The organism is Actinomadura craniellae (assembly GCF_003289645.1).
In the GTDB taxonomy this organism is placed as follows: domain Bacteria; phylum Actinomycetota; class Actinomycetes; order Streptosporangiales; family Streptosporangiaceae; genus Actinomadura_D; species Actinomadura_D craniellae.
This window is the reverse complement of the sequence record NZ_QLYX01000027.1, coordinates 1-41,580: the sequence shown is the minus strand read 5'-3', so window position 1 is coordinate 41,580 and position 41,580 is coordinate 1. Positions and strand designations below refer to the sequence as shown.

The window sequence follows — 41,580 nt, the reverse complement described above, 5'->3', positions numbered from 1 at the left end:
ACCTCAGAAACCCAACGCCGCCAAGCACTCCCCACCTGGCTCCACACCTACAACCACCACCGCGGCCACACCGCCCTGGACGGCCAACCACCCGCCAGCCGCGTCACCAACCTGTCAGGACAGAACAGCTAGTTCGCCCAGGAAGAGGTGGCAGGAGCCGGTTATCCGATCGTGGTCGGCGGGTGTGAAGAACCCGCTCGCCGGGTCCGTTCCCTCGCTCCTGCCGAACTGGACCTGAGCGGTTCCCAGCGCCTTCTCGCAGCTTCGGGTCTCGCGGAGCATCGCGTGGGCCTCACCGACGTGCATGAGGGCGATCCCGACCAGGGCCGGGCTGGTGCCCTTGGCCGTACGAGCTGCGGCCTTGGCCAGCAAGAGCCCGTCCTTCGGATTCCGCAGCCCGTAGAGGGCGACGTAGCTCTTGCGCAGTTGGGCGTGCGCCTCGGCGAAGTCGTCGCGCACCTGGCGGGCCGCGGTGATGGCGGCGTCGAAGTAGGCCAGCGTGGTCGTGTTGTCCCGGCGCTGCGAGGCGTCCCAGACGAGCTGGCCCATCAGCGTCGCGGACTCGGCCTCGACAGCGAACAATTCCCGGCGGACCCGTCCGCTAGGGGCGTTCTGCCGCAGGTAGGCGACCTGTCCATGGCACTGCCCGGCGGCGGCCAGGAGCAGAGCCGATGGAACGCGGTCGTACTCCTCGATCAGGGCTTGCACCCGCTGGCGCAGGTAGGCGGTGGTGACCAGGTCGACGCTGGTCGGGTTGCTCAGGACGCGGTCCAGCCGCTCGTTGCGCTGCGGCTCGGCGGACTGGACCTCGTCGAGCATTTCGGCCAACTCGTCCGGTGAGACCTTGAGCGCGCGGGCTAGCCGTGGCCGCAGGTACGGCAGCGGGTCGGTCTCGGCGCGCTCCCAGCGCCCGACGGTGGACCGCTCGATGCCGAGGATCTCGGCGAGCCGTTCCTGGCTGTGGCCGACCGCGCGCCGTCGTTCCGCGAGGCGTTGCCGCTTGAGCGCCATGCTTCGGCCTTTCTCGGTCGTGGCCGTCCGATGACGACGTTTCCCTGCTCGTCCTGCCTGGTCAAGGCACCGGATGCGCCAGATGTGCCGCACCGCTGCCGTATTCGTGCTCTGGTCCCGCGGACGCCGGGGCGGTTCCGTGGTTACTACAACGTTGGCGTTCGGATACGAAACGTGAGCTTCACCGGCATATCACGTCCGTTCGCCCCCCGTAGCGAGGATGGAGACGATCGGGATGCCAGAGGCACAGGAGTGGCCGCTGCGGGACGCGACGGAGTTCGCCTGCCTGCCCAGCGCGGCCCGACGGGCGCGCAGGCACGCGGCCGACCTACTGGAGCGGTGGCGGCTGCGAGGCGCGATCGAGACGGTCGAGCTGCTGGTCTCCGAACTGGTCACCAACGCCTACCGGGCCTCCGGAGTCGACGTCGAGCGGGACGGTTACGCGGCGCTCGCCGGAACAGCCGAGATCGGCCTGCGGCTCGCCTCAGACCGCCGGCTGCTGCTGATCGAGGTGTGGGACGCCAACCCGGAGCCGCCGGTCATCAAGGAGTCCGGCCCGGACGTCGAGGGCGGCCGGGGTCTCTTCCTGGTCGGCTGCCTGTCCCGGCAGTGGAACTACTACTTCCCTACTGGCAACGGAAAGGTCGTCTGGTGCGAACTCCCAGTTGAGGGAGGTGACTGATGGGATGATGCGGGGTTCGCGGAAGTCACGACGAGAGCGGGAGACATGGCGCGACCGGCCTTCACGATGACCGAGCAGGCTGCCTGGCACGCCACACCGGACGGCACCGTCGGGGCCCTCGAGATGCCCGACGGCGGCCGGTGGCTGGTGACCGTCCGCCCGGACGGGCCAGAGGTACGGCCGCTGCGCCCGGCTGGGTCCGAGCTGGTGCTCGATGTCATCCTGCCGTTCGACGTCCCCGCCCTCGGCGGTGCCCTGGCCGAGCTCGGGCCGGTCTCCCGCTTCCGCAACCCGAACCTCTGGGACGCCCTCGGCACCGCGATCATCCGTCAGGTGATCCGGGCCGCATAGGCCAAGAAGCTGTACCGGACGTTTTGCGCCGCGCACGGCGAGCAGGTTCCCGGCGGCTCCTGCGCGCTCTTTCCCGCACCTGAGATGGTGCTTAGGTTGACAGCCGACTGATCTGGACTTCACCAGCGATGCCCAGCTCGGTTCATGGCCTGACCGCCGCCCGCGCTCGTGGCATCGTCAACGCACTCACCAGCCGGGCCATCGCCTGCTACGCAACAAGAGCTACTGCGCCATCGGCCCCTCGTTCAAACGCCGTAGCTGCGGCAAACGCAAGAAGCTGCTCGACCGGCACCACGTCCGCATCCGCGTCGCTGGCGAACAAGACGCCACCTCGTTCAGCACCAGCACGTCCTTCGACAGCCCACTACTCACCCGGCCGAACCACCGCCACCGTCCAGGCGATCCTTGTCCTGCACCATCATACAAAACTGAGAATGAAACACCTCAGTGGAGCCGGGTTTGTTGGCTATAGCCAGGTGGATCAAATGGCTGTCTCCCTTCCCTCGGTTCCTGCGGTGGAGCCAGCAAGTTTCTGCACGGCCTTGGGTCCAGGGTGGGGGATGGTCGGAATAGTCGGGTCCTCATAAGTAAAGTGGACCTCTTGGTAGTGGCTTCTGTAAGCGGCAGGGAGTTCGTTGTCTGCGATGATCAGCTGAATACGTCCAGGGTTGGCGTCGGCCTGACCTACGATCCGTCGATAAAGCGCTGCAGCCAAGCTCTCTGCTTGGAGGGCTAGCCGCGGCGTGTCAATTAGCAGGAATGCCGGGTAACGGGTCTGTCGGTCTCGGAGAGCGACGTTAAGCAGGGATGTCCAGTAGGCGACTTGCGTTGCCGTGATGATTCCGCCGCCGGGGCCACTGAAGGTGGAATACTTCTGGCCGTTGAGCATAGGGAGGTAGCTGTCGCGGTTAATGGTGGCTTGCTGAACGCCAGGGATGCCCAACTCTGAGGCGGCTCGCTGGAACTCGTCGTTGAGAGCGTCGAGGATATCGCGTTTTCTAGCGTCAAGAGCCTCTTGGGCCTCTTGAATCTCTGCCAGGATGCGATCCTTTTCGCCTTGGAGTCGTTGGACGACCAAGCCAAGGTCGTCGGCTCGATCCCATTGCCGTAGAACTTGCTCCAGGTGCTCTTGTTGCGTTCGCGCGGCTGCTAGACGGTCAGCTGCGTCACTGAAGGCCTGGAGCCTGGGCGTGAGACGTTCAGCCACCCGGGCGTCGATTTTTGCGGTCAAGGCATCGACCAGTTGCGTTCGGTCCACTTCGGCCTGCCGGGCTGCTTCCAGCTGGGTTGCGATCGCCTCGAGGTGGTCATGCATCTCAGTGAGTTGATCGGTCAGTTGGAGGATCTCATAGCGTCCACCCTGCTCAGGGGTGCTGGGTTGAACTGGGTCTGGCTGCAAACAGACCCGACAGCTAGTGTCGGGAACGCTTCGGTTGGAAAGCGACTGCATGCAGCGCGGGCAAACAACGAACTCGATATCGGCTAGGCGCTCACCCGCATCGTGCATTCGTTGGAGTCTGGTCAGATCAGTTTGCACTCGGCGCCGTTCCGCAGTGTATTCGCCGACTTGTCGGGTGAGGTGAGTGACAAGAGCGCGCGCCTCGGCCAGTCCGTACTCTGCGTCGTTGAGCATGTCCCGTAGGACCTGCGTCTCGCGGTCGGTGATGGGGTCGATTGCGTTCCTGAGGGCCATCTGCTCCGCTTCGGCAGCTGCCTGCGCCGCCGCAGCGGCGTCGAGAGCGTTCTGCGCGTCCAAGCGAGCGGTAGTGTTACTGTCCTCCAAGAAGGTCAGGACGGTCTGATGCTCTTTCTCAGCCTCAGCGATCTCGCCATTGAGGGTATTGACCTCCGACCGGAGTTTCATGATGTCAGGATTCGTCAGCCCAAACAATAGCTCAAATACCGCCTTGCGCTTGGGCTGGTAGTAACCCTCTCCACTGCGGGCAATTTCCCGATTGATAGCCGATTGAGGTACGTAGAGGTAAGAGAAGATATCGGCGAAGGTGATGCGGTTTCCAGCGTTAGTACTGCCCTTGGTCGTGACCGCCGCCTTGAGATCGTCAGGGAGGCCGAGCGCGGTCATCAAGAGCGTGCTGAGGCTAGGTTGGGTGGCATCGATATGGTGATCTGGAAGCCGCTCCCGGGCAGTGAGGTCAGTAACGCGAACCTTCTTGCTCTTAGCAGTTCCTAGGCTGCGGGATATCTGCAGGCGAGAGTCGCCAATGGCGACCTCGAGCGTGACCTCGTGGACGTGGTTGCGTGCTACGTCGGCTAAGGCGGCGTTTCCGCCAAAGCCGAACTTGATCAACTCAAGCAACGTGGTCTTGCCGACGCCTGTCTTCCCTGCAAGCACGGTGAGATCTGACGGGAAAGCGTAATGCACTTCGCCCTCGGTGGTAGCGAGGGCAACAGTGTCGATTCTGAATCGGACAGTCACTGGATCACCTGTCGATGGGGACGGTCCATAAGATCGGCCAACCGCTCATAGATCAGGTCTTTGAGGGCGCTGCCCGTCATGCCTGAGGCGGCCTCGGCGATTGCGACGCAACGATCCGTAGTTTCCGCCCATTCCGGGGTGGCTGTCATGGCCTGGGCAAGCTTACGTCCAGCGGGCGTTGGCGCCAGTGCAACGCTGCCGCGGCGCCCTCGCACGTAGCGCAATAGTCCGCGCCCAGTCAGCGCGCCGATCACGGGATAGTACCGATCGTCCCATGGACCATATCTGTAACGGGTCATAGGGGCTTCGACGTCGGTGGGCACGGCAATGTCCTCCTCCGACAGGTGCAGGCGACAATCGTTGGGATCGAGACGATCTAATACGGCCGGCGCCAGCGCCGGATAGCGAACGAGAAAGTCGAGCTTGGCTAGCTTGGTCAATCCATCGAGCTTGCCAGCGTGCCCCGCCGTACGGGCTACGGCTTCCACCAACAGGAGCACCCTTGCCTGGTGATAAGCAAGGTCCTCCCGTAGAAGGGCGAGTTCCTCAGGATCAGGTGTGATGCTCATGACGCTGCCCTTTGTCGGGCCCGTGCTTGCGCGATCGCCGCTTCAACGTCGAAACCCCTGCTGAACCACACCTTGCAACGGCTAGCGAGTTCACAGATCCCCCCGAGCAGGAGATCAAGATCAAGATCGTCTCGGTTCTCGCTAGCAAGCATGACCTCGATCCGGGTCTGAACCTCGGTCCAGAAGTCAGCTCCCCAGGGATGATCATGAGTCTCCGTGACAGCAGCGGCCTGATCACTGAGCCGGTGGAGGGCACGCATGAGTCGCTCCTTCTCCAAGCCAGCAGCTGGATCGCCACTGGCTCGTGCGCGCCAGTAGTTCTGAAAGTCCAGTTTCAGCTGCTCAGCACGTTCGATGCTGTTATCCCCACAATGACCGGCAGCCATCTTGACGGCAAGACGGCTGGTTCGGATGAGCATCGGGAGCGGCATGAAGCCACCTGGAAGGGCGATGGCGGTTTTCACTGCAACATCGATGTCGCCAAGCGTAACGATCCTGGCAGCGAGATGATCTTCGGGCTCGACAGTCTCTAGCGCCGTCGTCGAGGTGTGAGCTAGCACCGGCTGAAGCCCGCCCTCAGGCCGTGGTCCGGCAGCGCGCATGCGGCTTCTGACGATTCCAAGAACCGCCTCCCAGACCGCCTCCGGGGGTGTGTTGGGGTAGCCAAGCTGGGTGAGGACCGGCTTGGCGTACATGCCAGGTGCCGCATATTCGATATGCGCTCTGCCAGGGCGTCCGCACTGTAATGTGAGCGCCGAGAGGAATCGCGCAACTTGTTCGCGCTGCTCAACAGTCGGGCTGGACTTTCGGCCGCTACCGGTCGATTTCCACTGAGCAGGCAGACTGTCTGGATTACTCAGGAGAGTCCTGGCAAACTCAGAGACCGCCTTGCCGGGGGAACCAGCGACAACGAGTGGCTTGCTGTCAAGTCGCTGGCTTCTCAGGATGACGATCGCCTTATCTAGCTCCTGAGGTGCGCCAGCAGCCAAGCCGGCTGTTGTCACGAGCCGACATTTTGGCTTCTCCCCTAACGCCAGCCAGCGTGAAAACAGATGGCCCAGCCCGCCGTCACCACGCAGCTGGTTGATCGTGGTGTAGGCGCCGAACGACGGCTCCTTGTGCTTGGCCGACACCAGTTCAGCATCATTGCCACGGATCGCCACCCAGTCCTCGTGATACTCACACAGGATCCGGCATGCCTCTCTATCGGTCAGATTCTCATCCCCTTTAAGTGCAGTCCGATAGAGCTCAAGTCCGTCCGCGGCGGCCATGGAGGCCTGCCAGTCGTAAAGGTCCGCTGTTCTCGCACCCGCGTCGTCGGGCGGGAGAGTGGTCATGATCAGCTGTACAGCTGTCCCCGCGATTTTGCTTGAGTCCGACGACACCTTGGCAAGATAGATGACGACCTGAAGGTTCCTCCAGAAAGTCACCCAAATCTTGCCTCAGTGGTGACACCTGCCAGGGTGCTCCATCCGCATATCGCGCAGCGGTCAGCCCCGGCTCCAATGTGATCAGCACGAAGCTTGACCTGCCTGAATTCACGCGATGAAGCCACCAGTTGCCCGCCACCGTTTCCGCGACGAGACGCGCTGGACGCTCGTCGTCGAACTGGTCGGTTACAACCCCAGAGGATGGAACCTCTACGACGTCCTGCGCTTCTTCGGCGACCGCCTCACGAGCCGAAACCCCGGCTTCGACCACGGCGACTTCCTAGAGCGCCTCGACAAGCACGATCAACTCGTCGACGAACAAGGCGAGAGGTACGTCGGCGGCGTCCCCCTGCTGATCCGCGGCCGCCCCATACACCTCGACGCAGCACCGGCACCCCTCTTCAGGACGTCTACCGCATGCTCGTCCCCGCCCACCGCAACCTGCTCCTCGCCGACGAGACCGAACTGCGTGCCCGTATCCCCGCCGACCTGCCCCAAATGCTGTGCCTCAACGAATGGCGGCACCCGCTGCTGCCCGACGAGTCCCCGAGCGACAGCGAGGCCTACCGCCAGATCGCCGGAGTCCTCGCCACCGGCGACACCACCAGGTATCGCCCCACCCTGCCGCCCAAATACTCACTGGTCCCACTGGCCCACAACCGGAACCCTGTGACGAGGCCCCAGCGCACTCGACGTCCGGGAGGCGATCACCTCGTGAGTTTCGGCACCTATGCGAGGCGGGTGCGTGATCGCGGCCTTCCCTACGGCCAGCGATACACCGCTCTGAGATGTGCCGTCGGCCACTACTGTCCGATCGGGTTCAACGCGACCTGGTCGTATCTGAGCACCACCGGCGCCCTGCGGAAGGACGAGAATGCGCTGCTACGAGCCCTGGACATGCTGGAGCTGAGCCGGACCGCCTGGCTCACCGAGATGCGGGCCTTCGCCGACCGGCGCCGGGAAGAGAAGCGGTGTCCCCGGCGCACCTCGTCCGCCGCAGAGACCCGATACCTGCACGGCTACAGGTGGCCTGGGCCTGAGAGCCATCAGGCGACGTTCCACGCGGTCGGCCTCCTGTGGGCCGAACACGCCGAGCTCCCCTTCCCGGAGACACCGCCCGCGGACAAGGGCGACCTGGTCTACCTGGACGTGACGCTCGCAGGCTGCATCTCGACTTACATTCGCAACGGCGGCACCGCAGGTCCGGGTCACGCCGACATTCTCCTGAGCTGCCTGCCCGAACTCCGCAGGCACCTGGTGCGGCTCGGATATCCCTCGCCCTTCTCCGACGCCTTCACCTGCTTCCGCCGTCTGCTCAAGATGACCGAGTTGATCGTCAACGACATCTCGCCGCCAACCGAGTTCCGCAGCTGACCGTCCTGGCGGCCGTCTTGGTCCTCGGGTTCCGTCTCTTCCTCGTCAGGACTGCGTCTCTTGACCTAGACGGCCACTACCGCCTCGGTGAGTCTTAGCGAGGACGCTGATGAGGAGGGGCGATGCCGTTCCCGTGGGAGGTCGTGGTGTCCAGCGCCGGAGGTGCGACCGCCACCCTCTTGGGTGTGGCAACGGGAGCGGTGCTCTCCACCCGGGCACAGCGTCGACACTGGTCCAGGGACAGACAGATCGATGCATGCAAAGCGATCATCGTAGAGTCAACGAGATGCCAGCTCGCCTTGCGCAGACGGTGGAAGCACGGCGAGGAGGTCGACTGGACCGCGTGGAATGAAGCACTGGCCCTGATATGGCTTGTCGGCACTTCGGAGGTCATCGCAGCCGCCTACAGGATGGACGAGATCTTCTGGACCCGTCGCGCACAGATCGACCATGGCGAAAGAGCGGATGAGACAGCCTGGGGACAGGCGAGGAACGAGATGGAGAGCGCCCGGCTCGAGTTCATCAACGCCACCAGGAGCAGCGTCCTCCGGACGCGAGACCAACTCACCGAAAAGCCCGTTGCCCGTCCCCCTCTTCCCTCACCGTCACAAGAACTTCACAGGCAAGCTCGGCCATAGCACCGATGTCCGGTGTGCTGTCGGCCGCCAAGTTATAGACGCCACCCATCCTCTGAAGGCCCGTGAGGTCCCTCATGGACGTGTAAACGATGGATGCGTGGGTCAGCGTTGAGGGCCGCGAGGGTGTCGTCGTACCGGGCTTGTGGCGTCCCTTTCCGAAGAACCGGCCGTCGGTTTCTGGGTAGCTTCGAAGATCGGAGTCGGAAACTCGGAGCTGATGAACCGGGCGATCTCATTCAGCTCACCGTCACGATCGGCTGGCTGCTCTTGGCGGGTCTCCAGCGCAGTGTTCCGGCCGGACACACGTCCTCTTGCCGTCGCAGCCGCGCCCACCTGGACCGGTCGACGCTGGATGTCGCGGAGTTCCGCGACGGCCTCGATCAGCGTTACGAGGTTCGCGATGAACAGCAGCAGGGTGCGACCGTCCCTGGCCGCTTCGCCCGGGACGAGGGCGAAGACCCTCGCAATGGTACGGAGGGCGTCGCCCGCCGGGGTCGGGGTGGGGATTCTGGCGAAGGGTTCGCGGGCGGCGCGGTCATAGGCATCGGCAGCTCGGCTCAGTTCTCGATTGCCGAGGGATCTCGCGGCGGAGTGGAGGACGTCGGAAGTCGCCCAAGCTGCGTCGGCGGCGCGGGCGGGGTCGAATCTTCCGTACCGCCGGATGTGTTCGGTGGCATGGGCGGCGGCCCGTGCCGCGTCGTCGTAGAGAGCTTGGCGTTCTTCGAAGGTGAGGGTCAGCCGGTCGTCTGCGGGAGCCTCCGGGGTCTGCCAGCGTTGCCGTAGGCGTGGAAGGGTGAGCCGGTCCGAAAGGCTGCCTCCGCTGTGCCAGAGAGGGGCTCCGTCCGAGCCGGTGTACTCGGGGAGGGTGACGGCGTAGCCGGTGATCTCGCCCGGGTGGAGTTCGCTGAACCGCTTGCGAACGCGGAGGCCCGCTTCCTCCAGGCGGGTGAAGAACTCGGTCTCGTTCCGCGAGCGATCCGCCGCGTCCGCGACCGACTGCCGGAGCGCGGCTCGGGCGGTTCGGGCGGAGAGCCAGCGGCCGGACACCGGCCCGCCGGCCTCGGACGGCTTGGACCAGCGTGCGCGGAGCCTGGGGAGTGAGAGGTCGGCGGCGAGCTTTCCACCGCCGTACCAGACCGGTTCTCCGGAGGCGGTCGCGTCGTCCAGGAGGGCGACCGCGTAGCCGGTGGCCTCGTCCGGTCGGCGGTCGCTGAACCGCTTGCGGACCCGCACTCCTCCGGCCGCCAGGCGGTCGAAGAACTCGGCCTCGCTGCGGGCGCCGGCCGCAGCGGTGGAGACGTGGCGCCTGAGTGTGGTGCGCGGGGCCTCGTCCCGTCGATGGCGACGGGCCTTCTCGGTCTCGGCGCGGCCCGGTGGGCGGGCGGCCGTCCGGTCGCAGGGCGGGGCGGCCCGCAGGCCGTAGTGGCGTTCGATCGTCCGGCAGGCGTCCGCGACCTTGTAGAAGTCGTTCCAAATCTCCGGGCGGGTGCCGTCCTGGCGGGCGAGGGTGGCCACGAGGTGGATGTGGTCGGCCGCGTGGCGGACCGCGATCCAGCGGACCGCCTCGTCGTCCCCGGCCGGGGCGAGGCCGACACGGTCCATCACCCGGTGGGCGATGTCTGCCCACTGGGCGTCCGTCAGGATCGGGTCGTCCGGCGCCGCGCGGATCGAGCACTGCCAGACTGGCTTGACGTGGTTGTGCGGGCCGAGCGCGGTGACCGTCCGGTCGAGCAGGCCGCCGAGGTAGCGGAAGTCGCGGGTGCCGTTCGGACGCAGCGGCGGTTCCAGTTCGGCCGGGTCGCGCCAGCCGGCGATCAGGTGCGGGTCGCGGTGCTCGTTGGCCTTTCCCGGGCCGTACAGGTAGTAGAGGAGCCCTGCGACCTTGGTGCCGCGCGTCACCTTCCCGATCATCTGCGGGCGCCGTGGATGTGGGCGCTGACGGATTCCGCGAGTTCCTCCAGGCGGCGGAACGTCCGGGCCATTTCCCGTCCGTACGGGAGGAGGTCGTCGGTTCGCTGGCCGGTGACGTGCAGTTTGGTGACGGCCTGGTTGTAGTTGTTGCCGATACGGCGCACCTGTTCGACCGCGCGGTTCAGCGCGACCAGGACGTCATGCGGGACGAGGGAGCCCGGTGGCGGAGCTTCCCGTAACGCGGCCAGGAGACATTCGGCGGCGAAGGCACCGACCGCCATGCGAGCCTCCCTCGCCCGGCCTGCGACCTCGGCGAGCTCCTCGTCGCTCAGCCAGAGCTGCACCGCGTTCCTTCGCCGCCCCTTGCTCCGTCGGCGCCTTCGCAACGGCACCCGCCGCTCTTGGCCCGGCTCTTCCGCCGTACCGCACATCGAGTCCCCCGATCTCCGACCGCGCCCGGTCCGCTTCGCCTCGGTAGAGGAGAAGCCTCTCTGGACCCCGCCGGGTCCAGAGTTTTCTAATGGACGACTATTGCTCGCTGCCGAAGGCCATGGCAAGCACCTTTAAACGCCGCGATCCGGGAGCAAACTGCACCTAATTAAACCGCTTCACTTGAGACGACATCACACGGCACTAAGAAGCATCATCCGGAACGAAAAATTGGATGGGAAACCTGAGCAGCTACCCACAGAGCCGCCCAGCCGCTGGCCACAGGTGTGCGCTGGGGATTCCGACCGGCGGGCCACCGGTTCAACCAGATATCCAAGTGACTCCGACCAGCTAGCCGTGCCAATCTGCAGTATGCGAGAACACGCAGGCCGCCACTACGTCATCCAGTACCACTACGCCTTACCTGACAACGCCTGGTACGTAGAGTTGAGCAAGGCCGTGCCCGCCCCGGCGGAGTGGGCCAGCCTCCCAAACGCCAGGACCCACCTACCCGGAGTACCTTTCATCGTGGCGGTGATACCTGACGAAGATCCGGCTCTGGAGCCGACCGTCCACATCCACAGCGATGACGAGCAGCATGTCGTCCCGTACGAGATCATGCGCTGGTTCATGGAGAAGGTGACCGAGGAAATAGATCGCTGCCGAACAACGCTGTCATAAGAGAACCCAAGAGTCGACACCTAGGTGATACGCCAGCCTGAGTATTCAGAAACGTGAGCAACAGGACAGCGCGTGAAAGTAGCGCTTTTACTCAGTTACCATATCGGCCGGTGCCTCTATCCGGCCTCCTCGATTCACCCCCATGCCCTCTCGGGTCGAAACACGTACAGCAAGGTCCCCTCGGTCACCGGCCAGTGGGCAGGAGTTGGACCAGACCAACCCGAACGTCGTCGATCTCGGTGTGCACGCTGCGGACCGTCCAGCGTCCGGGAGGAAGCGGAACCGGTGCCTGGTCGGGCATTCCGCCACCGGGATACTCCACGTTCAAGTCGGCACCCGCTTCAGCGGAGTCCATGAGCACCGCCGGACCATCGGTCTCCCACGTGCCGCACTCCTCCCACTCGGTGGCGGGATCAGCCAGAACGGCCTCGGCCGCCGCGATCAGACCGGTCTCGGAGCGTGCGGCGAGCCAGCGCAGGAAGACCCGGTGCGCGGGCAGATAGCAGCTCTTGGCGGGCTCATCGGCCAGGACCAGCGCCTGCGCACCGTTCTGGTCCACGGCAATCACCCCGGCCAGACTCTCCACGTCACAAGCCCGGTCGTAGTCGTCCACGACCTCCCCATCACCGATCATCATCCCCGCCATCGTGCAGCCACCCCATGCGGCCAGTGCGGAGACCGGAACGACGACCAACGGGCCGCCCATCGACCTCACCCAGGCAGGGGCGGTTCCGTACTCGGTGAACGAGGAGGCTTTCACACGCACAGTCTGCCGTCGGCTTCTGACGAAACCTCCCCGGCGCACGCCAAGGTCAACAGCCGAGGCCCTGATCGGCTGCAGCAAGCAGCGATAGGGAAACGGCCTTTGGGTGCCCTGCCGGCCCAGGTGCTCAGAGTCACCGGCTACGGGACGTCCATGGAAGGTGCACATCATGCTCGGTCACCACGTCGGCTGATGAGGATTCACGGCCTCCTCAAGTCGCTGGATGAAGGCCAGCCGTTCGGGACGCGCGGCGTACCGGGCCCACAGCCGCGGCCAGCAGCGCGCGCACTCCTCGTCGGTCTCTGGCAGCGGCACGCCGCGCAGCGGAGCCAACGCCAGACGCCGATGCTCCTCGCGGTCGTCCTCGGTCATGTCCTCGTAGAACGCGTCCTCCCCCCGGCCGGTGGCCTCCCCGTAGGCGCGGACGTCCATGTACAGGGCGTCTTCCAACTGTGGCCAGCCGTTGACGAACCGCAGGGGCGCGTCGGCGAGGTTCTCTACATCGGCGACCGCTGCCTCCCACACGTCCCGGCCGTGCATCATCAGCCAGGGCCGGAAGTAGTCGAAGTGGTCGTCGGAGACGTACCCGTCAAGAACATATGCGGCCCCGACCAGATCCCAGATGTGCCCCTCGTGAGTCACCAGGTCCCACTGCCGGCTGAAAAAGCGGATCTCCGCCGGCGACAGTCGCCGCAACCGATCCACAAGCAACTCGACCTGCTCATGGGCATCACCGTCCGCGGTTATCCGTGCCTCTTCGATCAACGCCCAGAACTCGTCCCGTTCCACGACCGTGGATGCTCTCAGCCGGCGCTGACAGCCCCCTCAAGACAGGAGTAGCGGACACGCCGTCTCGGGAGATGGCGGTGTCGCGGGTCAGGCGAGAGGGTATAGAGCGCAAACAACGCCAAGGCGCTTCATGCGTCTTCATGTCCAAGGGCAGCGCGAAGCGCACTGGATCGAGGAGGGGCGGAGATGGCCGAGCCGAGCGGGCGGGATCCGGATGTGCTCACCACGAAGGAGCTCGCCGTCAAGTTGGGGCTGTCGCCGCAGACCGTCCGCAGGATGGCCAACGCGGGGCAGATACCGGCGCTGAAGACCGGCAAGGACTTCCGCTACTCCTGGGCCGCAGTTCGCGATGTGCTGCGCCGACCTCACCGGCCCCAAGGAGACAGCACTCTTGAAGACGGTTCTGTTGGACAGCAGGGCGCCGGGCAGCGCGCCCGGCAACGCGCCGAGCGCAGCGTTACCGGTACGACCGGCTGACGCCGGCGAGGACGCTTCTCCTCGATCGGGGAGGAGGTCATGAGCGGCGCCTGGTGGGAGCGCCCCGACATGACCGGCGTCGCCGAGGTGATCGCAGCGGCTCGGCACATGTGCGTGTATCTCGGCCACGTCGACGGCAAGGCGTTCGTCGACGAGCAAGGCCGCACCACCGAAGTCCCCATGGTCCTCGTCCAAGCACACGAAGGACCGTGGGCCATCTACCCCGACCCCGCCTCGATCCTGGGATGGATCGCCGAGCAGATCGACCTCGACCCGGACGGCGGCTTCACCACGATTGCCGGAACCGCAGGCTGGCTCGGCGCGGGAGATCTGGAAGCCGACCAGATCATCAGCAACCTGATCGAATCCAGCGAGCTACCGGTCGACGTCCATCTCAGCCGACCGTTCGTCTCCACGAATCGGGCCAGCGCTCAACCCCTGTCCGGAGAGGACGGCTTCCGCAACGCGGTACTGCTGGCCGCGCAGGACTTTCCCTTCGACGTGGCCACCGCCCTCCGGATCACAGCCCGCCAATCTGGCCAGCAGCCTTCCTCCTCCGCACCCGACACTTCCAGGAGGCACCAGTCATGACGCCCCTCAGCCCCCGTGAACTCGATGACCTGCCCTGCGTCGTCGGCATCGAGACGGCCGCCCGCGCGCTCGGCATCAGCCGGACGCTCGCGTACAAGCTCGCCAAGGAGGACAGATTCCCCTGCCGTGTGATCAGGATCGCCAGCACGTACCGAGTGCCAAGAGCCGACCTGGAGAGATGCCTCGGCGTGGTTCATCACGATCCGCCAGGAGACCCTTGAGCTTCGGTCATCCCGGCCTTTGAACGATGACCGCGTTCAGGGGCGAGGTGCAGGGTGTTCAGGGCCCCGGTCGCTTGTAACGACCGGGGCTCTGGTCTACCAGCCGCACCTTTCCCAAGCCGGCTATTCCTCAGTCGAGCCCGTGGAGCAACGACTGCTCGCCCGGAAGCCCTCGCCATGCCTCTGCGAGATGCCGGTGAATACGTGCCAGGTCGCCTGAACTCAGTTCAAGCTTGCTCGCGGTGTCGCGGAGGAGCGGGATCTGCCGGGCGAACGTGTCCGGTGTCAGCGCGGCACGGGCGACGTGGTCCGCGTAGACGGTCTCCTGCCTGGAGCCCAGCACGGGGATCGGCAGCCTTCGGCGCAGCGGCTCGGCCGGGACGTGCGTGCGTCCACGATGCCGCCGGCTCGGCGCCCAGGGAGCCCAGCGCTTGGTAGGCAGCCCCCCGACGGCGCCGATTTCGTCCAGCCAGCGGTGGCCAGCCTGCCTGGCCCGGTCGAGATAGCGGAGCAAGAGCTGCACGGTGACCTGGGCGTCGTCACTCGCGGTGTGCGCCCGTCCTGGAGGGATGCCTTCTTCCGCCGCGCAGTCGGCGAGCGCGAGAGATCTCTGTCCGGGCCCGAACCGCCTGGCGAGGTCGAGCGTGCAGAGGGTGAGGAGGTCGTCCGGGGCGGCTCCGGTGCGGGCGAACTCGTTGGTCAGCATGGCGGAGTCGAACTGCGCATTGTGCGCGACGAGAACGGTGCCGTCGATCAGTTCGGCGAGGTCTCCGGCGACGTCGGAGAAGGCCGGAGCGCCGGCCAGATCGCCGGCGGTGAGCCCGTGAATGTGCGTCGGTCCCGGGCCTGAGTCGTTGTGCAGGACGGTCTTGTACGACCGCTCCACCGCGCCGTCGGCGCCGAGGCGAAGGACCGCGATCTCGACGATCCGGTCTCGCAGCGGGTCGAGTCCGGTGGTCTCGACGTCGATGACCGCGTAGGGAATCGAACCGATCTCGTGGCGGATCCGCGCGGCAGGCGCCGGAACCGAGCGATGGGCGGGTGCGGCTCTTTGGGCGACGGCGACGAGGTCCGGCAGTGCGGCCCATGTCGTGGCCACATCGAGCTTGCGCGCCGCATAGGCGGTGGTGCGCAGCTCCTCGCTGAGAACGTCGTCGTACTTCTCGATGGTTTTGTCCGGGACGAGGACGGCCAGTTCCTCTGCCTCAGGGGCCGGGCCGTCCGCCAAGTCCGCCAAAACGTCGATCGCGTGCTGAGGCGAGGTGTCGGACAAGGTCAGGACGGCTCCCTGGTGGCCCACCGAGATACCGCGCTGATGCAGGGCCAGCGCCAGCGTGCTCATGATCGTGTCGCCGCGCAGTGGGATGAGCAGCGTGTCGTTGCCCCAGCCGACGATGGGGGTCTCGGCCAGGCTCAGGCGCCGGTAGGCGTTGCGGCCTTCGGTGAGCAGTCGCTGCGCTCCGGCGTCAAGGTAGACCGGCGTCTTCTCGGTCTCGTAGACCAGGCGCATCTCCGCCCTGACCCGGTCATGGACGTCCGCGGGAGCGCCCCAGAACGGTGGGGCGTTTCCCCCACCGGCTGCGGCCAGCTCGATGACTTTGCTGCGCTGGTCCACAGCGATGATCTTCCAGCGCCGTCCAGCAAAGATCATCAGGTCGCCCTCGACCAGCGGGTAGGTGATGGGCAGAGAGCCGAGGGTCCGCCCACCGGTGACCAGCCGGTACTCCTCGGGCGAGGCGAACGCCGCGAAGAAGGTGTAGTGGTTGACGATGCGCTCGCCTTCCTGACCGTGCAGCAGGAGGCCGTCCCTTTCCTGGCGGAGCAGGTCGGCCTCGCCGAGATCGCGCAGCAGGGTCTTGAAGAGCCGTGGATCGACGTGCCGGAACGGGCCGTGCGCGCAGAGGGTCTGGTAGGCGTCATGGGGCGTGACGCCGCCGTGCTGGGAGATCATCGACAGGATCTGCTGCACCAGCGTGGACAGATGAAGACCGCCGGTCTCGGGCGGTTCGTACCAGCGGTCGAGCAGCAGGTTCACGATCGCGATGATCTGGACCAGCTGGGTTCGTAGTTCCTCCTGCGGTGCCGATTGGGAAGTGATCTCGGGCTCGGCCACGTACATCCGCAGAGTCGCGGGACCGCCGCGGCGTCCCGCCCGGCCGAGGCGCTGGCGGAGCGCCGCGACTCCGGGCGGCGCGCCGATCTGGGCCACCGACACGATCGATCCGATGTCGATGCCCATCTCCAGGGTGGAGGTACAGATGGCGGTGACCGGAAGCGAGCTCTCCTTGAGCCGGGCCTCGGTGTCCTCCCGGATCTCCTTGGAAAGGCTGCCGTGGTGCGGCACGAACTCGTTCGGCACTCCGGCACGCTCGCTACGCCGGACCAACAGGTCGGTGAAGAGCTCGACGTTCTGCCGGGCGTTCGCGAAGACCAGGTTGTTGGATCCCCGCAGGGCCGTGAACAGATGGTCGGCGATGGCGAGCCTTCCGCCCCCGATGACGTCCTCGGCCCGCTCGCCCTCCGGTGCCTGCTCTCGGCTGCGGCGGGGCTCGTCGTCCAGGTAGCCCTTGATCTGGAGGCGGAGTTCCTGCGCGTCGGACGATGAGCTGATGAGGCGGACGTTCCCCCCGCCGCCCGGCCGCAGGAACTCGGCCGCCGTTCCCATGTCGCCGAGCGTCGCCGACAGGCCGATGCGCGGGATCGGGTGCCGGACGGCGAGTTCGAGCCTGTGCAGCAGCGACTGGAGTTGGGCACCGCGTTCCGACCCGATGAACGAGTGCAGTTCGTCGATCACGATGTGGCGGACACCCCGGAACAGGGAGGCGATACGGGTACCGCGGTTGACGAACAGCGCCTCCAGCGACTCCGGCGTGATCAGCAGGATTCCCGAAGGCTGCCGGACGAGACGCGCCTTCCGGGAGGCGTCGACGTCGCCGTGCCACCGGTGCACCGGTATCTGGAGTTGGCCGCACAGCTCTTCGAGCCGGCCGAACTGGTCGTTGATCAGCGCCTTGAGCGGGCCGATGTAGACCGCGCCGAAGCCGGTCGCGGCCTGGCCGTCGGCGAGCGCGGAGCAGATCGGCAGGAAGGCCGCCTCGGTCTTCCCCGATGCGGTGGCCGCGGAGATGAGGACGTCCTCCTCCCTGGCCAGGATCACCGGGATCGCGGACTCCTGCGCGTCGTGGAGCGCCCTCCACTGCCTCTGCCAGATCCAGCGCTGGACCCCGGGGTGGAGCAGGTCGAAGGAGCCCGAGGCCGGCTCAGAGCCGGAAGGTCGTGAAGTCGTCATCGTCGCCCTGTGACGTGGCCGGTCCCCGGTCCTCGGCGGTGTGTTCCCCGTCCAGCGGTACGAGGTCGGGGTTGTGCTCCGGAGCGAGCGTCACGGTCCCGATCAGGTTCCGCCAGTCCGCGCCCGGGTTCTGGTCCAGGACGGACAGCAGGTCGCAGAAGGCCTTGATGGTGGTGCGGGGCGTGCGGAAGTAGGCGTCTCCGACCTTCTCGGAGCAGTGCTGCATGAAGGCCATGACCGCCTCGTCCGGGACGAGGTAGGCGCTCTCGTCACCCGAGGCGTAGACGTGACGGAGCTTGGTCAGCAGGACGTAGAAGTCCTCCTGGGTGAGCGCCTGGAGGCGCAGAACGGGGCCCGACAGGTCCACCAGGCCCTCGCCCGCGAAGGAGTTCTCGGCCAGGCGGGACTGGAGGGCCGGGTAGCTGAACAGCCCGCGCCGCGAGTCGCTGAGGAACTCCGGCGTGCCGCCGAAAAGGAAGCCCAGGTGCGCGGTGCTGCCCTGCAGGGTGTCGTTGAGGATGCGCAGGATCTGCTCGTAGTTGGCGTTGCGCGCCCTGGTCGAGCCGAGCTTGTAGAGGTTGACCATCTCGTCGGCGCAGATGAGCAGGCCGTCGAAGCCGGCCAGGCGGACGAACCGGCTCATGAGCTTGAGGTGGTCGTACATCGTGCCGTCATCGATGATCGTACGGACGCCGAGGGCGGCGCGGGCGTCCGTACGCGTCGCGAACTCCCCGCGCAGCCAACGCACCGCGGCCGCCTTGAGGTGCTCGTCTCCGCCGTCGTGGCCGCGCCAGTAGGCGCCGACGACCTCGGCGAAGTCGTACCCTCCGGTGAGCTCCGACAGGTGGGCCAGGCGTGCCCGGATGACCTGGTCGGGGGCGCGGCCGGTCTCCTCGGCCTCGGTCAGGGCCGTGGACACGAACCGCTCGACGATGCTGGGGAGCGCGCCGCCGTCCGGCTTGGCACGGGTCGACATGTTGCGCATCAGTTCGGCGTAGAGGCTGCGGGCCTGCCCTCCGGTCGCGTGCAACCGCCGGTCGGGGTTGAGGTCTGCGTGCGCCGTCACCAGGCGCTTCTCCATCGCGATGGAGCGGACCAGATGCAGGAAGAAGGTCTTGCCTGCGCCGTAGTCGCCGATGACGAACCGGATGGCCGAGCCGCCGTCGGCGACGCGCTCGATGTCGGCCAGCATCGCGCGGACCTCGGCCACCCGGCCGACCTGCACATGGTGCTGGCCGACCCTGGGGACGACTCCGGCCCGCAGGCTCTGCAGCAGGGCGTCCCGCTCGCGCGGGCGGATCCGGGTTGTCGTGGTCACTGCATCGCTCCCAGCGCGTCGTGGTTGATCTCCAATGGGTCCTCTCCTTCGATCACCGGTTCGCCCGCCACGTCGTAGGCGGCCTCGTTGAGCCGGTCGAGCGCACCGTCGGGCAGCACACGATGAGTCGCGGCCAGGTCCTCCCAGGCCGACCTCGGCAGCGTCGGGTGCTCCGACAATGCCCTGAGCAGCCGGGAGTGCGCCGCGTCCAGGCCCGCGACCGGCTTGACCTCGGGCGGGGGCGGAAGTTGCGGGGCCGCGGGCTCGTCGTCGCCGAACACGGAACCGAGGAGCGCCGCGACCTCGGCGGCTTCGGCGATTCGAGCGGCCAGCACCGACTCGTCGAGCTTGATCCCCTGCGGCTGCTCGGCCGCCGGCTCGTCCGGAGGCGGTGGGATGGGATGGCCGGGCTCCGGTTCGGCTGGCCGGACGACGACCGGTTCGGTCGCCGGTGGCGTCGCAGCGGTTGCCGCGCGGAGACGCTCGTCCACGGCTTCGGGCGTGAGGCCGAGGAGTTTGGCGATGCGCCGCAGCGCCTTCACTTCGGCCGGGTCGATACGACCGTCCGCGGCGGCCACGGCGGCCAGGAAGTCCGCGAGTTGCTCGCGCTGAGCCTGGTCGACGACCGCTATGCGCCGGGTCAGGCCGGTGAGCTTGATCTCGGTCGTCAGCAGCCAGCGCAGGTGCGCGCGGAGTCGTGATCGTTCGTTGGCCGTCAGGTAGAGCGCCTGTTCCAGGTGTCCGACCAGGAGTTGCTTCTCCTCCGAGGCCACGTGGCCGTCGGCCGCGCTGACCGCCGCGCCGAGATGGAGCAGCAGCATCGCGGCCTGGTAGGCGTGTGACGGCGCGGCGTCGGAGTCGTCCTCCACGTGGAAGAGGACCACCGAGCCGTCCTTGGGCACCGGCCCGCCGAACCGGGGGTCGGGTTCCAGCCCGATCCCCGCCTGGCCCAGGATCCGGGCGAGCGCGATGACGTCCTTCTTCGCCGAGTGTTCCGGCTGGAGCCAGCCGAGGAAGTCCGCCGCCGGTACGGCGGACATGGCGAAGCCGCCCAGACGCGAGCGGGCCCACTCGACGAACCGGCCGACCTGGCCGGACTCGAGGTCCAGCAACTCTTTCGGGAGCAGCGCCGCGCCCGCCAAGCCGTCTCGCTGGCCGGAATCCCGGCCGACCAGACGGCTGAAGGCGTCCAGATCCTCGGAGCATTCGTCGGCGAGCGAGGCCAGGCGGCGCAGGGGCAGGTTCTGGTCGAACACGTCGACCATGCCCGGGATGGCAAGCGTGGCGGAGCCGTGGAAACCACCGCTGGCCGGGCGGTAGGAGAACCTCAGCTCGGGACCCGATGCCCGGATCCGGAATCCGTCAGGGTGGCGGTCGGCGTAGCGGAGCCCGAACAGGGTGGCGAACTCGTCCGAGCACCTCTTCGCCGAGGTGCGAGGGTGGTAGCCCTGGTGGGACATCACCCAGGCCAGGGCCCATTCCGCGGGCACGGACCGGCCTGCTCGGGCGAGTTCGCCGAGCCCGAGGCGCAATTGTGGCGGTGGGTGGATCCGGTCGGCGGCGGGCGGGGGCCCCGAACTCGCCGCGACGCCGATGAACGCCATGACCTCGAGGAGGTCACGGAACTCTATGGCGTAACCGTGGAACGACCGATCGGTGCCGAACAGGTCGATCAGCCGGTCCACCTCAGCTCGGATCAGCGGCAGTTCCACCGAGCGCGCCACGTCGTCTTGCTGAAGGTCGACGATGACCCGGCGTTCCAGTCCATAGAAGAACAGGAAGACGTATCCGATGGGGACGTCCCGATGCCGGCGGCCTCCCTCCAGCCACCGCAAATAGGCCGCGCGGCTTCTTGGGGAGATCTCCGAATAGGACGGCCAATACCCCATTTCCTTACCGAACCAATCGGGCGAACTCCAATCGACCGGCAGCCGGGGATCGATCAGGGCAGGCTCGACGACATCCCGCGCGGCGGCACGGAGCCCTGCGCCCACGTAGAGCATCCCTGTGGGCAACGTACGGCCGGCGACCTGACATGCCTGCCCCGCAGGCAGCCAACCGGCCCTCGACCATGCCTGCGAGCCACGTGAAATCCTCATCCGACCCCTCTTGTCCCACCGTCTGCAAGACCACCATCGGATCTCGCAGCCGCCCCCGGTTCCCACCGCTCACCCACGATGCGTTAGAGATGACGTTTCCGTCCTGGCTTCGGATGACATCGACGCAACAAAAACCACTACTCCACCGGCATCGACCTTGAATCGGTCAAAGAAAACTCACATAAGGGGACAAATCCCAGACCAGGAGAACGCTGTCCGCCCCCACTCACAGTCGGCAGGACACAAGCAGCTGCGTTACGCCCTCAGCGCCCCGGTGAAGGGCGAGGCCACCACACCGAACTGACAGGCGAGTCCCGGCCCTGATGCCGACCCCGCGCCGCTGTTCTGTCTGCGCGAACCCCAGCCTGCTTGCAGCAGGAGCGCCGCCGCGCGGGGTCGGCAAGAATGCGCTGGCACCGTGGAGATTTGCAGCGGTACGGTCCGGCGGTAGGCGATCCGGACGGCTATTTCGAGGAACGCGTCGCTGCGAGGTACGACGAGTCGTCGGCGGAGATGTTCGAGCCGGACGTCGTGGGCCCGGCGGTCGACGTCCTGGCCGAGCTCGCTGGCGAAGGCCGGGCTCTGGAACTGGGTGTAGGGACGGGACGGAACGCGCTGCCGCTGGTACGCCGTGGGGTGGCGGTCTATGGCATCGACCTGTCGCGGGCGATGGTCGCCCGGCTGCGCCCCAAACCGGACGGCGACGCGGTCGGCATGACGATCGATGACTGCGCTACCGCGCGGGTGGACGGGACGTTCTCGGTCGTCTACCTGATCTTCAACACGATCATGAATCTGACGACTCAGGCGGCGCAGGTTACCTGCTTCCGCAACGCCGCAGCCCACCTGGAACCCGGCGGCTGCTTCGTCATCAAGGTCGGGGTTCCCGAGCTGCGCAGGCTCCCGCCCGGCAGACCATCGTGCCGTTTCACGCGAGCCGCACACGGTGGGGTTTCGACGTCTACGACAGCGTTCGAGCGCGTTCAACGCCGACTCCCGCAGGGTCCCATCAGGTCCCGCCCGTGTCACCGGTTGAACCCTGATCACGTCCAGTCCGGGTGACAAACGAGTGACAAACGATCAAGAGGCCCGATCACCGGAGTGGTGATCAGGCCTCTGAGCTGGGACTTCTTGTCGGGGTGGCGGGATTCGAACCCACGGCCTCGTGCACCCAAAGCACGCGCGCTACCAAGCTGCGCCACACCCCGTCGCCGCGCCGGAAGACCTCTCACATGGACGGCAACCTGAGAAGTGTAGGGGAATCTCCCCCATCTTGGGCTACGCGTTAATCCACCGCGGCACCAGAGTGGATCTTCACGTCTCCCGAAGCGCCGTCCACCGGCCTGCTCTCACCGCGGCACCGGCCACACGGCTCGGCGTCACGAGCGCATGCGTAAGGATGTACGCTACCCGGGTGGCGATCGAGATCCTCGATCGAACACGCGCGGGCGTAGCTCAATGGTAGAGCCCCAGTCTTCCAAACTGGCTACGCGGGTTCGATTCCCGTCGCCCGCTCCAAGGTTTCCGCAGGTCAGGGGCTTGCAGAGGGCTCCAGGAGATCACTTTCAAGATCTTCTATCACCCATCTATCACCGGGATTTGGCGTGATCACGGCGGATCCTGGTTCATCTTCCGGCCCCGTTTGGCACTCGCCGATGATCAGGATCGTCGGGCGGTTGAACTGATCTCCTACGAGAGACCGGTGCCTCGCCGCCGCGTCGGCTTGTCGGCGCAGTGATGCAGTCAACAGACATGAGGAGACAAAGGCGGTCTGCTCGCTGCCCTCCCCCAACCGGGACATCAGCGCGCAGACCAGCCCGTCCCAGCCGGACCATGTGCCGTCCGCCTGCATCCGGATGCCCGACAGGTGCTCTCATCGCACTGCGGGAAATCGAGACGCTGCTCAGCCTCGATCGAAGCACTTCAGGCGCATCAAAATCTCTGCTCGGCTCCGGAGCCGGCCAGCCTTCAGGTAAGCGAATTCCCGTCCTGGCCGGGTGACGGCCTTGGCCCCGTAGTGATACGAGCGATATACGCGGCGGGCAACGATCACCGGCTGCCACGCGATCCACAGCACCGACCCGCGCAGCGGTGAAAGTAGAAATCGGAGCCGATCATGTCAGGTCCGGACGCTCTTGACGCGATCCTGCGGCACGCCTACCGGGTCCTGGTGACCGGCCCCGTCCATCCGCCGAACCTTCGATCGGCGCCGAGATCCTCGTAGATCTGTCGGCACCGGCCGAGCTCGAGCGGTTGCACACGGCCATGGCCGTGGAATCCCTTGGTGTTGCCCCGGTTTCACGGACTCGTGGGTGAGGAGATCGGGTTCGACGTGTGGGTGGTTTCGAACTGTAGCGGGCTCATCCAATCCAGGGCGGAATGGCGTCGGCGGCGGTTGTAGAACCCTTCGATGTATTCGAAGATCGCGTTCGCGAGCTCGACGCGGGTCTTCAAGCGCTGCCTGTCGAGGAGTTCGGTCTGCATGCGTCCCCAGAACGCTTCGGCCACGGCGTTGTCGTAGGGGTCGCCGACGGTGCCCAGGGAGGGCAGCAGGCCGGCGCGGCGTGCGCGTTCGGTGAAGGTCCAGGAGGTGAACTGGGTGCCGTGGTCGGCGTGGATGATCCCGCCGGAGATCTGGCCGGCGATGCCGCGGGCGTCGATGGCCATACCCAAGGCGGAGGTCGCGAGGTCTGCTCGCTGTCGGGAGTCGATGGCCCAGCCGACCACCCGGCGTGAGTAGGCGTCCAGGACCACGCAGCGGTAGAGCTTGCCCTCCCGCGTGGGATGCTCGGTAATGTCGGTGACCCACAATTGGTTCGGGTCATCGCGCCGGAAGTCGCGTTTGACCAGGTCCGTCACCGTCTTCGATGCCGGGACTCGCTTGGCCCGGCGCCGCAGGGGCAGCCCGGCCAGGCCGGCCCGCCACATCAGCTCCGCCACGGTCTTGCGCGAGACGGCCACGCCCTGGCCGTGCACGAGTTCGGCGCGGACTCCGGGTGACCCGTAGGTCTGCCGCGACGCCTGGTGGATGGCCGCGATCTGATCGGTCAGCCATGCCTGGCGGATGGCGCGGGCCGAGGGCGGACGCCTGCGGGCGTCATAGAAACCCGAACGGGACACCCCCAGCGCGAGGCAGGCCTGTTTGACCGGGACGCCCTCATCGGCCAGTTCGGCCACGAGGGCGAACCGCGCTTTTGGGGGCACCACCTGCCCGGGCCGCCGCAGCGGCCTTGCGCAGGGCCTCGACCTCGTTCTCCAGCTCGGCGATCCGCGCCCTGGCCTGGGCCAGAGCAGCGGACTCGACCGTGGCCGGGCTCGGGGATCGCAAGCCCCGCTCGATGAGATCCAGCCGCTTCCAGCGGTGCAGACAGGACTCCGCGATACCGAGCGACGCGGCGACCTCCCGCACCGACCGTCCCGATTCCAGCAGATCCAGGGCACGTCGCCGGAACTCCGGCGGATAGGGCTTGGGCACGACGAACGATCTCCTTCAGAACGTCGCCGAACCCTACCTCTCTCAACAGCCGTGCCCGTCGAACAGGGGGAACATCAAGCTGTCCGCGCTACGGGGGAAGCCCACGCCACTGTGGCGCAGGGCTGAGCCCTCTCAGGTAAGAACTCCGCCGGTCCAAGGGTGATCGGCGGAGCTTCGAATTCCGTACTTCTCAGCCGGCAGGCGGGTCTGCGAAGATCTCCGCCGTGGTGAGACCCTCGGTGCAGACGTTCACCGACGACGGTCCGCTTCCGGACGAGGACGCGGACGTTGAAGAGATCCAGAGACGAGAGGACCAGCTTCGCGCGATCCAGGCTCCCGGGACCTCTGAAGAGGCAGAGCTACTCGCCCTCTGCTTCGGCCCGGACGACCTCTACTTCATGGCTTGGACCCTCCTCCACCTCATCGAGTCCGCCCCCTGCCACCCCGTCGACTGCGAACCCTCACAAGAGGCCAATCCCTGGCTCCATCACCTCTGGCAGCGACGACAACAGGCACTGTGAACCTTTTCAGCAGGGTCTGTGGGGCTGCTGATCACGGTGTGATCGCGGGCGGGATGTCGACCTCGCCGGCCAACCAGCGCACGAACCGGTCCCCGCGTGAATGATGTATGTGGTCTTGGAACTGAGCCGAAGATCCGCCGCGTTCACCTCGTCGCTGTAGCGCCCGAACTCCCGCCGCAGCTCCTCGATCGTCCACGTTCGGCCAGACTAGTCCTCGATGATCCACACCATTCGCGCCAGCGCTCCTGAACCAGGAGTCTTCCGCCGAAGGCACTCGAAGTGCGCACCTTTAATCAAGGCGATGAGTATTCTGCAGATCGAAGGCTGCCAGCACTTTGCGCTTGCCGCCTCCAGCGAGGGCCCCGAGCTTCGACAGGAAGTCTTCCTCATCGACCGAGACCGTCAATTGCACCTCACCTGGCGTCAGGATGGTGAGAACTCCGGCGTCTTCGGTCTTGGTCGCACCTGTTGGAACCGTAATCCGGTGCGTAACCGGCCACCCTACCGCCCTTGAGACGGCGATCCGCAGTGATTCTTTCTTGGCGTCGGCCACCTTATGGTACTTGGCCACAGGGTCAGGCAGAAGCGCGTCCTGGGTCGACAACTCGACCCCGTCGAGCTTGAGCGACGTGCCATGGGTGGGCGCGGAGAACTGCACCTCGCCCAGCACGCCACCCTCCCCTCGGGCCACCCGCACAGCCCAAGCCGCCGTCAGATCGTCGAGTGCCAGGGAACGAAGCGTTGTTGCTTCTCGCGCCAGACCACGCAGACGCCCTGCCAGCACCGCTGCGGTGACCCGCGTGAGGTCGTCGGCTCCGGTCTGCTCTTCGGGCCAGGCCAGCAGTTCCTCCAGCTCGCTCCTGAGCAGTACGAGGAGCAGCGACTTGGCACTGACAAGTGCCCGAGCGGTTGTTCGGAAGGGCTCGAAGTCCGCTTCCACATTGACGATCGACCGCACCCGCTGAAGGTTCTGGATAAGGGCGTCGACCGCATCGGCCGCCAGCCCGGCTCCCTGGATACGAGTGGCAACACCGTCGAGCACAGCGTTCGGGCTCCAGGCATTCGAAGCATCCTGCTCACCGAGTACCCCGTAGACCGCGCGGAAGCCGACATGGTCAGGCACGCCCAGATCAGGGTCCACGTGTTCAGCAACATCGCCGTGATCGTCTAGCTCGCGCCAACCGATCCATTCCGGCAGCACGATGGCTGGTGGGAACTTCACCTCGCCGAGGAAGGCGGCAGCGACCGCGAGTTGCTCACCGCTCTGCACCGATGCCAGCGCCGCATTGATCGCACCGCGAATCCGGTCGATCCGTCGCCAACTCACCTGGCACGAGCCGGCAGGTGCAGTCAGCGCCCCCTCACCAGGGGCGTCGCTGGCGAAAAGCTCTGGAGTGACCTTCAACAGTTCGTCATGCGGGTGGATGTTCTTGTAACCCCGTGCCCGGTGCTCGCGTAGATCCCGTTCTTCACGGAAGTGGATGGCGACCGCTTGGGACAGCGCCAGTGCCGGGACGTACGCCACCGGTTGCCTAAGCTCCGCCTTCTTCGCGACGTCGAGCGGGAACTCGATGACTACAGGCGCACCAGCGCCGCGCTCGACCGTCACCGCTTCGATGAGCGCCTGCGTCGGGGGCTGAGTGAGCAGCGGCACCCATCCGGGTACCTGCTCCAGAAGGTCGACGTAGTACTTGTCGTGCGATTCGCGCGGAGCGACCAGTCGAGAGCTGAGCACGCCGTTCAGGTTCATGCGGTTGGTCAAGAAGTAGAGCGCCGACGGATCAGACGCCGCCACCCCGGCCGAGGCGGACGGTGCCGCTCCCAAATCCTCAACGACAGGACCGGGCTCGTTCGCCGGCGGATCCAGTGCCGGAGCCGACTCAGAGGCGGGTGCTTCTGCCGACGACTCCTCGGGTGGCGCTGCGTAGTCGTTCGACGGAGCATCTGGTTCAGGCTCTGACCGCTCCTCCACCGATACAGGCACTGCAACGTCCTCGTCTGCGACCCCTGCTGGCGCATGTTTAAGCCCGGGAGCGTCCGCAACCGGAGTGTCGGCCGCCGGCTCACTCTCGGCGGAGGTGACACCCCCATCAAAGTCTGCGGTCTGGCTCTCGACCGGTGTCGCCGCGACCTCTGTCTCTACGGCTTCGGACTGTGCAGGCGCACCGTCGCCGAACGCCTGGGCCTCGATATCGAAACCCTCCAGCGGGAGCTGATCGTCTCCGCTCACAGTTCGCGTACCAGACCTTTCACGTCATTCAAGATCGCCGGTACCCCGCCGTGCCCGCTGTAGGACAAATGGAGCTCGTCCCGGGCGCGCGACATCACCACGTAGAACAGCATTCTCGTCGCTGCCGAAGTCGGGTCAGCGGTGACCCGCTGGAGCTCTGGCACGAAGAGGGTGTCGAACTCGAGTCCCTTCAGCGACTTGAAGTTCACGATGGTCACTGCCGGAACGTCGAAGTCGAGCCGGTTGTGTTGCTTGTCGCCCGACACATAGGTCTGCACGGGCACAGGCAGCTTGCGCTCTCCGAGAAGTCGCATCATCCGCATCTGCAACCGCTTGCTGGCGCAGGCGATCCCGATCGTGAGGTTGGTGCGCACCTTGACGTAGCGTGCGATGAAGTCTGCCAGTTCCTCATCGCTTGCGTAGTGCCTGAGCGTTGGCTGCTCACCGTGACGCGTCGGCGGATCGGGGATGCCCGTCGGAGAGCCGGAGTAGTACTTGGCCGCCACCGCAGCGATCTCGGCGGTGTTGCGGTAGTTCCGTTTGAGCTCCAACTGCTCCTTGGGCTTCACCGCCTTGACGATCTCATCGATGGTGGTGTTCTGATCCCAAAGCTGCTGGTTCTCATCGGCGAAGACGGTGATGTTCTTTGCCAGGAAGCGAGACAGGCGGAAGAAGTCGAGCGGCAGGTCCTGCCCTTCATCGACAAGTACATCCCGGAGCACGGCCTGGTCGACCGGCTTGGCCGCGAACTGCTTCCAGATCTCATCCCAGTCCGGGTCGTAGGAACTGCTCGCCAGCGTGGGTATCGATCCCCGGTAGCGCTCGCGCCAGAACCTCCAGAGCCACTTGTGGTAAGTCGTGACGAACCCGCCGGCCTCGATCTGCCCCGCCGCCTGCTCGGTGTACTGCTGGAGCACGTTGTTGTACATGAGGACAGCCGGCTCGCGGTCGTCGAAGGACAGCACCTGCGCCCGGTACAGTGCCATGACCGACTTACCCGTGCCCGGTGGACCGGTGACGAGGTAGTTCCCGTCGAGGTCGAGGTTGTAGATGAGGTCTTGCTCTTTTGAGAGGTCCTCGAAGGCCGGCAGACGCACCTCAAAGCCCCCTGACCCCTTCGCCCGCTGCCTCCACCGCTGCATCGAGCACGTCTTGGAAGTACCCCGGCACTGTGTCGTTGCCGATCACCAGCACACGGTCGAGGAGGTAGTTGCCACTCTCGCAGCTGGTCTCCGCCACCAGTGTGCAAGCGTGGCAGGCGGCGAAGTTGAGGCTATTGAACGTGTTCGCCAAGGTCTCGCTGCATAGCGGGTCCGACGAACACCACATAGCGTCTTGGAGCGATTCGAGGATCGTGCCCTGAAGCCGTGGTGGCTCGCCCTGTCGCACCAGACCACCGAGCGTGCCTTCGGAGTCGCCGGCTGCGGTGTAGATCAGGACACCCGCCTGCCGAGACGCTCCATTGGCATCGAGACCGCTCCGGGCGTAGATGCGTTCGCGTAGGGAAGTGGCGGCGTAGCCAGACTCGAACGCCAAGCGTCGAATCAGCAAGTGTGCGAAGGTGTGCAGCAGCACGTAGCGAGGTGAGAGCACCGGGCCGGTCCGCTCCCGCAGGCGTGGCGCCATGAACGAGTCGTTGAGTCGTCGTTCCAGTTGAGCGATCCGGTTGCGGACGGCGTCATCGTTCTCCCAAACCGCCAGGCGCCCCTCGTCGAGGGACAGGAAAATGCCCTCGCCTCGCACGTCGATGGCCGGTAGCCAGTTGACCGACGACTTGTGGTTGAGCGCCACCGGCACCAACTTGTCGCTCCCCGCTGGAGTCACCCGGTGAAAGCCTTCCAGCGCGCGAACCTCGCGGAGTCGATCAGCGAGCACCACCTTGTCGACACGATCGGAAAGCGCCGACGTGACGGAAGTCGGCGTTCCGGTCACCAGGTCGACGTGACGTGTACGGAAGTGGGGATCATCTTCGTTGTCCATCTCAGTGAGGAACGCTGCCCACTCCTCACTGAGGAGGTCGCCGGGAGTCGCTTCGACCGCCGTCGCCTTGCCTGCCTCACGCTGCTTCTCATCCCGGACGAGTGCAGCCACGTAGTCGACCGAAGCATCGTGGGCGTCGCCGAGCATCTCGATCATCTGGTCGTAGATCGGGGCGTCATCGTTCACCCCCATCAAGGCGAGGAACATCGAGTCGGCCTTGATCGCCAGTGCCTTCTCACTGCTGCTATCCGCCCGAGAGGGGTTGGGAATCTCGATCGAGGAGTGCACTAACGGGAAGTAGACGTTGCTGGCACCGCGCTGGACGGCCAGGGGGATCTCCTCGCAGTCGACGCGCTCGTCCCAACGCTGCCAGGGCTGCCGTCCGACACACCTGACCCTGATGGACTTGAGTGAGCCCTTGGAGGTGATGCCCATCAGGTTGCGACGACTCTGGCAGGTCGCGCAGCGAACCTGCAGGGTGTCGAGACCGCCAGCGCCCTTGCCCGACACCGTTTCGAAGAAGAGGTTCTCCTTCTGACACTGGCGGGCCTCGGGGTCGGTGTTGCGCGAGTGCGTCCACCGCTTCCAGTCGATGTCGTCCATGTGGCCGTGGGGGCAGATCTGGATCCAACGCATCGGCACCAACTGCTTGCGTCCTGGGCAGTTGCCGCAGGTGGGTACCTTGCCCTCCTGCTCCTGCCCCCGGCTCCAACGAGTCATCCGGCGACATTGCTGACAGAACAGCCAGCTCGGGAAGCGCGAATACGGCACACCGGACGATGGGGCTGCCCAAGCATTGCTGGCGACGGCGGGAGCCGCCCGGAACTCCTTAACCCCGAGGACCGCGGCCAGTCGTTCACTCTGGATGCGCTCCCCGCGTGGTCCCCAGCGGAAGGTGTCGCAGGCGACGAGGGACTCACCCTTGAAGTCGAAGATCGCCCCTACTCCGAACGGCACGATGGTCTGCGACTGACGGATCTTGCGCTGCATCACGCATCGCCCCCCGTCGAACCGCTGCTGCGTGCTATCTCGACCAACGATTCTAGATCGACGTTGCGCATCGAGCCGAGGGTCTCCCAACCCGTCGCCTTGGTGTGATACTGCCGGATGAGGTTGAACTGACCCTTGCCGTTGGGGCGGTAGTAGAGCAACTTACTCTGTGCGTCCGCCTGCTTGGCGCGGTCGATCCAGTCCTCGATGAACCGTGCCAAGTACGTCTGCGCTCCGTTCTTCTCGCGGGGCTCGACCCGGGCGACAACGTCGACCAACCTGTCGGCCAGTGTTTCGACCTCAGCGCGACGAGTGAGGATCTGGCCGGCGCTGCCGTCGGACTGCATGCCCAGCCGATGACGCGCCAGGATGACCAGCGCGGCGTGCAGCGCCCGATCTCGCGACGGTGGCGAGAACGGCGTGACACTGGTCGGTTCGACGTGACGATACAGCGCCGAGTGATACGCCCAGAAGTTCTCATAGTGCGACCGATCCCGAGGCTTGGTCGAACGGAACAGTCCGAACACCAGACCCGGTGCTTTTGAACGACCCACGCGACTGGTGGCCTGGATATATTCCGCAGTTGCTTTCGGCTGCCCGTTGACCAGCATCAGGCCAAGCCGCGGCACGTCGACACCGACCGACAGCATGTTGGTGGTGGCGAGGAAGTCGACCACCGAACCGCTCGTCACCGGCAGATTCAGTCGCTCCAACAGACGCGGTTGCAATGCGCGAGGGACTGAGGACGACAGTTCCTCGACGTCGTAATCCCGACGGGGACGGCCAACCACGAGGCTCCCCAGCCGGGCATGGATGTCGTCCCGCGCGATCGTGACCGTACGACCGAGCTCCCGCAGCGAGCTGTGATACGCCACGACCGTCCAGTAGGCGTCCTGGGCATCGCCGGTGAGGTCGAGATCCACCGGCGCCTGGAGCAGTGCAGCTCCGGTGTGCACCACTGCGGTGTCGGAGGTGTGCCCCTGGGCCATCATGCCGACGTAGAGCCGTCCCGGTGAGTCCCTGTCGACGCGGGCAAAGTAGGAGTCGTCGGCATCGATCCCGGTCGGCGGGAACAGGTCGACGGGACGACCGAACAGCCCCATGATCTGCGCCGAGGCGCGCCGGATGGTGGCGGTCGACGAGATGACCTTCGGTGGGCGACCGCTCGACTCGCACAGGAGGTTTATCGCCGCTTCGTACAGCCCGACCGTCGTGCCGAGCGGGCCGGTCAGCAGGTGCAGCTCGTCCTGGATGATCAGCGACGGAGGACGCCGACCTGCCGTGTTGCCGAACAGAACCCCCGACTCGGGCACCCACGCAAGTTGGGCGAACTTGTCGACGGTGCCTAGCAGGAAGGCCGGGGGAAAGTCGTAGAGCGCTTGGTCCACGACGTGAACCGGGATGTTCTCGTGGAACTCACACTTGGTCGAGGGGCAGTTGAAGGCGAACGACCGGTCGGTCGCGGTAACGCCGTAAAGCGAGTCGTCCTCCTGGTGCTCTCGCGGGACGATCTCGGTGCCGCACCAGGGGCACCGATCGAGGAGAAATCGGTCATCGGTCTCACCGGCGTCGCGTAGTTCGTCGAAGCGCTCGCGTGCGGCGACGTAGGTATTGGGCGAAGTCGCCTCACCGACCCAGAGACCGACGGAGATCGGTTCGTCCCCAAGCTCACCGGATCGCCTACGGCGGAGGTACTCGCAGGCCGCAGTCGTTGAAGCGGTGCGCTTGAACTGATCAGCGGTCAGCAGAGACAACGTGTAGCGGCTGATCACTGCGGTACCCAGACCTGCCTCGCCGAGCACGAGTCTGCGACGGAAGATCTCAAAGGCAGCGACAAGCAGATACGCCTCGGTCTTTCCACCACCTGTTGGGAACCAGATCAGATCAACAACGTCGCGGTCGTCATGCACCTCGTCGACCAGACCGCGCAGGGTCGTCAGAAAGAAGCCCAACTGGAACGGGCGCCAGGCCGCGCAGGGGTCATAGGCGCTCGGCATCTCCGGGGCAGCTGCTCGGGGGCGGCGGCTCCCGGCGTAGTCCTTCTTGCTGTGACGCATCTGGATCAGCATCGCCTGGTTCGCCAGTCGGAAGGCGGTCAGGAGCTTGGCGCGATCTGGATGGTCGACGAAGACCTGTGCCCCGTCCCGCATCCGAGCAAGCGCACGCTTCAACCGCGCGATGACCGGCCCTGCGGCCGCCGTGTAGCGAGGGTCGAGCGTGGCGGCCTTCGCCTCCACACCTTTGATCCACTGCTCGTAGGGATCGATGAAGGAGTTGAGTTCAGCGACCAGCGTCGCGGTAGGCACCGACTCGTCGCCCAACCACGCCACGTCGAGCGCCTGGACAGCGTCGCCCTCGGCACTGACTCTGGGCACGACGTGGGACGGCATGACTTCGGACCGTACCGCCGTCACGGTGCCGTCGATCTCGACCCATTCAGGGGAACACCCGTGTCCGATCGCGAACACGCGGGCAGCCCGATGGATGAGCCGCAGCTCGTCCTCCTCCGGGTCGTGGGATGCCATGGCGACGTTCGGGTACTCCAGCACCTCGGAGCCCTCCGGCACGGTGATGTCGAAGTCCACCTGGAGCAACATCTCGTCCCAGTGGCGCTCGGGATGCTCGTCATCGGCCTCACGTGCATTCACCAGCGTGACGGTTACCAGGGAGCCATGCGGGTAGCTCCGCCAGCGGACGTGGATCTCGGCCTTCCCATCCCAGATGGCGTGTGCCGCGTTGTCCTCAGGGGTGATGGTGACAGTCGCTTCCGGCAGCTCGTGGCGACGCCAGATCTTCCGCGAGCCTTGCGACTTCTTCTCGGGTTCGTCGTCCTCAAGTTTCTCAGTCGGTTCCGCTTTGACCTCGACATCGGTTAGGGCTGCCTCGGCGGCAGCCCCCGAGAGGGTCCTATATTCGGCCGCGTGTGCCCGGACGGTCACATGGGGTGCGGTGGTGAAAAACGACAGCCCCTGGGATGCCGGCAGGAAGTCGTTGGCTGCTGACACCGGATCGTCGCTGAACTGGCTTTCGTCGCCGGTGTCGGTGCCCGCCTCGTCAGATTCCTCGCCTTCCGCTTCGATGTAGCCGGCGAAGGAGACCTGGCGCGGGAACAGGATCCCCATCAGATAGCGCCGGTTCGGCGGGTCGAAGATGATCTCTACTGGGCCGTCGAACGGTCCGACCAGTTGCCGACGAACGTAGTCGACGAAGTCTTGACGGGTCTGTGCCAGCGAACTCATACCCTCGCCTTCTGATAGGCGTCCATGGCACCGGAGTGGTGCTCCTTGAACAGTGCGCGGAGCTGACCCGAGACCAGCGGTGTGGTGGCGATCCAGAGCCCAGCGCGCGGGCGGCTGAGAGCCACGTAAAGCAGATCGAGTTCTGTCTCCGACTCGACCGAATCGATGTCGATGACGCAGACGAAGCGGTTCTCCAGCCCTTTGATGTCCACCGCTGAAGCCCATGTCATCGAGGTACCCGGCCAGGTCGTCGCCAGCGAGGGAGTCAGCTGAGCGATCCGACCTTTGTGGGCATCCCGCAGGTCCTTTGCTGCCGAGGTCTCCCAGTCCCCCCGAACGGAGACGATGGTGATGTGCTCGGGCGGTACCTCATGCTCGCGAAGAGCACGGAGGCGTGCGTCCAGGGCCGCCGTCTCGGACGCGCGGTCGTCGACGGGAGCGAAGGTCACCTCCGGTCCAGCCCCAGCGGTGGCCACACCGGTATCTGCGCCGGTGTAGGCACGCGTCTGGAAGGCGATCTCCCGGGTGTTGCGGCAGTTGAACTTCAGGCTCGGGCGTACCGGCCGGAAGGACTCCACGTACTGGAGCGCCTCATGATCAAAGTCGCCGTAGAGGTGTGCCTGACGGTTCTGGTCGAGGAACATCACCCAGCGACCATCCGACCACCCACCACGGACGGCCTCCTCCAGCTCGGTCAGGATGTCGAAGGTCATAAGGTCCTGGGCTTCGTCGATGACGAGCACGTCGTACGGCTCGATGACGTTCAGCTCTGAGACGGCCATGACGTCCACGTTCATCCCGGCGAGGCGCTTGCGGACGAACCCGGCGAGCACTTCGCTCCGGCAGCAGAACAGCACTCTCCGGCCCAGCAGCTGTTGCCGGCGGGCGACCTCGGCAGCCAGGAAGGTCTTGCCCGTCCCTGCCCCGCCATGACAGATGACCCGAGGCTCCTCGCTGATGAGATCCAGACGCTCGTACTGCTCCTCGGTCAGGCGAACGATGACGCGTTCCAGCTCGCTGGCACGGGCGTCGAGTAGCGGCGAGCGGTCGAACGAGGGACGAAGGTCCTGGAGCACCGTCGTCCGGAGCTGTTTGGGGATCGGGTAGGTGGCGGGCTGCTTGGCCTTCCAGTAGGCGCGCGCTCGTTCGACGGCCTTGGTGACGTCGCGGTTGAAGGGGCCACGACCGCAGTAGGTCTCGTCGTCCCACTCGAAGCTGCTGGCCAGGTCGACGTCGGGCGTGATGACCAGAAAGCCGAAGGCGACGTCGTCGAAGGCCTGACCGTGACGTTGCCGGAGGCGGTCACGCAGAGCGAACATCCCCGTCTGCACCTGCTTGAACGGTCCTTCACGGGAGGTCCGGTAGTGCCCCGCACGGTCCTGATAGGTCCAGACCCCATCGCGGCAGGAGACCTGCCCGCCCTTCACCTCGATGGCCAGGATGAGGTCGTCAAGTACCAGTACGAAGTCGAGCTCGGCGGTGAGCTTGTATTCGTGGTCCGGGAGGTTGAGCGAGTGCAATGCGGTGCCGGAAAGGCTACTCCCTGAGAGGGCCTCAAATACCCTCCGCTCGGAGGAAGTGATCTCCTCCGTACCGAGTTCTGTCGGTACCATCCGCAATGCTCTACCCCGTTACCTGAGTGTCACGCCAATCCTGCCCAATATCGTTGGCCGTAGGAAGTTCGAAGAGGGGGTGGAGACCGAATCGTGAACCTCGAATATCTGTCCCGCGTCCTGATGCGGCTCCGACCCTTCGTACGCGACCAGACCCTCCGGCGTACTCGGCTCGAGCGAGTACTCGGAACGCTGCAGATGCCCTCCGACACAATCCGTCCGGAGGTCGAGCGTCTGCTCGCCAAGGCGGGCATCATCATCGAGGAGGATCTGGCACCGGAGCCGGCTCCCGTAGTGGTCGAGCCGGTTGCAAAACCATCGGGCGTCGATACACCTGATGGTGAAAGCGGCAATCCCACCGAGGCGGAGATCGACGAAAAGAGCTTGGAGTTCGGCGAGGAGACACCTAGTGGGGAGCAGCGGTTCATCGGGCGCTCTGAGGCTGAGATGGCCATCGCGGCCGCACGCCGTCGGATCGCCGCTGACCGCTTGGTCTCGAACCACGCCAAGATCCTGCTGAACGCCCAGCAGGAGGTGGGTCTGGCGTTCCTCATCCGAGGTCGGGAGAACCGTCCGCTGGAGCAGGGGGACTTTGCCAAGCTCACCGGGGAGGCGCGCGAAGCTGCCGAGTGCCTCTACCTCCACAACCAGGGCCTGGTGCACTCCGTCGCGCAGAAGTACCCGCAGACGGGGATGACCTATGAGGACATCTTCCAGCACGGAGCGGTCGGGCTCATTCGAGCAGTGGAGCTGTTCGACCCCTCTCAGGGCAACAAGTTCTCGACCTACGCCATGTGGTGGGTGCGCCAGAGCATCACCCGAGGGATCGCCAAGGAAGCGCGCCTCATCCGCCTGCCCGTTCACATGGTCGAACGGCAGCACAAGGTCTGGAAACAGCGCACACTGCTCACCTACGACGGGCAGACCCCCTCGCTGTCGGCACTCGCCCGAGCCTGCGAACTAGACGAGGAGGCGGTCATGGAGTGCCTCCGGCTCGGGCCACCCGACCTACCCTCTCTCGACATGAAGATCGGTGAGGGTGAAGCCACCCTGGCCGACGTGCTGGACATCGAGGATCCGCGCCAGGATCCCGAGCAGGAGGTCACCTTTGGACTTCTGCAGGAGCAACTCCACGCCGTGCTCGACACCTTGAGTGAACGCGAGGCCGGTGTCATCTCGATGCGCTTCGGCCTGGTCGACGACGAGCCGAAGACCCTCGACGAGATCGGCAAGGTCTACGGGGTGACTCGGGAGCGGATCCGCCAGATCGAGGGCAAGGCACTCAAGAAACTCCGGCATCCCTCGCGCTCCCAGGTCTTGGAGCCGTACTACTACGCTGGCGGCGAGAAGCCGAAGCCCCCGCCTGATGAGGCGGAGGCAGAGGAGCAGGAAGCGGTGGCCTCTGATGGCGAAGAAGCGATTTGATGCCGAGATTCCCAACGGTCAGCACCTGGGAGTCTCCCATGACACCGATGGAGCGTATCGCGGGCACCTGTTCGATGACGAGACCGGACAGCTCGTCGGCCACGTCGAGCTGATCGAGGTCGACGAGGACGAGGCGGACCACTACCCGAACCCACCGGTGGAGTACATCTACGTCGATCCGCCCGAGCGTCGGTCACCGGAGTACGACGCACTTGTGGAGCTGGGGTCACAGGTGCTCACCCATTACATCGATCGTGCGGTGGCTCGGTGGGCACCGCCAGCCGAACGGTGGCTGCGCGACACCGCGCGTCCGGCGCTCCAGGCCCGCATCGCGGTCACGAGAAGCAAGTGGCAGAACCGGCGTCGCACCGAGATCGTGGAGTCGGTGCGCGTCGACGCCTCCACCGAGGTGGTTCCAGCGGAAGCGCCGCAACCTCGCACGGGCAGCACCGATGCACAGAAGCGCCTCCTCATACTGCTGGTAGCAAGCGCCATCGTCGAGGAGTGGCAAGAGCCCATCGAGGCGATGAGCCCGCAAGAGGTCGAGGACCGCATCACCCGGATCCTGGAGCAGAACCCGTCATGGCTCGACGAGTTCGTCGGCCTCTTCCAAGGTGGGCGGGTCGTCGAGAAGGAGCAGGTGCTTCAGGCGAACGTGCTGCGCCTGCAGGTCCGCCAGGGCGAGGCATGACGCCGACCCAGCGCCGGGATCATCGACTCCCAGAGCGTCGATGCTGGCCTAGCTGACCGCACACCGGCGGCTGGCCCGCGACTACGGACGCCACACCGCCACCAGCGCAGCCATGATCCGCTGGGCGTCATCGGCCTCATGCCCCGCCGCCTGGTCCGCGGCAGACGACTTCATGATCAACGAAAGGGTGATCGCTGCCGCTTCCAACTGGCCCCGCGGGTTTGATCCCCATCGCCCACTCCCATATTTCCGCAGGTCAAAGGCTTGTAGAGAATCTCCGGAGATCATTTCCAAGATCTTCTATCACCCATCCATCACCGGGATTCAGCGTGATCATGGGGATCCTGGTTCGTCTTCCGGCCCTGTCCGACAGCCGCCGGTGATCAGGTTCGTCATGCGGTGGGGTTGCTCCTCCGACCAGGCGACGCGCTCGTCCCGCGCCGTCTCGGAGGCGAAAGGCAGGCGCCGGTCACCTCGTTGCGTGCGTCCCAGCCGGCGCAGTAGCGACCGCCAGCGGGCCCGTCCTGGTGCCGTATGGCACGGCAGGTCTGCATCGCCGACCGGTCGATGGCCGTGGTCTCCCCTGGATTCGGCTTCGAGCAGATCAGCAGCCGGTACGTGCGGGCGAAGGCGCCGTCTCCGCCCTGGTCGTACATCAGCCTGGTCTCTTCTGTGCGTTGCCGTCCTTGTTCCGGGAAGCGTGGATGGAGTGAAGCCGTTGCTGACGTTCGGTCATGGCACCGCCGGGCGCGAGGAGTTGGCCCGTCTTCTGCACCGCGCCGAGGTGTGCTCCGTGGTGGACGTGCGCACCGCGCCCGGCAGCCGACGCAACCCGGCCGTGCACCGCAGCGCCCTGCAGGAGTGGCTGCCAGCAGAAGGGATCGACTACCGCTGGGAGAGGCGACTCGGCGGCTTCCGCAAAGCCGTACCGGACGCGCCCGACACGTTCTGGCGCAACGACTCCTTCCGCGGCTACGCCGGGCACACCCGCAGCCCCGACTTCCTGGCCGCCATGGACGACCTACTGCACCAGGCAGCCCAGGTCCGCACGGCCGTGCTGTGCAGCGAATCGGTGTGGTGGCGCTGCCACCGCCGGCTCATCGCCGACTTCGCGGTACTGGCCCGCGACCGGCCCGTCCAGCACCTCGCCCACGACGGCCGCCGCACCGAGCATCTCCCCTCACCCGGAGCACGCTTGCGGGAGGACGGACTACTCATCTACGACCAAGAGTGACGACCCCCTGCCAACCACATAGACATACCGAGCGGACGCCCCCGCATGGGTGTAGCCGTACGACGCCGCCATCGGCTGCGGTCGTGAAAACGGCGCTTAGAGCCCCGGTCTTTCAGTAGGAGATCCGCTGCCGAGGTTGATGTCGCATGATGATCAGGCAACGGACCGGACGTGTGCTCGCATCCAACTGGTGGCGCTTGTAGTCGTCGTAGTGGACGGCAGGTGGCCGATGTAGGTCTTGTGTCCCTATCGACCTTCTAGAAGGCTCAACGGCGTCAGCCAAGAAATATCGGCATTGAGCACAGACGACACCACGCCACCGCCGTCGGCAGTCCGTCCCCTGTCGCCCTGGCTGCCACAGGCTTCCCGTCCCATCGCTGAAGCTTTCCAAAGCGCTCTGGCCGCCGACTCGCTCTCCTCCTCTCCGACCATGCCGGAGAGGAGGAGATCACCTGGTCTAGGCCCGTAGCGGAGGGTCAGAAAGAGCCATCTCCCGAAGGCCCGGTCGGACGTGTCGCGGTCACCGAGCCTTCAGGAGGCTGAGTGCTCTTCCTTGGGCAGGACCGAAGCTCGTATGCAGTCGAACCGGGTGCAGCAGTGCTCGACCACTGCAGGATTCATGAGCAGCCACCGCTGGTACCAGTCGCCGGAGCCGGCCATGGAGGTCATGCGCGCAACCTGGCCCACATCACCTTGCCGCCGGACGGCAGCGGGGTGACCCCGCACTCGGCCGACAGAGCAGTGACGAGGGTTAGCCCCCAGCCGCCGTTGACGTCGAAGTTCTCCTCGGACAGATCCAGGTCCTCGAGCTTCAGTTCGACAACCGGACCGGGAGCGCAGGGAACGTCCGAGCAGGGGTCGGCGACTCCGATCGCCACTCCGATCCTATCGCGGTGGCAGTACACGATGATGCACTCGGTGACCGGGGTGACCGCGACGGCGTTGGCCACCAGCTCCGACAGCACCAGGCGGGCGTCATAACGGGCGGGCTCGCTCAGCCCCCAGCAGATCAGCCGCTGCTCTACCAGACTCCACGCCAGCCCGGCACTGGCGGTCGAGGCGGCCATCGGCAACCGCAGGTTGCTCGAAGCCTCGGCCTTGGCGGAATTCACGAGACCACCACCTGACGATGGCCGGCCGACTTCGCAGGATGCGGCGTACTGAGTGGTGGAGGGATTTCGGGCAGGGTCGCCCGCAGTATCGTCGTCACTGCCTCTCCTTAAAGGGGTGGAGCCGCGCGGCCGGGCAAGGCTGGGAATCCGGAATCCGGCCGCGTGGCGACTTTTACACGGTCGGTTGAAGAACGCCCGCAGCCCGGTCGATTCGCAAGCACGTACTCGGCCGATACGAGCGGACAAAACCGCAGCGGGTTCCTCGCCCCCACTCGTCCTGTCTCGTCTGAAGCCCCTGGAGTGGACGCTGCAGGTCGAGACTCATGGGAGCCGAGGGCGGGGCCTCGGAACTCTTCACGTCGGTATCTCCTCTTGGTCGCCGTGCAGGCGGTCCAGGGATGCGGGTGGCACTCCGCCAGAGATTCGGAGCGGAAGCGCCTGAATCACTACACTCCGAGTGTGCTAGGCGCACGAGCCGATGTAAACCGTCTGACTCGCACTAGTGCAAATTAGATGGTGCATAAATCAGATAAGAAAGCAGAGGAAGGGGTCAAGGTGGCAAATCGGACCAGCCCTACGGTCCGCCGGAGAAGACTGGCAGCCGAACTTCGCGAGCTGCGCAAGGCCTCAGGGCACAGCCGGGAGGCCGTCGCCAGTCACATCGGCGTCGCCCCTTCCACCATCACCCGCATCGAGAACGCCGACTCGACGGCCCCGCCGCCGACCGTGGCCGCCATGCTCGACTTCTACGGCGTCACCGGCGAGGAGAAGGAAATCTGGGTGACCGTGGCCAAGCAGGCCCGGCGCCGCGGCTGGTGGTCGCAGTACGGCGACACCATCCCGGACTGGTTCAAGTTCTACGTCGGCCTGGAGGAGGAGGCCAGCGAGATCCGCTCCTACCAGCCCGAGGTGGTCTTCGGGCTGCTGCAGACCAAGGGCTACATGCGCGCCATCATGCAAAGCGAGGTAGAGCCGCTCTCCGAGGGTGAACTGGAGCGGCGCGTCGAGGTCCGACTCAAGCGGCAGGAGCGCCTGGCAGGGCAGGACGCGCCCAAGATGTGGATCGTGCTCAACGAGTCCGCGATCCGCCGCGAGATCGGCGGCAGGCCCGTCATGTCGGAACAACTCCTACACCTGGCGGAGCTCTCCCAGCCCGGTCGGCTCATGTTGCAAGTACTGCCGTTCACCGCCGGAGCGCATCCGGCCCTCGACGGCGCGTTCACCGTCCTGGGATTCCCCGAGCCCCGGGACCGGGACGTCGTGTACGTCCAGTCCCGCCGCGGCGGCCTCTACCTGGAAGATCCCAGCGACCTCACCGAATACACCGAGATCTTCAACCACCTGATGGCCAAGGCCCTCAGCCCTGAGGAGTCCCGTGAGATGATCCTTCGCATCACAGCCGAAATGACCTAAGTTCAACATCAGTCGGCATGGAAGGTGCGTAGCGACCGTGGACTCTCCTCGCCTGGTATGGCGCAAGAGTAGTCACAGCACGAGCCAGGGCGAGTGCGTCGAGCTGGCACCATTGCCGCCGGGGGTCGCCATCCGCGACAGCAAGAACCCTGACGGCCCGAAGATCGTCCTCGCCGGCTCCGCCTTCATGAATCTACTGACCCGCGTGAAGCGGGACGAGTTCCCTAACTGAACGCGGTCGGCTGACATCGCAGGTTCACAAGGTCCGAGGAGCGAGAGGAACCGCTGCGGGTGATGCGGCAGGCCATGTGGTAGGTCACAGCCTGCGAGTCAGGGCCTCGGCAGCTTCCAGGTGGCGCTCGCACCCACGAGCCAGGCCGTATTCGATAGGTCATGGCTGGAGTGAATTGCGTGGACTTCGAGGAAACGGTGCGGCGATGATGCGCGGGTGTTCTACGAAGATCTCACCGTGAGGTTCCCCCGTTTTCCCGGAACTCCGGTTACCTGGCTCGGACGGGGTCGGGTTGGGTGGTAGCCGTGTCGGGTTGATCTTGGAGTGTGCGGTAGTACGCCTCCTCGTACTCCTCGGGTGACAGG

The 41,580-nt window shown here is 65.8% G+C and carries 31 protein-coding genes, 2 tRNA genes and 3 pseudogenes; 17 read left to right on the top strand and 19 right to left on the bottom strand.

Annotated elements, in window-relative coordinates; translation table 11 throughout:
• Positions 1–132, top strand: a pseudogene (locus DPM19_RS34520) (integrase core domain-containing protein); the annotation flags it as partial.
• On the opposite strand, the gene DPM19_RS34515 reads toward DPM19_RS34520, so the two are convergent.
• Positions 115–1,011: a helix-turn-helix domain-containing protein gene (locus DPM19_RS34515; RefSeq protein ID WP_111872317.1), complete on the bottom strand. Its 897-nt coding sequence runs from the start codon at positions 1,009–1,011 to the stop codon at positions 115–117. The pseudogene DPM19_RS34520 and the gene DPM19_RS34515 overlap by 18 nt on opposite strands.
• Before the next feature lie 235 nt (positions 1,012–1,246).
• On the opposite strand from DPM19_RS34515, the gene DPM19_RS34510 reads away from it, so the two are divergent.
• Both DPM19_RS34510 and DPM19_RS34505 read left to right on the top strand, forming a co-directional pair.
• Positions 1,247–1,693 carry an ATP-binding protein gene (locus tag DPM19_RS34510; protein ID WP_158567001.1) on the top strand — a complete coding sequence of 149 codons (447 nt, stop codon included), beginning with the start codon at positions 1,247–1,249 and terminating at the stop codon, positions 1,691–1,693.
• A 45-nt stretch (positions 1,694–1,738) separates the two neighbouring features.
• Positions 1,739–2,044 (top strand): hypothetical protein, encoded by a 306-nt coding sequence (locus DPM19_RS34505; RefSeq protein ID WP_111872315.1) that lies wholly within the window; start codon positions 1,739–1,741, stop codon positions 2,042–2,044.
• 481 nt (positions 2,045–2,525) lie between these two features.
• Here the strand turns inward: DPM19_RS34505 and DPM19_RS34500 are convergent, their stop codons facing one another.
• The 3 genes from DPM19_RS34500 to DPM19_RS35095 are packed head-to-tail and all read right to left on the bottom strand — an operon-like array spanning position 2,526 to position 6,480.
• A complete protein-coding gene (locus DPM19_RS34500) occupies positions 2,526–4,481 on the bottom strand; it encodes an AAA family ATPase (RefSeq protein ID WP_111872314.1) in 1,956 nt (651 codons plus the stop codon).
• Positions 4,478–5,050 carry a hypothetical protein gene (locus tag DPM19_RS34495; RefSeq protein ID WP_111872313.1) on the bottom strand — a complete coding sequence of 191 codons (573 nt, stop codon included), beginning with the start codon at positions 5,048–5,050 and terminating at the stop codon, positions 4,478–4,480. Before DPM19_RS34495 ends, DPM19_RS34500 begins: the two co-directional genes overlap by 4 nt.
• Positions 5,047–6,480, bottom strand: coding sequence for a hypothetical protein (locus tag DPM19_RS35095; protein WP_146779105.1), 1,434 nt, complete (start codon positions 6,478–6,480; stop codon positions 5,047–5,049). The genes DPM19_RS34495 and DPM19_RS35095 overlap by 4 nt, the downstream gene beginning before the upstream one ends.
• A gap of 115 nt (positions 6,481–6,595) precedes the next feature.
• Here DPM19_RS35095 and DPM19_RS37105 point away from each other — a divergent pair.
• A pseudogene (locus tag DPM19_RS37105) lies at positions 6,596–6,859 on the top strand (DUF7003 family protein); the annotation flags it as partial.
• Between the two features lie 26 nt (positions 6,860–6,885).
• A pseudogene (locus tag DPM19_RS34485) lies at positions 6,886–7,854 on the top strand (DUF7003 family protein); the annotation flags it as partial.
• A 740-nt stretch (positions 7,855–8,594) separates the two neighbouring features.
• Here DPM19_RS34485 and DPM19_RS34475 read toward each other — a convergent pair.
• Both DPM19_RS34475 and DPM19_RS34470 read right to left on the bottom strand, forming a co-directional pair.
• The gene (locus DPM19_RS34475) at positions 8,595–10,391 is read right to left on the bottom strand and encodes a relaxase/mobilization nuclease domain-containing protein (protein ID WP_146779104.1); all 1,797 of its coding nucleotides are present in this window, start codon (positions 10,389–10,391) and stop codon (positions 8,595–8,597) included.
• 8 nt (positions 10,392–10,399) lie between these two features.
• Positions 10,400–10,747 (bottom strand): hypothetical protein, encoded by a 348-nt coding sequence (locus DPM19_RS34470; protein WP_111872308.1) that lies wholly within the window; start codon positions 10,745–10,747, stop codon positions 10,400–10,402.
• Positions 10,748–11,204: 457 nt separating this feature from the next.
• Between DPM19_RS34470 and DPM19_RS34465 the strand changes: the two genes are divergently transcribed.
• Positions 11,205–11,513 (top strand): hypothetical protein, encoded by a 309-nt coding sequence (locus DPM19_RS34465; RefSeq protein WP_111872307.1) that lies wholly within the window; start codon positions 11,205–11,207, stop codon positions 11,511–11,513.
• Between the two features lie 184 nt (positions 11,514–11,697).
• Here DPM19_RS34465 and DPM19_RS34460 read toward each other — a convergent pair whose 3' ends face one another.
• Complete coding sequence (locus tag DPM19_RS34460; RefSeq protein WP_111872319.1) at positions 11,698–12,219, bottom strand: Imm21 family immunity protein; 522 nt, start codon at positions 12,217–12,219, stop codon at positions 11,698–11,700.
• Between the two features lie 234 nt (positions 12,220–12,453).
• On the bottom strand, positions 12,454–13,065 hold the full coding sequence (locus tag DPM19_RS34455; protein ID WP_158566999.1) for a DUF4240 domain-containing protein: 612 nt from the start codon (positions 13,063–13,065) through the stop codon (positions 12,454–12,456).
• A gap of 186 nt (positions 13,066–13,251) precedes the next feature.
• Between DPM19_RS34455 and DPM19_RS34450 the strand changes: the two genes are divergently transcribed.
• From DPM19_RS34450 to DPM19_RS34440, 3 genes are read left to right on the top strand one after another with little or no spacing between them, the layout of a single operon-like run.
• Positions 13,252–13,542: a helix-turn-helix domain-containing protein gene (locus DPM19_RS34450; protein WP_111872305.1), complete on the top strand. Its 291-nt coding sequence runs from the start codon at positions 13,252–13,254 to the stop codon at positions 13,540–13,542.
• A gap of 39 nt (positions 13,543–13,581) precedes the next feature.
• The gene (locus DPM19_RS34445) at positions 13,582–14,133 is read left to right on the top strand and encodes a hypothetical protein (RefSeq protein ID WP_111872304.1); all 552 of its coding nucleotides are present in this window, start codon (positions 13,582–13,584) and stop codon (positions 14,131–14,133) included.
• Entirely contained in the window at positions 14,130–14,354 is a 225-nt protein-coding gene (locus DPM19_RS34440; protein WP_111872303.1) for a helix-turn-helix domain-containing protein, read from the top strand. The genes DPM19_RS34445 and DPM19_RS34440 overlap by 4 nt, the downstream gene beginning before the upstream one ends.
• A 130-nt stretch (positions 14,355–14,484) precedes the next feature.
• Here the strand turns inward: DPM19_RS34440 and DPM19_RS34435 are convergent, their stop codons facing one another.
• Genes DPM19_RS34435 through DPM19_RS34425 form a run of 3 tightly spaced genes read right to left on the bottom strand, consistent with a single transcriptional unit; the run spans position 14,485 to position 21,060 of the window.
• On the bottom strand, positions 14,485–17,643 hold the full coding sequence (locus DPM19_RS34435; RefSeq protein ID WP_158566997.1) for a DEAD/DEAH box helicase: 3,159 nt from the start codon (positions 17,641–17,643) through the stop codon (positions 14,485–14,487).
• On the bottom strand, positions 17,615–18,961 hold the full coding sequence (locus DPM19_RS34430) for an ATP-binding protein (RefSeq protein WP_111872302.1): 1,347 nt from the start codon (positions 18,959–18,961) through the stop codon (positions 17,615–17,617). The genes DPM19_RS34435 and DPM19_RS34430 overlap by 29 nt, the downstream gene beginning before the upstream one ends.
• Complete coding sequence (locus DPM19_RS34425; protein ID WP_111872301.1) at positions 18,958–21,060, bottom strand: tellurite resistance TerB family protein; 2,103 nt, start codon at positions 21,058–21,060, stop codon at positions 18,958–18,960. The genes DPM19_RS34430 and DPM19_RS34425 overlap by 4 nt, the downstream gene beginning before the upstream one ends.
• 426 nt (positions 21,061–21,486) lie before the next feature.
• Between DPM19_RS34425 and DPM19_RS34420 the strand changes: the two genes are divergently transcribed.
• Entirely contained in the window at positions 21,487–22,122 is a 636-nt protein-coding gene (locus tag DPM19_RS34420) for a class I SAM-dependent DNA methyltransferase (RefSeq protein WP_325050322.1), read from the top strand.
• Between the two features lie 72 nt (positions 22,123–22,194).
• Here the strand turns inward: DPM19_RS34420 and DPM19_RS34415 are convergent.
• Positions 22,195–22,268, bottom strand: a tRNA-Pro gene (locus tag DPM19_RS34415).
• 236 nt (positions 22,269–22,504) lie between these two features.
• Here DPM19_RS34415 and DPM19_RS34410 point away from each other — a divergent pair.
• A tRNA-Gly gene (locus DPM19_RS34410) sits at positions 22,505–22,578 on the top strand.
• Between the two features lie 780 nt (positions 22,579–23,358).
• Here the strand turns inward: DPM19_RS34410 and DPM19_RS34405 are convergent.
• A protein-coding gene (locus DPM19_RS34405; protein WP_407642586.1) for an IS3 family transposase occupies positions 23,359–24,535 on the bottom strand; the annotation gives its coding sequence in 2 pieces (ribosomal slippage) (positions 23,359–24,259 and positions 24,258–24,535; 1,179 coding nt in all).
• Between the two features lie 239 nt (positions 24,536–24,774).
• Between DPM19_RS34405 and DPM19_RS34400 the strand changes: the two genes are divergently transcribed.
• The gene (locus DPM19_RS34400; protein ID WP_111872299.1) at positions 24,775–25,056 is read left to right on the top strand and encodes a hypothetical protein; all 282 of its coding nucleotides are present in this window, start codon (positions 24,775–24,777) and stop codon (positions 25,054–25,056) included.
• A 289-nt stretch (positions 25,057–25,345) separates the two neighbouring features.
• Here the strand turns inward: DPM19_RS34400 and DPM19_RS34395 are convergent, their stop codons facing one another.
• From DPM19_RS34395 to DPM19_RS34375, 5 genes are read right to left on the bottom strand one after another with little or no spacing between them, the layout of a single operon-like run.
• The gene (locus DPM19_RS34395; RefSeq protein WP_146779103.1) at positions 25,346–27,286 is read right to left on the bottom strand and encodes a hypothetical protein; all 1,941 of its coding nucleotides are present in this window, start codon (positions 27,284–27,286) and stop codon (positions 25,346–25,348) included.
• Positions 27,283–28,383, bottom strand: a complete 1,101-nt coding sequence (locus DPM19_RS34390) for a DEAD/DEAH box helicase (RefSeq protein ID WP_146779102.1) — start codon at positions 28,381–28,383, stop codon at positions 27,283–27,285. Before DPM19_RS34390 ends, DPM19_RS34395 begins: the two co-directional genes overlap by 4 nt.
• A 1-nt stretch (position 28,384) precedes the next feature.
• Positions 28,385–30,256: a DUF1998 domain-containing protein gene (gene drmB / locus DPM19_RS34385; protein ID WP_111872296.1), complete on the bottom strand. Its 1,872-nt coding sequence runs from the start codon at positions 30,254–30,256 to the stop codon at positions 28,385–28,387.
• Entirely contained in the window at positions 30,256–33,495 is a 3,240-nt protein-coding gene (locus DPM19_RS34380) for a helicase-related protein (RefSeq protein ID WP_111872295.1), read from the bottom strand. The genes drmB and DPM19_RS34380 overlap by 1 nt, the downstream gene beginning before the upstream one ends.
• Positions 33,492–35,108, bottom strand: a complete 1,617-nt coding sequence (locus DPM19_RS34375) for a nuclease-related domain-containing DEAD/DEAH box helicase (protein WP_146779101.1) — start codon at positions 35,106–35,108, stop codon at positions 33,492–33,494. Before DPM19_RS34375 ends, DPM19_RS34380 begins: the two co-directional genes overlap by 4 nt.
• A 93-nt stretch (positions 35,109–35,201) precedes the next feature.
• Between DPM19_RS34375 and DPM19_RS34370 the strand changes: the two genes are divergently transcribed.
• From DPM19_RS34370 to DPM19_RS35985, 3 genes are all read left to right on the top strand, one after another.
• Complete coding sequence (locus DPM19_RS34370) at positions 35,202–36,533, top strand: sigma-70 family RNA polymerase sigma factor (RefSeq protein WP_111872293.1); 1,332 nt, start codon at positions 35,202–35,204, stop codon at positions 36,531–36,533.
• Complete coding sequence (locus DPM19_RS34365) at positions 36,514–37,224, top strand: hypothetical protein (protein WP_111872292.1); 711 nt, start codon at positions 36,514–36,516, stop codon at positions 37,222–37,224. Before DPM19_RS34370 ends, DPM19_RS34365 begins: the two co-directional genes overlap by 20 nt.
• 709 nt (positions 37,225–37,933) lie before the next feature.
• Positions 37,934–38,458: a DUF488 domain-containing protein gene (locus tag DPM19_RS35985; RefSeq protein WP_199485441.1), complete on the top strand. Its 525-nt coding sequence runs from the start codon at positions 37,934–37,936 to the stop codon at positions 38,456–38,458.
• A 665-nt stretch (positions 38,459–39,123) separates the two neighbouring features.
• On the opposite strand, the gene DPM19_RS34355 is transcribed toward DPM19_RS35985, so the two are convergent.
• Positions 39,124–39,570: an ATP-binding protein gene (locus tag DPM19_RS34355; protein ID WP_111872291.1), complete on the bottom strand. Its 447-nt coding sequence runs from the start codon at positions 39,568–39,570 to the stop codon at positions 39,124–39,126.
• A 555-nt stretch (positions 39,571–40,125) separates the two neighbouring features.
• Here DPM19_RS34355 and DPM19_RS34350 point away from each other — a divergent pair.
• Both DPM19_RS34350 and DPM19_RS34345 read left to right on the top strand, forming a co-directional pair.
• Complete coding sequence (locus DPM19_RS34350) at positions 40,126–40,983, top strand: helix-turn-helix domain-containing protein (protein WP_111872290.1); 858 nt, start codon at positions 40,126–40,128, stop codon at positions 40,981–40,983.
• Positions 40,984–41,020: 37 nt separating this feature from the next.
• Positions 41,021–41,215 carry a DUF397 domain-containing protein gene (locus DPM19_RS34345; protein WP_111872289.1) on the top strand — a complete coding sequence of 65 codons (195 nt, stop codon included), beginning with the start codon at positions 41,021–41,023 and terminating at the stop codon, positions 41,213–41,215.
• The last annotated feature ends 365 nt before the right edge of the window (positions 41,216–41,580 follow it).

Bases quoted from the DNA above. Each gene is read 5' to 3' on its own strand.
- DPM19_RS34450 (WP_111872305.1), top strand. From the start codon at position 13,252: ATGGCCGAGCCGAGCGGGCGGGATCCGGATGTGCTCACCACGAAGGAG.
- DPM19_RS34365 (WP_111872292.1), top strand. From the start codon at position 36,514: ATGGCGAAGAAGCGATTTGATGCCGAGATTCCCAACGGTCAGCACCTG.
- DPM19_RS34375 (WP_146779101.1), bottom strand. From the start codon at position 35,108: ATGGTACCGACAGAACTCGGTACGGAGGAGATCACTTCCTCCGAGCGG.
- DPM19_RS34510 (WP_158567001.1), top strand. From the start codon at position 1,247: ATGCCAGAGGCACAGGAGTGGCCGCTGCGGGACGCGACGGAGTTCGCC.
- DPM19_RS34460 (WP_111872319.1), bottom strand. From the start codon at position 12,219: ATGGGCGGCCCGTTGGTCGTCGTTCCGGTCTCCGCACTGGCCGCATGG.
- DPM19_RS34505 (WP_111872315.1), top strand. From the start codon at position 1,739: ATGGCGCGACCGGCCTTCACGATGACCGAGCAGGCTGCCTGGCACGCC.
- DPM19_RS34425 (WP_111872301.1), bottom strand. From the start codon at position 21,060: ATGAGGATTTCACGTGGCTCGCAGGCATGGTCGAGGGCCGGTTGGCTG.
- DPM19_RS34515 (WP_111872317.1), bottom strand. From the start codon at position 1,011: ATGGCGCTCAAGCGGCAACGCCTCGCGGAACGACGGCGCGCGGTCGGC.
- DPM19_RS34435 (WP_158566997.1), bottom strand. From the start codon at position 17,643: ATGACGACTTCACGACCTTCCGGCTCTGAGCCGGCCTCGGGCTCCTTC.
- DPM19_RS34495 (WP_111872313.1), bottom strand. From the start codon at position 5,050: ATGAGCATCACACCTGATCCTGAGGAACTCGCCCTTCTACGGGAGGAC.
- DPM19_RS34465 (WP_111872307.1), top strand. From the start codon at position 11,205: ATGCGAGAACACGCAGGCCGCCACTACGTCATCCAGTACCACTACGCC.
- drmB (WP_111872296.1), bottom strand. From the start codon at position 30,256: ATGCAGCGCAAGATCCGTCAGTCGCAGACCATCGTGCCGTTCGGAGTA.
- DPM19_RS34440 (WP_111872303.1), top strand. From the start codon at position 14,130: ATGACGCCCCTCAGCCCCCGTGAACTCGATGACCTGCCCTGCGTCGTC.
- DPM19_RS34445 (WP_111872304.1), top strand. From the start codon at position 13,582: ATGAGCGGCGCCTGGTGGGAGCGCCCCGACATGACCGGCGTCGCCGAG.
- DPM19_RS34380 (WP_111872295.1), bottom strand. From the start codon at position 33,495: ATGAGTTCGCTGGCACAGACCCGTCAAGACTTCGTCGACTACGTTCGT.